Raw genomic sequence first — 49,974 nt, 5'->3', positions numbered from 1 at the left:
TTTGGTGGTCGAGCCTTTAGCGTCTGGGCGAAGACAGAATGTATAGGTGAAAATGGCTGATACACCTACACACACCAACGGAGTATTAGCGATGGTATGTATATAAGGATATGTTCGGAACTGGAGAAGCCCTCCTTCTTCCTGTGAGAAATCACTTGAGAACTGAAGGTTCTATAATCGAGACCCGAGAAATGAACTGGAAAAGAAGAGGGTGGCGGATGGGTTTGTAGTAGCTAAAATTGTGAAGACAACAAAACTTCATATAGCGAAGAGACCCTACTATTAATAAATTCTCCGACACTAGAGGAGGTAAGGGTGAAATGATAAAAGCATCCATCAATTTACAAGACTTGAGAAGGAGAATATATCTTAAAGTGAATGTGAAATAACTACTGAAAATGGATTAGCTAATTACATAGTTAAAGTTGAAAGTAGTTTAACCTAATAAGGTTTTAAGATGAAGTTAATAGGAAAGCCGTATGCGGGAGAACCGCACGTACGGTTTGAGGTGGCGGGGACTGGGAATTTAGTTAATGCACCAGACGTTGGCCCTACATCCGACATACTTAATTTAGTTTTAAAAAAGGTATTTCAATAGTACTTATAGAAATTATTAAAATTGAAGAAAGATGACTTTTGTTTGTTATAAAAAGGAGGGAATTTTAATGTTTTGTTTATTACCAAAAGAGATAAAGAATGAGTTACAAGAAAAGTATGATAAACTAATACCTAAATTAGCTAATGTTAATAGCAGAAGAAATTATTTAGCTAGTAGAGCGTTTAATTACATAGGAGGAAAATCTGAAGATGTAAGTAGGAAAATAATAAGTAATTTTACTGAAGAAAATGATGTAGTGTATGATCCTTGTTTTGGTAGTGGAACTTTTATAATTTCTGCTGCTTTAGAAGGCAGAAAAGCTATAGGAGTAGAGTTGGATAATTATACTTATAATATGGTGAAAAATTTGTTAAGAGTTCATAATAAAGATGTTATTTCTAAGTTATATGATAGAATTGATGTTTGCCATTTTGATTCTGTAATGAATTTATATGAAACTAGATGTTGTGGGCATCAAAATTATATTTTTAGGTTTTACTTTGACCCTGAAACAGAGAATTATTATAGCCCTGAGTTACATCGCGATTTGGGGGAAAATGCTGAAAATATTAAATTAGTAAATAAGTGTCCTGTATGTGATAGTAAATATAAAAAATATTCTAAAGTAGATGCCATAAAATTAGATCATATTGAGTGTATGCCAGTTGATAAGTTCCCTTCACATAAATTAATTCCAAATTCACGAATAAATATAACACCAAGTAGTGGAAATGATAAATATGATTCAACTTTTCAACGAAGATCCAAAATAGCGTTATTGAGAATTCAGAGAGCTATAGATGAGTTGCCTGATTGTAAAGAAAAAGAATTTTTACAGTTTGCCCTTGTTTCTGCATTAACTTTAAGTAGAACGGCTCAATATGGTTCTAGTTCTTATTATTTATATAGAGTGGTAAAAAGAAAAGCTCAAGAATCAAATGTATGGATTGAATTTAATAAGAAATTTGAATATATGCTTAGATATCAAGGAGATTATTTAGCTGATATTCAGCAAAATGATTTGAATAATTTAACAAGTCGAGATTTAATTAAGATTATTAATGATGATTGCAAAGAAATTACATTAGAAAAGTTAGGTATAGATAAACAAGTAGATTTAATATATACCGATCCTCCATATACAGAGCAAGTTCCTTATTTAGAAAGACATCAACTTTATAGAGATTGGTTAAGAGAATTTTATTCAGATTCTTATAAGTTGTCAGAAGATATGTTAGAAAAAGAAATTGTAATGACGGATTCTCCTATCAGAAAAAATAAAAATGGGAAAGAACAATATTTCAAAGATATTCGTAAAATGTTTAGTAGCTGTTACGATTTATTAAAAGATTATGGTATAATGGTTATGCATATTAATTTAGCAAAAAAAGATTGGCTAGAGATATATAATAGATTTAGAAATCAAGCAAGGGCAGAGGGCTTTGAACCCATTTTTAGATATGATATAAAAAATAATGATCCAACTTTGCGAAAACAATCTTCTAGTGCTAATACTAGTTCTTTTGAAATAATATTATTTTTAGTTAAACTAACTGATAAGGAAAGATTTTGGTATAGTGAGGATATTAATTTGGATAGAATATTATACTTTATAATAAAAGATTTTTTACATGATGATGAAAATCTAACTAAAAATAGGCAAGATGTAATATCTGAATGTGTGCAATTTTTTAAAGTCGCAAGATTTAATTGAAGAATCATTTGAAAGAGAGAAAATAATAAATATAATTAATAAATATTTTATTCTAGATAAGGGAAAAGTATATGTTAATGATAAAATTATACTATTTGAAGATTATACTCAAGAAACAGTTCTTAGAAGAATAATTGATATGACACCAGTAGTTATTAAAAAATTATTTTCTAAAAAGAAAATTCACCTTAGATGAATTATTAATAAATTTAAGTTATAGATTAGATGATGGTAACAAACAAGCTATTAATGAGATAATTAATAATAGAGGAATGATTTTTAATATTATAAATAGTTTATGTATAAAAAAAGAAGAAGCTTATTATCCTATGATTTTTAGTGATGAAATTCAAGATGGGAGTATTGATATAGCTACTTTAGAAGGAGAAGTATTTGAAGATGAAGTTGTGAAACTTTTAAGAGAAGAAGGATATAATAATGTTTTTAAATCATCTCGTACAGGAGATAGAGGAGTAGATATATATGCTAAAAAAGAAGGTAAAAGTTATATTTTCCAAGTTAAAAGATGGGTTAATAAAGTAGATGGTTCTGTTATTCAGAGACTTCATAGTATGAAAGAAAATAATAATGATGATTATGCTGAATGTATTACTACTTCAGAGTATACTCAACCAGCTATTTTAGAAGCTGAAGAATGTAATGTTAATTTGATAGATGGAGAAAAAATAATTGAAAGATTTAATAAAGCTTTTCCAGGAAAATATTATCATAGTTTATTAAATACAAGAGATAATTAAGGGGGATTTATGTTGGAATTATGTAATAAGATTGATAGTAATATACATGAAACACAAGAATTTTCTGTTTTGCAATATCTAGGACATAAAAGAAAATTAATTCCTTTTATAAAAGAGAATGTATATAATTATTTAGGGGAGGGCGATGGTTTTCTTGATCTATTTGCTGGAACTTCTATAGTAGGATATAATTTTAAAAAAACTAATTTAGTTTATTCTAATGATGCGGCTCCTTTTGCTTATGAAACTGCAAAAGCACTAATAAAAAATAACTTAATAATAAATTATGATGAGATTAAACAAAAGTTAGATAAATATTATGAAAAAAACAGAGAAAATTTGTCTAATATTTTTAATAAATATTTAATGAAAGAAAAGAAATTATTAAACTCAGTTGATATTAATAGTTTGATTGATTTTTATAATAATTCTCCAAATTATCCTTTAAATAATGAAAAATTTGATAAGGAAATTGATCTTTTAGAATATAAAAAAAATAATAAAAAAGAACCATATATTCTTTTTAGTTCTTATTATAGCAGTAACTATTTTGGATTTCATCAATCTATAGATATAGATTCTTTAAAATATGCAATAGAGTATGGTACTTTTAGTGAAATAGAAAAAGGTATTCTTCATACTTCTTTATTTTATGCTATGAATGAATGTAGTTTTAGTCGGGATGGTCATTTTGCACAAGTAATTAATTTTAATAGAAGTAAAAAAAGGCTATTAAAAACTAGAAAAAATCTATTTATAAATTTTTTATAAGAAAATTAAAAGAATTTAATCAGCAAAATTTTATAACAAATAAATATATGTATAATAAAGATCAACAATATATATATAATTTAGATTATAAAGATGTATTACAACTGAATGAAATAAAAGATAATGTGAATTTAGTGTATGCTGACCCACCTTATACTACAAATAAGTATTCTAGATATTATCATTTATTAAATACTTTAGTGCTTTATGATTATCCTGAAATCTCTAAAAATAGAAATGGAGAATATACTAAAGGTTTATATAGGTCCAGAAGAATGAAATCAAATTTTTGTAGTAAGGTTAAAGCAATTAATGAAATAGAAAATTTATTTAATTTATGTAAAGAAAATAAAAAGGTCTTGATTCTAAGTTATGCATATCCATCAAATCCTGAGAAGCAAAATACTAGTAGATATTCTGCTTCTGTAGATGATATTATAAAATCTGGTAGAAAGATTTTTGGGAAAGATAATTTTAAAATTAATATTAAATCTTATGAACATTCAAATCAAAGAAAAAGTTCAAATAAGAGTGTAAATGAGTTTTTATTAATTGGAAAGTATTAGGGGGAGTTTTATTTATGCAATATTTAAAGCAAATAGATGATTTAGTACAAGAATTAAAAGATGAAATAGGAGAAAGTAATGATCCAATTTATAATTCCCATATATATTGGGCTCAAAAACCATTTAATATAACTTCTAAAATAATAAAAAAGTTAACTGAAACTAGTGAAATTGTTTTTGATCCTTTTATGGGTTCAGGTGTTAGTGTTATAGAATCGTTAAGATTAAAAGAACCTCGTAAAGTTATAGGAAATGATATTAATGAATTTCCTGATTTTTTTGTTAAGTCTTTGCTTAACTCTTATGATTTAAAAAAGATAAGAAAAATGTTCACAAAGTTTATGGATGATATAAAAGAAGATTTACAAAAAGTATATTATACAAAGTGTGAAAATTGTAATAAGACTAAAGTAGCAGATAGATTTGAATTTGATTTCAATAATAATAATAAAATATTATTGAAAGTTAAGTATAAATGTAGAGACTGTTATGGTGGCAATAGAAAGCCTAGTAAAATTCCAGATGAACTAGATAAAGAATTATTTAATGGTCAATACAAAATTAAAGAAAGATTTTTTGAAGATTTAGAACTTATAGAGAATTCTCGCATATCAGTTTCAGAAGGAAAAAGAATTTCTGAACTATTTACCAACAGAGCTATTTATGTAATTAATAGTATTTTAGAAAAGATAAATAATTATAAAAATGAAGATTTTAAATTATTTTTACGATTTATTGTTGCTTCTATGTTACATTTAGCTAAGATTACTGATTTAAGGTCTAATTCCCAATGGTTATTATGGCATCCAGAAAAAAAATGTTTAGAAAAAAATATATTAAATTTATTTGAAAAACGAGGAAGATTAGTGTTTAAAGCTTTAAATAAAGTTTGTGAGGAAAACTTAAATAAGATAAATAAAGTTAATAATTTTAAAGAGTTAGAAAAAAATAAAAAAGCTTATATGTTAATGTCTGAGCCAGCTCAAAAAATAAATAGTAATAGTATACCTTCAAAAACAATAGATTTAATCATTACTGATCCACCATATGTAGACCAAATTCCTTATTCAGAATATATGCAGTTATATAAAGCTTTTCTTGATACAAAATTTAATTTTTCTGATGAAATTATTATTTCAGATTCTAATCAAAGAACCAATAAAAATGAAAAGAGTTATTTTAAATTAATGAAACAAGTTTTTGTAAATATGAATAGAGTATTACGTAATGATAAATTTTTATGTATGTATTTTCATGATAGCAATCTTAGATATTGGAGCAAGTTAATAAAAATAGCAAAAAAAAGTGGATTTGAATACATTAATCAAGTTCATATTTATAAAAATAAAAAAACAATGAAGAATATAACTAATCCGAAAAAAAGTTTACAAGGAGATTCAATCATATTTTTTATTAAAAAGTTTGATTTACAAGATCGATTATTTGATATGGAAAGTAAGATAAAAGAAGAAAGCGAAAAAATCATTAAGCAAAACGAAGGAGTAACAACAGCTCAACTTTATGATAATGGCTTATTAAAATTATTAATTGATAACGATTCATTGGAATTACTTGTGGATAATAAAATAGATTTAGTTGAAATATTTGAAAAGTATTTTTTATTTAAAAATGGGAAATGGCATATTAAAAATGGTTAAATAACTATATGGTCAAATATGTACAATGTTTTCAATAACGGCGTACGTCGGATAAACCAGCTAATAAAAGTCAAGAAGAATTTAAAAAATATTTCTATAGCTAAAAATAGGCATACCAAAATAAGCTTACTTTTCAGCAAACTTTAAAAATTAAGCAAAGTATCCATTTTTTAACCTAATAGTTATTGCTTTATTTCAAAAAACTCATTATTCTTCCAAACCCCATAAATAGTTCTTAAAAGCTTATTGGCAGTAGCGATAATAGCGACTTTATATGGTTTTCCTTGGTCACGTTTTTGGGTATAATAGTCATATAGGAGTTGATTATTAGGTTTTCCTTTAACTTTTCTAACTGAAGCAGTAGTTGCTTGATAAAGTGACTTGCGAAGATAAGTAGATCCTCGCTTTGAAATTTTGTTATTGGTCGCTTTAAATCTACCTGACTGGTAGACGCTGGGGTCTAGACCAACATAAGCAACTAGTTGCTTAGTTGTAGGAAACCTGTGAATATCACCAATCTCTCCTATAATACTGGCTGCTGTTAGCTTTCTTACTCCTGGTATGGATAGGAGTAAAGGAAAAGCAGAAGAGAGCTTAGCGTACTTTGTCATTTGAGTTTTTAAATCTTTTAAAATATCTCTTTGGGTCAAAAGTAATTGTATATAATGCTTGAGAACCCGCACATTAGAGTTTTGAGCAATTTTGTAGGATAAGCTCTCTTTAGCAGCAGTCATCAACTCTTCAACCTTATTATCTATCCATTTTTGATTATGGTTACCCAAATCGACTCAGAGTGATCCCTAGACAGTAGGGGATAGTTCTTATTAAAGAAAAAATTATTTATTTTTAATCAATTAAATCTTGACAGGAATAATCAGGTATGGTATTATTATAAAAAATCAAATAAATTACCTTATCAAGAGAGGTGGAGGGACTGGCCCGATGAAACCCAGCAACCGGTAGTTAAACTACAAAGGTGCTAATTCCAGCAATACTAACTGTATTGGAAGATGAGAAAGAAATTGTTAATCTAATCTCTTCTAAAACAGAAGGGGTTTTTTTATTTATTAGCTATGAGTCTTGTGCAAATGGTTTTTATTACGGAAGGTCTTGATCTTTGGCACATGACACATAGCACACAGCTAAAACAAAATATATTAAGGAGGAGTTAAAATGAGTAGTAGAGAAAAAGAGTATTCCTTTGACACAATTGCATTACATGGAGGTTATGATCCTAAGGAGGATGGAAATGGAGCTAGGGCAGTTCCAATTTACCAGACAACATCCTATTTATTTAATGATGCAGACCATGCAGCTAGATTATTTGCTTTAGAAGAAGCAGGTGATATCTATACCCGTATAGGCAATCCAACCCATGCAGTCTTTGAAAAGAGAATAGCGACATTAGAGGGTGGAGAAGCAGCTTTGGCGACATCTTCTGGAATGGCAGCTATCAATTTGGCAGCACTTACTTTAGCAGAAGAGAAGAAGGAGATTGTCTGTTCTAAGTATGTATATGGAGGTACATACCACCTATTTGCCGAAACCTTACCTAAGTATGGGATAAAAACTAAATTTGTTGACCCACATAACTTTGAAGAATGGGAGAAGGCTATTAATGATAATACAGCCTTCTTATACTTAGAATCACCAGGAAATCCTACTTTAGATATCGTTGATATCCAAAAGGTAGCAAATATTGCTCACAAATATGATTTGAAGTTGGTAGTAGATAATACTTTCTGTACACCTTATCTATCTCAACCTATTAAATTTGGTGCCGATATCGTTATCCATTCGGCTACTAAGTATATAGGGGGGCATGGAAGTTCTATAGGTGGTGTTATCGTTGGCCCGGAAGACTTTATCCTAAAGGGTAGAGTAGAGGGTTATCGTGATACTGGTCCTGCAGCTAGTCCTTTTAATACATGGATCTTTATCCAAGGTTTAGAAACTTTATCTTTAAGGATGGAGAAACACTCTGATAATGCCCTAGAGGTTGCTAAATGGCTAGAGGCACATCCACAAGTGGAGTGGGTTAGATACCCTGGTCTAGAGTCCCACCCTCATCACGAGCTTGCTAAGAAGCAACAAAAGAAGTTTGGTGGAATGTTATGTTTTGGTATTAAGGGAGGCTTTGATGCCGGTAAGCAATTGATCAATAATGTAGAGTTATGTTCTCTATTGGCCAATGTAGGTGATACTAGGACATTAATCATTCACCCTTCATCAACTACCCATGAGCAGTTGAGCGAAGAAGAACAAACAACAGCAGGCATAACAGAAAACCTAATCAGATTGTCTATAGGTATTGAGAATGTCGAGGACATAATAGGTGATCTAGAACAAGCCTTTAATAAGATAGAAGGGTAAATAATCAATTAATCTAAATCTACTAAAGGAACGACATATGTCGTTCCTTTTTTTATTGTGTACTGGGTTAAATAATATAGTTATTACTATTGAGTTTTACTCTAACCCAAATATCCTAGACGCCTTCGTCATTTATTGATATAATCAAAGTTGGATATAATAGTTAAGGAGGTGTTTGTTATTAAAGTAAGGGTAAAAGGGCCAACGATTACAGGCTTTATAATTGCAATTATAACTTTTATCATATATTCACTAGTAACTTTAATTGGTGATTTAGAGTGGACTTTGATTGGCTTTAGTAATATTCTCTTCACAGAGTTTCTATTTTTATTATTATCAGCCTCTGTCTTATCAGTTAGAAAGAGGGCGGGGTTTAAATTTCAAAGAGAAAAATCAAGAAAAGAAGAAGAAAAGAACCCGTTAGAACTTCTAATTGCAGGAGCACCCTTACTTATATTAAGCATTATTATTACTATGTTTTAATTTAGTGCTAGTTGTTAAACTATTAAAAACTTATGGTTATTTAATTTGTGTATTATTCTAATTTGTGTTATAATCACTTAGAGCTTTGAATAGTCAATAACCCGTATAAAAATAGATTAAAAATATAAAAGAGAGGAGGGGTAAAGTGGCAAAGAAGTCCAAAGTAGTTAAAGCAAACAATAATCCTAAGTTCTCTTCAAGAGAAGAGAGAAGATGTAGAAAATGTGGACGACCTCACGGGGTTATCCGTAAATTCGAACTATGCAGAATCTGCTTTAGAGAGTTGGCCCACGAAGGCAAACTACCTGGAGTTAAGAAAGCAAGTTGGTAATAGATTAATTTTAAATGATTTAAATTAAAATTTAAAAATACAATCACGAATTAGAACTGATAGACACTATAAAAAGCCAAGACCTAAATTGATTTAGGTCTTGGCTTTTTATCTTTAGATCTTTAGCACATAGCACATAATAGTACACAGCTCACCTAAGGCTTTATCCTTTTTAGATCATCTATGCTAATCCCTCCACTTATAAATAAGAAAGCAAAGTAGAAGAGAGAACTTAAGCTTGTTGAAATAACCAAACTTATTAGATTACTTGAGAAGATATGAAAAGAAATTTGATAGCTTTGTGGTAAAATTAAAATTACTAATAAGCCTGCTAGTATAGGTTTAATAAAAATATGAGTAATAGGTAGAGCTAATTTAACCTCTTTATTTATAGAAAGATAATTTAATATAGCAATTACAGTATAACGGATCCCGATAGCTAAAGAAATAACTATAAAGGCTAAATAAGCTGGTAGGTAAACTACCGAATAGATTATACCCAATTCAATAATTAAACCTATTACTGAATTTCTAACTACTGAATTTGGCTTTCCTAAACCTTGGAGTATAGCAGCGAAAATCTGTGATATATATAAGAATATAGCTAAGATAGATAAAGTGCGCAATATGGTTCCTGCTTCTGGGTAGTTAAAGAAGAGATCACAAATCTCTCTAGGCAATAAGAATAATATTAATGAACTCAAAAATCCTAAATAAAAAGTTAAACGAAGAGCTTCTTGACTATGTTTTTTGATTGCTCTTTTGTTATTAACTGCTAAAGATTCAGAAATTGCTGGAACTAAGTTGGAGTTTAAAGCTATTGTGATTATAGTGGGGAGGTAGATTAATTGTAATACCATCCCGGAAAGTTGACCATATAAAGAGGTAGCCTCTGATACTGTATAACCGACTCTCTGTAAAATTGATGGAATTGTAATAGCTTCTAAGGTGTACATTAAAGAAGCTACTAATTTTCCTATAGTAATTGGTATCCCAAACTTAAAGAGCTTCTTTATTAAACTAAAAGTAGATTCTGTTTTATCTTTAGAATCACCGCTTCCGAAGGAAGAAAAGTAATAAACAAATATTAAAATCAGGGCCAACAGCCCAAACCCCTCACCAACACTTACACCAATAGATACCCCTAATATTTGATCTCTTAAAGTAGAACTCATTAACTTATATACCAAAGCCAAAGTTACTCCCATTCTAACCAGTTGTTCAATCACCTGAGAAAAAGCTATTGGTGTCATTACCCTCAAACCTTGAAAGAACCCCCTTAAGACAGAAGATAAACTAACAAAGAGTAGAGCAGGGGCAATAGTTAGTAATATAAGGTGAGTCCTTTCATCTTTAAGTAAGTTAAGTGCAATAAATTCTGCTTTGATCAAAAATATACTTATACTTACTAAAGAACTTATAAAAACAATGACAAGAGAGATCTTTAATATCTTTAAAGCGTTTTTCTTTCTTTGCTGAGATACTTCGGATGAAACAAATTTAGCTACGGCTACTGGAAGACCCATAGTAGTCAAGATTGAGAAGGTAATAAAGATAGGAAAGACCATCTGAAAGAGGCCAAGACCCTCATCTCCAATTATCCTAACTAATATAAGTCTTAACGCAAAGCCCAATATCCTATTAAAGAATCCTGCAATCATTAATATAAATGCACCCTTAATAATAGATTGGTTTTTTATATTTAATCACCCCTTTACTGATTAGAATTTTATACTTCGAATTGATACTTTAGACATCAGCAACTAAGCCAATTTGAAGATCATTAAGGGAAACTGATACCTAAGACTAAAAATAAACTTTTATATATAATATATAGTCTTTTAAGAACAAAATTATAATTTATTTTTTCTTTTCTTCTTGAAATTAATTACTTAACTTCTCTCTGTTGTAACAAAATTAGTAGTCGATAAATATATTATTATATGTAAGATTAGGAGGGGAGGGAAATGACTGAAAGAGAGATTAGACATTTGATTAGAGTTGCTAAGAATCTAAAGTTCAAAAGAGATAAGAATCAAATAACAGCCTTCGAAGAGGCTGAACTTAAGGAAATATACAAGCTGTTAATAGTTAAAAATAAAAAAGAGACGGAGCCTTAGCCTCCGTCTCTTTTGAAAATTATTTTTTGGGTTTGAAGGTTACGCATTGAGTTTGGTGTGAATTTGATGAGTTAGCAGGGCTTTCAAAACTTCCTGCTTCCATATCTTGACTATATTGACCCGTACTAACTTGGATCTCATTAGCTACACATAGATTGCCAGTTCCCCAGTAAGTGCAGTTTTGGACATTGCAGGCTATTTTAGCACACTTTACTTCTGCCATCCTTTCACCTCCTGACCCTACATTTATATTGTTATCATCTTTTATTTTTTTATACTTTTTATAAAGATTAATAATATATATAAGGATAGGGAAGGTTAAATTATAAATAAAATCTTTAATTGGAGGTAAAAATGAAAGCAGAAAAAGATAAAGATTTCAAATTGATAAAAGATATAGTCGATATATCTAATGATATAATTCATATAGAGTATAAAGATGAAATGATAGTAAATAAGGGAAAAGAGCTATTTGAAGAAATGATAAGGTTGGCCCGGAGTGCTAAGGATGAAGTAGAGGGTAAGGAGAAAGATTCTTTAGACGAAGAGATACAAGTCTTAAATGGCTACCTAAAAAGAGTAGAGGAGGCTATAAGAGAATATGACTCATTAGATTATCACGCCAAAGATGAAGTAGTAGGCATTATAGAAGATATAGCCACCTATAATCTAAGACAGTATGAAGAAAGGTTAAGCCAGACTTTTAATCAAGTATAGTAGATGAAGAGTTGACTTTAAAGGTCAGGAATTTGTTCAATTGCACTCTTTCTCTCTTCTTTGTCAGTATGAGTATAGATCTGAGTTGTAGATATATCACTATGACCCAGTAACTCTTGTAAAATTCTTAGATCTTTAGTCTCTCTATAAAGAACAGAGGCAAAGGTGTGTCGTAACTTATGAGGTGTTATCTTGTTATAGTTTTTTATCCCAGCTAATTTAGCATATTTTTTCACCATTTTTTGAACAGTCCTTACACTAATGCGATTGCCTCGATTAGATAAGAATAGGGCTTGTTTGGAATCTTTATTATTTAATTTTATTTTGGATCTATAGGGGAGGTAATCTTTAATAGCTGCTATGGCTTCATTATGCAAAGGTATATAACGCTCTTTATTTCCCTTTCCATAAAACTTAATTGATTTATCATCATAGTTAATATCAGTCAAATTAAGGTTTGTTAATTCCGAAATTCGTAGACCACAATACAAAAACAATTTAATAATTGCTAAATCTCGTTTTTTATTTCTTGAATTATACTCTTTGATAGCCATAAGATACTTTTTAATATCAGCTTCTTTCAAATAAATAGGTTCAGCAACAAATTTATTTTTTGTAGCTTCAATGTCATTAGTAGGGTTTTTATTTATTAACCTCCTTTTTTTAAGAAATTTAAAAAAGGAACGTAAACTATATAATTTACGATTTCTAGCAGCAGGGCTGTTGTCTTCAATTAATATAATATCACTTAAAAATTCACTAATTTGAAATTCGCTGATATCTTGTACTTTTAAATCATTTATATCACAACCAAACTCTTTCTTGAGATATCTACCAAAAATAACTAAGTCATGTTCATAGTGTTTGACAGTAGATTTAGCATAACCTCGTTCTGCAACTAAATACTTCATAAAGCTTTTAATCGCTTTTTTATAACTTATGTCGGTCATAATAATCGCTCCTTTTTAAATTACTTCGTTAAATATATGTTTAATGAAGTAATTTAAGTATTTGTTTAAATTACTAACCCTTATTCGATTTTTTAGATTTTATAATAAGCTCAATAACAAATCTAACCCCCTATAGATAAGTTGTAGTTTAAGGATTGAAGGGTTTAGTTATTACTATAAATAGTTTTTGATAACCAAGACAGGAATTAGAGATGCAACGTTTTCTCGCCCCCCCTTATATCTTTCATTCACTTTACATTCAATAATAAAAATCAACAAAGATCTATAGACTTTAGTTCGCTAAAGTCTATAGTCTCAAAATGGAAAATCTAAGATCATTCCGTGTCGTAGTCCACTCCATCGATCCGTATAGCTTTGAAACCTGTATCCATATCTAGACATTCCATACAATTATCACATCTCTTCTTTTTATCTAAATCACAGATTAGACATTCTCCACATTCACGACACCCTTTATCTTCCAAAACACATTCTTCCATAAATCCTACCTCCTGATAAATTAACTGATTATTTAAAACTCTGTTTTTGTAAATGATATTTTCTCCATTTAAGTTTAACATATTCATAAGAAAAGATCTAATTATTAATTAATAATTAGATCTTTTCTTATGAATTATTGATTACAAGTAACAAACTTCCTTTATCCACTTTAATTTTAGCTAGATTAGATTGAACAATGTTACTCATTCCCAAAGTACTACTTCTATAGATCTCTCCATCTTCCAAATCATATTTGAAACCTGATAAAGATACCCCTTTGCTCTTTTGGGCCAAAGATAATAAAGAAATAGTCTTTCCTGCACACTCTTTTAAAACAAACTCACTCTTTATAACCTCTAAGGTCTGCTTAGGAGATATAACCTTAATTGCTGTATATTCGTTATAAAACTTCTCTAACAAGAGTATATTAGCTAATGAGTGATCTAAACGACCACCCAAAGCAGCAAAGATAATAATCTCATTATATTTATCTTTCTTTAAAATATAATCGATAAGTAGTTCAGTATCTGTTTTATCTTTCTCTTTAGGAAATTTACTAAAAGAGACACCCGCTCTGTTATAATGATCTATAATTTCTGGGCTCAGAGAATCTAAATCACCTAATATTAACTCAGGGATTAAATTTAGACGATAAGTATACTTTGCCCCTCCATCAGCACAATAAATAGAGTCATCATCAGATATAACATCTTTATAAAATTTATCCTCTCCAATCAAATCACCATTAATGAAAATGACTGCTCTACTCATTATCTACAGCCTTGACCCCTTCCACAACAAAGAAATCTTCTGAAAGACCTTTAAGCAAAAATAATGTTACAAGAATAGAGATTATAATTTCAGGGATCATATAAGTAGAATTGTAAGATATAGAGTACATCCAAGGATTACTTCCCTCGGGTGCATATGCGCCAAAAAACACAACTCCTGATAAAATGTGAGCTATAAACCTTAATCCCCCACCTAATAAGACCGCCAGAACTACAAAAAATTTGTTTTTAATTTTTGTATTAAATAATCCCGCTAATCCCAATACAGCAAAAGCTACAGGATAGTCTAATATACCTTGAAGTAAATGATAAACATTATTTCCTTTCAATAAGATCTGCATAACACCATAAGTAAAACCTAAGAATATGCCATCTTTCCATCCCCATCTAAGGGCCAACAAGAAGATAGGTACCATTTCCAAAGATACCGAACCACCTTGAGGCATCTGATAAACCCTTAAGTAACTTAAGATAACAGCCAAAGCTAATGCGATACCAAGTTCACTAATTTTTTTAATATTTGTTTTCATTTTATTCCCCCTTCAGTAATTAATCTCATATTATATTAAAAGAAAAAACCACCACCCCAATAACAGTTAACAATAAATTAGGGAGCTGGCTAATTATATACCTTATGTAATAATTAAACCACTTCCCTACGCTAGTATTAACTAGTTCAGGTACAAAGGGTCAGTTTGATACTTCTCAGCCTTTAATGGCTCCCCTAGTGTTTTAAATTTTTCTATGAGATTAGTAATAATTATAACATATAAAAAAGATACTTTCAATTAGTTATAATTAAATAGATAGACTAGTGAAAATATTGAAAAATAATTATATTATGTTAAAATATTAGTAAGAAAACATTTCTAGGAGGTGAAAATAATGAATATAGAAATGATAATAGGGATTTCATTCATCTTTATAATTACAATTCAAGGGATCATTACTCTAAAGAACTTCTCTTCACCTATAACAACTACTACATCTAATGAAGGACTTAACCTACTATTTCGTTTTATATCCAATAGCTTTATCTACATATCGACAATCTTGATTCTTATTGTAAGTATAGATGGGGGGATAAATAATTACAATGATCTATTACACATATCTATTGGTAAAATAGCCATTATAATGATTTTAGCTGTCAATTTAATTACAATAATAGGGGTAATCACATATTTAATAAAAAGGGATAAGAATGACAAGAATACTGATAATATTGTAAACCAAAAGAAAGCCAAGGATATATAAAGGTATATATATAAAAAGGTGGCTTAATTAAGCCACCTTTTTTATAACTTATATTTATCTGTCTTTTCTTTCTCTATAAATTCCTAGCAAAGAAAGTCCAATAATAATCAAAAGATTTACCCAACCAAAATAATTACCAAGTTTATAGTAAGGAGTCTCTACCCTATGAGGAATATTTAACTTTCCTGTATGAGACCAAGTCTCAAATAGAGCAGACTCTACTAATACTCTTCCTTTACTATCTACAATACCACTAATACCTGTATTGGCTACTTTAACCAAAGGAGTTCTATACTCAACTGACCTAAAGATCCCAGCTTGTAGTATCTGCATAGGAGCATGGCTTTCTTCAAACCAGGCTTCATTAGAAATATTGACAATAAAATCTTGTTGGCTATATAATGATCTAACTAATTGAGAATTTAGTATTTCAGAACATATAGGACTTATCCAACTAAAATTATTTATCTCAAACTCCACTTTTTCACTACCATGAGTTAAATTATTCATCCCACTTTGTATAATATCAGGGATCAAAGATGGAAACGGGACATATTCACCAAAAGGAACAAGTTTCAACTTGCTATATCTTTCTATAGGTAATCTTCTTTCATCGAATAAGAAGGCGCTATTTAAGACTTTATCTCTCCCTTCCCCTTCCCTAGCAAAACCACCTATAAATAAAGGAGTTTTTGTTGGTAAATTAAAAGGTAATCTCCTATCTTCATAGTAAGTTCTTAAAATTGCAGTTTCGGGCCAAATTAATAGATCCGATTCATTGTTTACTAGTTCTTCTCTAGTTTGATCAAGCAAGGACTCTGTTATCTCTTTTTGCTTTCTAGGATCCATCTTCAACTCTTGAGGGAAGTTTGGCTGTATTAAACTTATGTTGATACTTTTTCTAATCTCTTCTTCACCCTCTAATACTAAAAAGCCTTGGATAAAGATGATAGCAAATACCAAAGCCCCTGTAAGAAAATAGCGATAATCCTTCTTCTTTATAGATGAAAAAATTAGAGTATTAACTAAAACAATTAGGAATGTTACTAATGACACCCCTCCATAAGAAGCTAGTTGTATTAACTCTGGTATGAAAGCTTGTGAATAGGCCAAATAAAAGAAAGGAAACTCAAGCGAGATCAAAACTCTTATAAATTCAACACCTGTCCACACCACTGGTATTAAGATCAAAAGATGAAGGTCAAATTTTTCCTCTAAGAAACTTAATAAGAAGGAGAATAATCCAAAGTAAAGGGCCAACAATGATGCTCCAAATAAAAAGATTATAAAGTTTATAATCAATGGAAAGCCACTAAACTTCATTAAAGGATAGATTGCCCAATATCCCCCTATAGCTAACAAAGGCACTCCCATAACCCACCCTAAATAAAACGCTTCTTTTCTCCCTCTTTTAGTATCAAAAGCAAAGAGAAATGGGATAAGTCCTACCCAGATCAATAGGGCCAAAACCCTAAATCTAAAGGTTAAACCGATTATAACACCTGATAAAATTGCCAAAAGATATTTTTTCATATAAATGCTCCTTTGCTTATTGTTTAATTGTTAGATTATAAACCAGTCACATACCTTATACAGGTATTATTCAACACTAAAATAATTAATCCTTTGTAAAGTTAAATTTAATAATATGACAAAAGGAGCAACCCAAATATAGGCTACTCCCCTTTATTATATAATTATTCTTTTAAATCGGCAAATAAATGATTTCCAATATACTTCCTACCAACAGTATTCTCAAACATCCAAGTTGCTGTTGCAGTAACAGGGTTATAATAATACAATGAACCATCACTTGGATCCCAACCATTTAAAGCATCTCTAGCAGCTTCATAAGCAGTCTCGTTAGGTGTTAGATCTATCTGACCATCAAGCACTGCAGAGAAGGCATAAGCTCTTCCTCCTGGTCTTTCAAAAACTACTCCTTCTATATCATTAGGAAATTGAGAATCTAACACTCTATTGATTACAACTGCAGCTACAGCTACTTGACCTTTATAAGGCTCTCCTCTAGCTTCAGAATAGACTGTTCTTGCTAGGATATCCATCTCTTCATCTGTTACATTAGAAAGCCTTTGATATGAATTAGAAGGAGCATTAGTAGATTCCTGCTCTTCTTGAGCTGCTGACCTATATGAGTCACTTATTGTTTCTACTTCATCACGGTTAGATAGAAAGGAAAAGAAGAAGACCATCAATAGACCTTTAAGCATAGACATAATTCCACGATTTTCTGTTATTTCATCAAAAGCGTAAGCTGGGGTTGCAAATAAAAGCCCCGAAAACAAAGGAAAAGCTAAAGCAAATACTAATATGAAAGCAATCGACTTATTATACTTCATTAATTTCTTCATCTGCATAACTCCTTCTATAATATTATTTATAATTATGATATTTAAACTGTATAATATACTTCTTCTTAATCTTCTACCCCTATGTATAGGAGCTTTATATATTTATAATTTACTCTTATATTTTCTCTCATTTGCCCTTTGAATGCAAAGGTAAATCTTTGTATTATAGCTAAAGAATTAGCAGATTAAAACTTATTAACTTTAAAATTATCTTATGATCTAATATAGAAAAAGAGGGCTATCACTAGCCCTCTTTTTCTATATTAGATTTTAATATTAAATAATAATGCTTCTTCCTTCTGTAATGTTACATTTAAATATCCATCCTCATAAGTATAATCGGAAGAATAGGAGAACTCCTCTTTTATCTTTGAATCTTTATCAACACCTAGTACTCCAACAGGAATCCTAACCGTACATCTTTTATCTTCTTGAGAAGTTATACTTATATAGGCTCTTTCATCTGTAAAGCGTGCATAAGATAATACATCACCTTCTGCATATAAAATCTTAAATCCACCCCGTTGCAAAACTTCATCCTTCAACTTTAATTGGGCCAACCTTTGGTACAACTCATAGTATCTTTGATCTTGATCCTTCTCATCCCAGACCATAGGGTAACGACAACCTTCCATAGTCTCGATATGTCCATCTAAACCAACTTCATCACCATAATATATATTAGGCGTTCCAGGGAAAGTGAATAACATTATGACTGCTCCCCTATAACCTTCCCAGGAGACATCAGGATTGTTATGGAGTCGATGAATATCATGGCTATCAAAGAGATTAAATTGAAGATAAGCTATCTGATGTGGTAAGCGGGCCAACTTTTGCATCATCATCTTGACCACTTCTTTGGCCCTCTTCTTCTTAGTCTTAAAGTTATACTTTTGATTGTGTACTGATTATAAAAGTAAGTTTCTTCTGAACCATTTTATAATCACCTGCAAATTTTAAGAAATAACTTCCAAATTACTATAATTTTCTTAGAAGTTAAATTTAAGGGCCAACTCTGGTCCAGATAAAGATTGATTAATAACTTTATACCTTCTATACCCAGCTCTTAACTCAAAATAATCATTATCGTAAGAAATTGCAGGAAAAAACTCTCCTATAAAGTTTTTTTCTGATAGAGCAAAACCTAAATCCAAATTTAACTTTAATGGCTTGTCAAAAAATTCAACACCATAAAGATACTTTAATCTAGTTTCACTATCGATTCCAGAGACTCTTTGTAGACCAATCCCACTTCTAAAATCCCATCTTCTATCTTTAGCAAAAGAATAAGTTATTATTCCATCTGTAAAGGATATATATTCATTTCGTGAATAAAGTTCTTCTTTATACTCCACATATGATAATTCAAAGGCAAATCGATCTAAATTTATATTTAATTCTAACCTATTACTTTTTAAATTATTATCAATATAGGCTCTTGCTACCCCCATATCAATGTTAAATCCTTCGTTATCAAGTCTATTATAATTTGGATTGTAACGATATCTTCGTTCAATTCTAGAATAAGGAGCACGATAGGGAAAGGATGTTGTCTTGTAGACCATCTCTAGAAGCCATCTATCAGATGAAAAAAAAGTGTTAATGAAAAGCTCTCTCAAAAACTTTCTAAGATATTGCATATCCTCTCCACTTTCACCCCTTTTAACTTCTTCCTCAAAGTCCCTTAGCCTACTACTCTCTTCTCTTAGTTCTTCTTTTTCTTTTATTTCCTCTGCTTCATCTATCTCTTCAGCAAAAGCTAATGTAGAGCTAAAAATCAAAGTAAATGAGATTAGTATAGTAAAGATAATTCTTTTCACATTAAAGCCTCCTAATAGTTACTTTTGCAAATTTATAAATTAAACTACTAATGATATTCTACTAATCAAAAGGAAACTCCTGCAAAAAGGTCTTTGAGCAGATATCTACTCAAAGACCTTTTTACTATTCAAACTCTACTATATTAAGTTCATCAAATACAAAACTAGCTTCAACCTCAAGATAACTTTCTTATTATTCAACCTCAATAACCACAGGACAGTGATCAGAACCCATAACTTGGGTCAAGACATCGGCATCCTTTACTCTCTCTTTTAACCCTTCACTTACAAAGTGATAATCTATTCTCCACCCTGCATTTCTAGAGCGGGCCCTTGTTCTATAACTCCACCAGGAGTACTTGACTTCGCCAGGATGGTATAGTCTAAAGGTATCCAAGTAGCCTTTATCTAAAACCTTATCTATCCAAGCCCTCTCTATTGGTAAAAATCCAGATTTATTCTCATTTGCTTCTGGATTATTAAGGTCAATTGATTTGTGAGCAATATTATAGTCGCCACATAGTATAACTTCCTTGCCTTCTTCCCTTAATTCTTCACAGTAATCAAGTATGGCTTCATGAAAGTCTAATTTATACTTTAACCTTTCTTCACTACTTCTTCCGTTGGGAAAGTAAACACCTACTAAAGTAAAATCAGGATAATGGGCAGTTATAAGCCTTCCTTCGCGGTCAAACCTCTCAATTCCAATCCCATTACTAACCTCTAAAGGCTCTTGCTTTGAATATAAAGCAACACCGCTATACCCTTTTCTCTCACCATAGTTAAAGTATGAATAGTATCCATCAATCTCCTTTAAATCATCATCAATCTGATCAGGCTGTATCCGAATTTCCTGCAAGCATAAGATATCTGGATTCTCATCTTCTACCCAATCTAAGAACCCTTTCTTCTTTACTGCTCTAATTCCATTTACATTCCACGAATATATCTTCATTATCTATTCCTCCTGCTGTATTAAATTGAGCTTACGCTTTATTACTATATTTCTATACTAATTTAACTTTTCCTGCAAAGAAAAAGATGCCCCTTTTATCTGGGTACATCTCTTCTTACCTTATTAAAAAACTATTTAATTAATGTATTGTATTTATTTCTTCAAGAAAGGGTCTTTCCGTAACGCCTTAAGCAATGAGATACAGGCTAAGACCATTACTATTGTAAAAGGAAAGGCTGCTGCAATAGAGGCTATCTGTAAGGTCTGTAGACCTCCTGCTACTATTAGGGTTAGGGCCAACAGCGATTGAACCACTCCCCAAGTAACCTTTCTCTTAGTTGTAGGCCTTAAATCACCATTTGAAGACATCATCCCCAAAACAAAAGTTGCTGAATCAGCTGAGGTGACAAAAAAGGTACAAAGAAGAACTACTGCAACAAAGGAGATTAATCTTCCTAAGGGATAATGATTAACCACTACAAAGAAGGCCGTCTCTGTCACCTCTACAGCTTTAGAAGCGATCTCTAAACCTAAATCTATGCCTAAAGTTCCAAAGGTAGCAAACCAGATAAAAGAGCCTAAAGATGGAATAACTGTTACTCCAATTATAAATTCTTTTATCTTTCTTCCTCTAGATATTCTAGCAATGAAGGTTCCAACAAAAGGAGCCCAAGCTATCCACCAAGCCCAATAGAATATAGTCCAATCACCTATCCAGGTATTATCCCCAAAAGGTCTAATATGAAAACTCCTTCTTACTACATCACCAAGATAAGCACCAAAGTTATTAGTAAGAGCATTGACTATCTTTACCGTTGGCCCTAATATTAGGGCCAATACCATAAGTACTAAAGCTATAATCAAATTTGTATTAGATAATATCTTAATCCCTTTATCCAAACCACTTACAGCTGAAATCATAAATAATACAGTGACAACTCCAATTATTAATAACTGTATCACCGTGTTTTGGGGGAGACCAAATAAATAATTAAGACCACTATTTATCTGCAATGTACCCAAGCCTAAAGATGTAGCTACACCTGCTACTGTAGCACAGATTGCTAAGATATCAATCAGCTGACCTATAATCCCCCCTGCTCTCTTCTCACCAATCAAAGGGATAAAGATACTACTTACTAAACCAGGTTTTCCTTTTCTAAATTGAAAGTAAGCTAAAGCTAAAGCCAAAATACTATAGTTGGCCCACGGGTGAATCCCCCAGTGGAAGAAAGATGTCCTAAGGGCAAAGTTAGCAGCCTCTGCTGTTCCGCCAGTTAAATTAGGCGGGTTAACAAAATGATTTAAAGGCTCAGCAACACCCCAAAAAACAAGACCAATCCCCATACCTGCACTAAATAGCATTGCAAACCAAGATACATTACTATATTCTGGTCTTGAATCATCTTCGCCCAATCTAATCTGCCCATATTTACTAAAGGCTATTATTAAAGTAAAGGTTACAAAGAAGAACATAGACATTAAATATAGCCACCCAAATCTAGTTACTAGAAATTCAAAGAGACCATTAGCAACCATATCAAAATTATTTGGGGCAAAGACACCCCAAAACACCACTAAAAAGACTATAATAACCGATACATAAAACACCAGATTACTTTCCTCATTCTTTTTATTCATTTTACCACTCCATTTCAACGACTTTTAGAATAATTATACAGTATCTCTTAGTATTAAATAATATTAATTTGAAAACTCCTTCTTAGTATCCCCCTCTTTTCTCTAAAAATAGCCTTCCTAATCTTAACATAAAAGCGCTAGCAATGCAAACAAGTCAATATTCTTATGGATTCTCCTCTCTGATCCAATATAGTTTGATTTTTATTATTCCTAAAAAATCTTCGCGAGGTTGATAAAGATACTTATCTTCTCAAAATCTACTAAGGCTAAAAGCAAGATTAAAGGTTAGCATTAAAAATATAATTAAAAATAAAACGACAATTTATGCAGGAAAATCTATTATTATACCTAATTATTTTAAAAGAAAGATATAAATTTAGAGGAGGAGTATTAGATGAGTTTAAAGAAAGAAGCTTTAAAATTACATAAGGATAATAAGGGAAAGCTTAAGGTAATAACTAAAGTGAAGGTAGAAGATGAGAAGGATTTATCTTTAGCTTATTCTCCAGGAGTAGCAGAGCCTTGCTTAGAAATTGCTGATGATGAAGATTTGATCTATGATTATACAAATAGAGGAAACTTTGTTGCAGTAGTTAGTAATGGTAGCGCAGTATTAGGTTTAGGAAATATTGGGGCCAAAGCTTCTATGCCAGTTATGGAAGGAAAGGCCGTCTTATTTAAAGAATTTGGAGGTGTAGACGCCTTTCCTATCTGTTTAGAGGAAGAAGATCCTGAAGAGATTGTACAGATTATTAAGAAGATGGGCCCTACTTTTGGTGGAATAAACTTAGAAGATATAAAGGCGCCTGAATGTTTTTATATTGAACAGAGATTGAAAGAAGAGATGGATATTCCAATCTTCCATGATGATCAACATGGAACAGCTATTATTACTCTAGCTGGATTAGTAAACGCCTTAAAGATCGTTAATAAGAAAATAGAAGATATTAAGGTTATAGTTAATGGTGCAGGTGCTGCTGGAGTTAGCATAATTAAATTATTACTCTCCCAAGGTGTTAAGGATATTAAGGTCTTAGATAGCAAAGGAGTTATCTTTGAAGGTCGTGAAAATTTAAATGAAAGTAAAGAGGAGTTAGCTAGGATAACTAATCCTAATAATGAAAAAGGAGATTTAGCTCAAGCAATGGTTGGAGCTGACCTATTTATTGGGGTATCAGTTGCTAATGTTGTAAGCAAAGATATGGTTAAATCGATGGCTAATGACCCTATACTCTTCCCTATGGCCAATCCAGTGCCTGAGATATTACCTGAGGACGCTTATGAAGCTGGGGCCAAAGTTGTTGGGACAGGACGTTCTGACTATCCAAACCAAGTTAACAATGTAATGGCTTTCCCTGGTATCTTCCGTGGAGCTTTAGATGTTAGAGCCAAAGATATAAACGAAGAGATGAAAGTGGCTGCTGCTTACGCCCTAGCAGAGTTAGTAAACGAAGATGAGCTTAATTACGATTATGTAATTCCAAAACCCTTTGACAATAGAGTTGGCCCGACAGTAGCAGCTGCTGTTGCTCAAGCTGCTATTGAGAGTAATGTAGCAAGAGTAGAGATAAGCTATGAAGAAGAGTTAAAAAGAGCTAAAGAGTTAATGGGATAATATATGGAGAAAAATAACCACTAAATAAAAAAAGTGCCCTAGGGCACTTTTTTTATTTAGTGGTTAAGTCTTTTTTTACTACTTTTTCATCTTATATTTAAAGTAAACTCCTGCTAAAGGTGGAAGAGTTACATTGATAGAATGGTCTCTATAATTCCAAGAATATTCTTCTGAATAAACTCCGCCTTCATTACCTACATTACTACCCCAGTAAGTAGCTGAATCAGTATTTAAGATTTCTTCATAATAACCTTCTTTAGGAACCCCTACCCTATAATTTTCTCTAACGACAGGAGTAAAGTTAAATAAGCAGATTATGAATTCATCAGGGTTTTCTCCTTTTCTAATAAAAGAAAGAACACTATTAGCTGCATCATTACATTCTATCCATTCAAATCCTGCTTCATTAAAATCTATCTCCCATAATGGAGAATTTTCAGTATAAACTTTATTTAGATCCCCCATATAATCTAATAACTTCTGATGTGGTTCATACTCTAATAGATTCCAATCTAAACTCTCTGTATCCTTCCATTCATTCCATTGTCCAAATTCTCCCCCCATAAAGAGTAGTTTCTTACCTGGGTGAGCAAACATATAAGAATAAAAGAGCCTTAAGTTAGCAAATTTTTGCCAATAATCACCTGGCATCTTATCAAGCATTGACCCCTTACCATGTACTACTTCATCATGTGATAGAACTAACATAAAGTTCTCAGAGAAAGCATAGACCATAGAAAAGGTTAAATTATCATGGTGATACTTCTTATGAATAGGATCCTTTTCAATATATTCTAAAGAATCATTCATCCATCCCATATTCCATTTCATAGAGAATCCTAAACCATCCAAATAAGTAGGTTTAGTAACACCATCCCAAGAGGTTGACTCTTCAGCAACAGTTATAATCCCTGGATAATATTTATGAGAAATAGAATTGAAGTATTGAATAAATTCTACGGCTTCTAAATTCTCTCTTCCACCATACTTGTTTGGGATCCACTCATCAGCTTCTCGACTATAATCCAAATAAACCATTGAAGCAACAGCATCAACTCTAAGCCCATCTATATGGAATTTATCTAACCAAAAGAGTGCATTGGTAATTAAGAAGTTTTTAACTTCATTTCTACCATAGTTAAATATATAGGTGCCCCAATCTTTATGTTCTCCTAACCTTGGGTCCAAATGTTCATATAAAGCCGACCCATCAAATCTACCTAAACCATGATGATCCTTAGGAAAATGTCCAGGAACCCAATCTAATATAACACCGATATCATTTTGGTGGAATTGATCTATTAAATACATCAAATCTTCTGGTTTACCAAAACGACTTGTAGCAGAAAAGAATCCTGTTACTTGATAACCCCATGATTCATCTAATGGATGTTCTGAAACTGGCATCAACTCTACATGGGTGTAATTATGTTCTTTAACATAATTAACAAGTTTGTCAGCAAGTTCTCTATAAGTTAGGAATCTATTACCCTCTTCAGGAACTCTAGCCCAAGAACTTAAATTCACTTCATATACTGATATAGGTTGATTTGACCAGTTAGTATTACTTCTCTTCTCTAGCCACTTTTGATCCTGCCATTGATACTTATCATCTAAATTATAAACTATAGATGCATTAGCAGGCCTTAATTCGCTATAATTAGCATAAGGATCAGACTTTAATAATATATCATTACTCTTGCTTTTAATTTCAAACCTATAGAGATCTCCTTCTTTTATACCAGGGATAAATATCTCCCAAACTCCTGAAGGTCCTAAAACTCTCATCTGATGAACCCTGCCATCCCAATTATTAAATGGGCCAATTACACTAACCCTTTCTGCCTCTGGTGCCCAAACAGAGAAATGTACTCCATCTACGCTATTATGATTAATTAAATGAGCTCCCATTTTATCATAAATTCTATGATGATTTCCTTCATTAAAAAGGTATAAATCATTTTCTGATAAGACTGGCAAGAAAGAATATGGATCCTTTTTAGTCCACTTTTCTCCAGAAAAACCTTCAATCCCAAAAGAATAATCAAAAATTTCTTTAGACTTAATTACTCCTTCGAAAAGTCCATCCTTATGTATTTTAGTCAATTTAACCTTCTTTTTAAAACAACCAGACTGTAAAAATACATTTTTAGCATAAGGTTCAAAGCTTCTAACTACAACCTCATTATCGTTTAATTTGTGCATTCCTAATAAATTAAAAGGATCTTTTGTACTTGCGTTTACTATTTGAGTTATTTCTTTTTTACTTAAAATCGCCATAGACCTACCCCCATATATACTTATTATTTTTAGATATTTGTAGAAATATAATTAGATTATTTCCTACTTTTTAAAAAATAGATTTAATTAATATATTTCTACTAATTGCTTTTATTTCCCTTTTGAAAAGTTCAAAAAAGCCCTATGGTTGAATCCATAAGACTTAGAAGCATTAATTTCATCTTATTCGACCTGTTTGGGTTTTATTACTAAAATACCAAAAAAATACATACTATTCGCTTATTGATCTCCTTACTCTTTTTGTTAATTCTAGTTCTCTACAATACTTCTCAATATTTTGATGTAGATTATTTATTAAATCTAAATCTCTATTCTCTTTATCAAACTCTTTAATTAACTCATCTTCAATACTTAAAATTAAATTAACATACCTTTTTATTTTTTTATTTATTTTCTTATTATTACACATTTTACCCCTCCTTACATATAAAAATATTAATTTTTAAATAAATAATTAAGATATTCTTATTTTCAAATCAATTTAATTAGAGCTATTAGACTGATTTGGTCTCTTTTTAGAATTATTATCTTTTAATTTATAATATTCTATATAGTAGTAATAATGACCTGCAAAAAAAGNGATTGTTTTCTATAATATTATTAGAAATTTCCCGATAAATTATAGCTATTAATAGATATAATTTAAATCATATTATTTTATTGACTTAAATATATTAATATGGTAACATTAAACTGAAAACTTTAAGGAGGTTAAATTCATATGATAAATTTTAAAGAACTTAATTTACAAAGCTATTCTGAAGAAGAAATTATATTTAAAAGTCGTCGTGATCTAATAAGTGCTATTGAAGAACTTTCTAATGGAAATGATATTGTTATTAGCTATCCTAAAGACAATAAACTTCGTTCTATAGTTCTTATGAATGAAGTAATGGTTAAATTTCGCAATGGTGACATAGCTTTAGTTGCTGAAGAAGAACTTAAATAAAATGCGATATATAGCTTCTGTAAGTTTTCTAAAAATAATTAGGAGGTCATAAGTATTATGTTAGAAACTTTATTTTCATCATTCTTAAGTTTAGGTGCAGGAATCTTATCGATGCTCATTATTCTTTTATTTTTCTTTACTGTACTCTCTAAATGGTACCGGATTGTTCCCCCAAGTGAAGCTCATCTAGTAGTTACACCAAGAAAACGTATGGTCTGTGCTTCAGATGAATCTTTAAGAAAAAATGGAGGAAAGAGTACATACTTCCATATACCAGCTTGGATCCCCTTTGTTGGACGTGCTCTTAGGGTTATGGACATTACCATCAAAGAGTTAATTATTTCTAATCAGGAAACCTATGAGAAGGATCAAGCTCGTTATCTAGTAAACTCATCAACAAAGTATAGAATTGTAGATGTAGAGAAGGCAGCTGAAACCTTTACAACTGATTGTGAGCTTAGAGAACAGTTAGAAGAGATTATTGAGTCTGCTGTTAGAGCCGTTACTGTTAAGTATAGTGTAACTGATGTAAGGGCCAACAAGAAGAGAATGTCTGAAGAGGTTGAAGCAGAGATTAGAGAAGACCTTTCTCATTGGGGGTTGAAATTAATCAGCTTTGCCCTAGTAGACTTTCAAGACACCAAAGATTCAAAGGTTATCTCTAATATTTCTAGAAGACGTGAGGTTCAAATTGAGTCTGAAACAAGAATTGATAATGCTAATAGAATCAAAGAGGCTAAGGTTAAAGAAGCTGAATCTGATCAGTTGGCCCGCGATCGTGAGATTGAAAGAGATGAGGCTATTGCTAAGCGTGAACAGAAAAAGCAGATAGTAATAGCTAAAGAAGAACAGATTGTTGCTGAGGAAGAAATGAAGGTTAAGAGAATTAATGAAGTTAAACAAGAAGAGATTGAAAAAGAACAGGCTATTATAAAGGCTCAAGCTGAAAAAGAAAAACAGATTATCGCTGCTGCTGCTGAAAAAGATAGAAAACGTATTATAGCTGAAGGTTATGAACAAGAGATGACCTTAGAAGGTAAAGGTAATGCTGCTAAGAAAGTAGCTGAGGCCGAAGCTGAAGCATCTGCCATAGAAAAACGTGGTCTTGCACAAGCTAAGGTTAAAGAAGAGTTGGCTAAGTCACTTAATATGTTTACTGAAGATGCAATTAGAGCTTTAACTGCTGAGCAGGTTGTTGATAAGGATGAAGCAATTGGTGTTGCTCTAGCCGAAGCTCTTAAAGAAGCTGATTTAAAGTTTGTTAATGCTGGAAAGACCAATAACTTACTGGACCTTTTAGGAACTGCCGAAGGTGGAGCAAATTTAGGTGCTATGATTGATACTTTCAAAAAGACAAGCGATACTGACTTTTCTTCATTATTAAATAATTTCTTGGAGAATAATAAAGAGATTGAAGAAAGTACTGTAAAAGTATCTAATAAAAGCGAATAATCCTATTGAAAATTAAAGCCTAAGATATAAAGGGAGGTGCTTAAGCACCTCCCTTTATATCTTCTTTTTTTACTTTAGCCAAGACCACCTTTTGCTTCCAGTATCCCCTCTTAAACCAAAGGAAGGATGAGATTGCACCTAAGGTATTAGCAATTGCTACACCCCACCAAATTCCACTAACTCCTAATTCAAAGTTATGGGCCAATAATCCAGCAATAGGAACTTGCAATATACATAAGGTTAATAAAGAAAAGAACATAGCTGGCATAGTATCTGCTGCTCCCTTAAAAGCACCATTTACTATTCTTAAAGTTCCTATAAACCCAAAGGAGAAGGCAATTATCTTCAGATAATCTGATCCCATCCTTAATACCTCAGGATCATTATTAAATACTTTAACTATAGATTCAGAGAAGATAAAGGTTGTAAGACTAAAGACCATTAATAATATGAAGTTTATTAAGACTGCACTTATAACTACATCTTCAGCCTTTTTACTCTTATTAGCACCTAAATTCTGTCCAACTAACACTGTTGTTGCCCCACCAAACCCTAGCGACAGCATATACACTACCGATAAAATTCTATTTCCTATTCCAAAAGCTGCAACAGCTCTAGTACCAAAGTAAGCTGTCAAGCTAGTCATCAAAGCCATCCCAATTGCTTTTGTTGACTGCTCTAAAGAGGCAGGAATTCCGATTTTAATTATTCTCTTAAGATCAGATAGATTTGGTTTAAAATCTTCTAGACCAAGCTCGACACCATAATCACCACTTAATAAAATTTTCACTCCCATAATAGCAACTATAGTTCTAGCTAAGGTAGTAGCTAAGGCAGCTCCTGCAACTTCTAACCTAGGAAAGGGTCCTACCCCAAATATTAATAATGGATCTAAGATTATATTTATAACTGTTGAGAGAGCCATTAACTTCATTGGTGTTAAACTATCTCCTAGCCCTCTTAATACAGAAGTAAAGACAAAGTATATAAACATAGGTGTTAGTCCAATAAAGATAATATTTAAAAAATCGGTAGCTAATCTCAAAGTTTCCCCTTTAGCCCCCATTATCATTAATATACTTTCATTAAAGAAGAAACCAATAAATGAAAACATTATAGATACTAAAGTAACTAAGATAAGTATTTGACCTGTTAACCTATTGACTCTCTTTTGATCCTTTGCTCCCTTTGCTTGAGCAACTAATGAGGTTCCTGCAATGGTAAAGCCCATTCCAATTGATATTAAAAGAAATATAATGGGAAAAGCTAAAGATATAGCTGCTACTGCACTAGCTCCTAATCTGCCTACCCATATTGTATCAACAATATTATATAATGTATTCATTAAATTACTTAATATCATTGGCCCTGCCAATATAAATAAACTCTTAGTAATGGATTTTTCGCTTAGGTTAATCTCTCTTTTCACCTAGATCAGTCCTTAATAGTTATTTCAAATCATATATATAATTCGAATTATTTTCAGATGAATAATCACAAACCATCTTATCACTAATTTAATTCTATGTCAATTTAGGATTCTAGATCAAATTATTTTATTTTTTATTAGAATTCTATACAAGATCTATTCTTTTCTGCTAATAAATATTATTTAATGTTATATATTACATGTTTATCTTAGTTAATTTTCTTTTATATCCATAATTGACTAAGTGTTAAGTAAATGTACTTATAAAAAAAGAGTTAGCGGCTCTATTTTGGCCCTAACTCTTTTAGAAATTTAAATTCTAATCTACCTCATCTATAATATCTATGCTATGATTCTTCGATAAATCAATTTCTAATTGGTCATAGTCTAAGCTAGAAAACTTCAATAGTCTAATTACAGGCCTTAACTTGGCCTCTTCATTAACCCTTACTACTACTGCTTCGCACCCTATATTTAGCTTTACTTTAGTTCCTACTGGATAAGGAACTATCATCTTTAGAAAGTGTCCAACTAACTCTCTATCCATTTTATTTTCAGTAAAAGCAGCATAAAGATATTCAATTACCTCTTTTACTTTGATTGAATCTCTATATACTCTATTATTTATCATTGCATCAAAAACATCTGCAATTGCTACAATTCTTCCCCCTTGGTCTATAAACCTTTTTGTAATGCCTTTAGGATATCCCGATCCATCACACCTTTCATGATGTTGATAAGCTATTCTAGCAGCTACTTCTGGAATATCTGGTTGTCTACTTAATATTTTATAACCATATAGAGAGTGCTTCTTAACTTCTTCAAATTCTTCTTTAGTTAGACGCCCTGGTTTATTTAAAATATCGGCAGAAACCATAGCTTTACCAATATCATGCAAGAAAGCTCCTAACCCTAACATTTTCAACATTTTACGATTATAATTGAGTTTCTTACCAATAACTAAAGAAAGAATAGCTACATTTGTTAGATGGAAGAACAATTCATTTTTAAGAGATCTGACAATTTGTAAATTTTCAATTAGATCATCATTATCAGATATGCCATCAATTATATTTTCAATCATTTTAATTAAATCATTAATTTCAGATTCATTTAGCTTACTATCACCTGAATTAATCTTTTTAATACATCCTCTTGCAATGATTCTAGCTTCTCGCTTTATTTTTTTAGGAACTAGTTTTTTATTATTTCTTTTATTTGTATACTTTTTGCTTTCTTTTTTTGTCTCCTTCTTTTCTTCAATATATATATATTCTAAATTCAAATTCTTTAATTTATTAATATAACTTTTATTTAATTTACTTCCTTTACGTAATAATAAATTTCCATAATGATCATAGACTTCTTTGGCTAAAACGTCACCTATCTTCAACTCTTCAACACTAGATAAATACACCTTTAATCCCCCCTTAGATCCTGATAAGATGAAAAGTAAAAATAACTAAGTAGTATTTAATCTTCTCTGTTTATAAAAAAACTCCTTCTTCTAGCTAAAGATTACTTAAGTAGAATAGAAATTTAGCACTGAAAAGAATATATTGAATAAAAAAACTTGCTGAACCTAAATGCTTCTTATTAAGTTTACTAAATACAAAAAGCCAATAACCAGTAATTAATTACTGGTTATTGGCTTTTTAATACCATAACTTTTTCATTTTATCTCTAATTTTATCTCTAGAAAGTTCTTTAGGCAAAAGGTTTATAGGAGTACCTTCTCTCATTGCTGCAGCTAAATTATAAAATATTTGATTTTTATGATCAAAGCTCTTAATTAAATTCTTTATCTCTTCTCGTTTAGTCTCTCCATCATAAGGGCATGAACTTTTAACAGCTTTATAGCCTGTAAATTCTTCTGCTTTGATAATATTTTCCTCTCTTAAATATAATAGAGGTCTAATTACATAAATATCACTATTACTTAAATAGCTTTTTGCTTGGAAGGTTTTGATCTGACCTGAGTAAATTATACTCATCAAGAAGGTCTCTACTATATCATCATAATGGTGACCATAAGCTACCTTGTTAAAGCCTTTTTCTTGCATATAATTTGATATAATTCCTTTTCTAAAGTAAGCACACTTAGCACAAGGGTTCTTAGTTTCTTCAGCTAAGATTATTTTAGAAATATTACTCTTTACTATCTGATAAGGTATATCTAAACTTTTACAATAACCCTTCATTTGAGAAAAGTCTGCATCTTTATTGAACTCTAAGTCAATGGTTATAGCACTTATATTAAAGTTAATGCTCATACTCTGCTGAAATGCCTTCAAAGCATATAATAAAAAGCCACTATCTTTTCCGCCTGAAAAGCCAACTAAAATATTGTCTCCTTCTTCGATTAAGTCAAACTCCGCTATTGCCCGCGCAATTCTACGATTATAGTACTTTGGTAATGATAATTTCATATTTATTCCTCCTCCTTAATTCTTTAATTAGCGCAAGTGTAAGATTTAAAAAATAAAAAATTAAAGGCTAAGTTTTTAAATTTTATAGAAAAAATGATAGCACACTAGGTGCTATCATTTAATAGGTTATTAGTTTTGTGCCAAAAACCTCCATAGTTCATCTGAAGGAGCTTTTTTTATCAGAAGGTCACCTTCATCCCTTACTACTCTTCGTTCATCCTTAGTAAGTTTACCGATAATTGTAGCCTTTATCCCAGCTTTCTCTAACTCTTCAACAAGTTCTTTTCCACGTTCAGTAGTTAAGATCATCATCCCAGATCCAATTAAAGAGTATGGATTAATATCTAACTTTTTAGCAATAATCTCTGTTGCAGAATGTAAAGGAATTAGATCCTGATATATCTCAAATCCAGATTCTGCAGCAACAGTAAGTTCAAACAAAGAACCATATAGCCCACCTTCAGTTACATCATGCATAGAGTTGACCTTGAAGTTGGCCCCGATTAAACCTTCAGGCACAACACTTAATTCTTCACCTAACTCTTTTGCCTGCGTTAGTAGGTCTTTATCGATACCTAAGCCAATCAACTTATCCCAAAAGTCAGTTGCTAAGATAGCAGTTCCTTCTAAGCCGGTCCACTTGGTGACAACAATGTCATCACCGATCTTAGCTCCAGAAGAAGTAATATAAGCATCTTTGGCCGCTTTACCGATAGCTGTACAGACGACTAAAGGCTGATTTACGATATCTGTAACCTCAGTATGTCCTCCTAAAATATCTATACCTAAATCCTGTGCTGCTTTATTAATATCTTTAATTATCCCAACTACTTGATCTTCTGTTGTATCAGGAGGAACCAGTAAAGCTTGCTGAATACCTATTGGCTTTGCTCCATTAGCTGCAATATCATTGCAAGCTACGTTAACTGCTAAAGATCCCATTCCTTCTTTTACTCCAGTTATAGGATCGGTAGACATAACAGCTACAAATTCTCCAAAATCGATAACTGTTGAATCTTCACCAATCTTTGGCCTAACTAAGACCTCTGAACGGTTTGCAGATAGTTTATCTAAAATTAACTCCTTTAAATTACCAATATCAATCTTACCTGCCTTCATAAATTACCACCTTCAAATCAGATTATTTAGAACAAATGGTCTAACACCCGTTTGTGCTGTGAGCTTTGAGCTATGTGCTAAAGATTTAAAGACCTTGATTCATAACTAATGATACCTTCTAATTTATTATCCTTCAATATCTAAATCATTTAATACTTCAGTCTTTAATAGGGTAAATAGTACTGGGAAGGCTATTACTGCTCCCATAAGTGATTGAATTACATTCCAGCTTATACTCTGTAATGGTACAATAAGACTTCCTACCATAATTCCTTCAGCAAAATAATACCCTATTATCATCCAAGTAGCTCCTACAAGTACACCTAATATATGCTTAGCTTTTATTTCTGTATCTTCTGTACCGTTATAAGCGACCTTGCCTATAATTAAGCCCATAAGTCCTTTGATAATTAAAGTAAAGGGTGCCCATTGACCAAATCCAGATAAGATATTTGCCAAAGCAGAACCAATACCTCCTGCTAAAGCTCCAAATTTCCAACCAAATAAGATAGCAGTTAAATAGATCATGCTATCTCCTAAGTGTATATAGCCACCTGTACCTGGCATTGGAATATTGATAACCATAGTCGCAATTGCTACTAACCCAGTTAATAATCCTCCTAAAGCTAACTTCTTTGTATTGTTCATCTGTGTTCTCCCTTCAACTTGAATTTTTACTTATATATAATAGCATAAAAATATAGTGTTGTCAAAAACTTGTTTTATTGATATTATTATAGTTTTTTACTCTTTTTAGATTAAAAATCTACAAATTCAAAAGTAAGCTAACTTTCCTTTTTAACTTTTTTTATTATCTGAATTTTATTATAATGTTATTTTTTATAGATTATTATTCTTTTTCTTTGTGGAATTTCTTTGTTATTTTGAATTAATCTACATATAATAAAAAACTTTCATTAGGTTATTATAATAAATGTGACAGAAAGGAGGTGTTAAGTTAAATGACAGTTGGACAAGATCTACACCAAGCTCTTAATGGATTAGAGACTGCTAAGGTTACCTTAGAAGGTTTTGCTCAAGATACTGATGACCAAATGGCACAAGATATGTATCAACAATGTGCTCAAGAGGTACAACATGTTGTACAACAACTAGAAAATCGTACTAATTATGTTGAGGAACAGGAACCTCAATTTAAGCAAGGTACTAATGTACAAGAGCAAAATCAACAGCAATAATCTCTCTTCTTAAATTCAAAGATGGATCTTAGGAATCTAGCCCTAAGATCCATCTCTTTTTGAATATATTTTCTCCTTTTAAACCAAAATATATCTTATAGATAATAATTATAAAGGAGAATAAATATGTTTAATATGCTTAATGTTATAATTTCAATAAGTATAAAACTATTAGTAAGCTTATTTATAATAGCTTTTTTAATAACTTCAACTTATTCCTTATATGGAATATTCTCTAACTTTCAATCATGGAATGATTTAGTTATACACCTTACTAATCTTTTAACTAAACTGCCTAGATTAAATGCCCTTGTTTTAAGTTAAAGATATAACTTAATCTCTAGCTTTATTGACTAGATCAACAATTACTGGAATAAGGGCCAACTGCATTGCAATACCAGGTAATTCCCCCGGGAGATTTGCTGCAACAAGTACTAAAGGATTAGCAAATTCACCGATAAATAGAACAAATATTGTTCTATATACTAATCTACCTACTAGCATAGCAATTATTAAGTTTATATTGATATGAACCTTCTTGTATAATAGACCAGTAATCAGTCCAAAGACGGCTAATTCAACAACCATTAAAGGCATAATAGGTATAGGTGGTCTACCTGTAATAAAGAAGTTTACTAAAGGTGATAATCCTCCTACTGCCATTCCATAAACAGGGCCAACGATAAAACCGGCTAATAAAGCTGGAAGGTGCATAGGTAAAAATATGTTACCTCCTACCCCAGAGGCATGAAAAGCATAAGGTAATATGATACCTAAAGCCAATAAAATACCACTTTGAGTTAATTTTTTAAGCTCCATTGTTTCCCCTCCCTTCTCTTTTATGTATTCTTATTCTTTCTTAGATTTATAATTAATCATATTTATAATAATTCCTTCTTATCTTATCGGTTTATTTGTAAAAAAATCAAATTTATTATATAGTAATTTATAGTGTTACTAAAACAGCCAATACTTAAGAAGGAATTTTTAGAAATTATATTTGCTGCCCAAAAGAGGAGGAAGATTTATGGAAATGAATAAGAGAACTAAAAATCTAGGTGAAGAAGCTATACTTCCCCTATTAATTAAGTTATCATTACCAGCAATAGTAGGTATGGCTATCCAAGCTCTATATAATGTAATAGATAGTATTTACATAGGAAGATTAAGTACTGAAGGATTAGCAGCCTTATCCCTATCTTTTCCTATACAGATGGTTTTAATAGCATTGGCTGTAGGAACGGGAATTGGTGCCAGCTCTTTGATCTCTAGATCCTTAGGGGCCAATGATACTAAAAAAGCCAATAATGTAGCAGTCCATGTTATGATAATAACACTACTTTATGCTTTAATTATTGGAGTTATTGGTTTCTTCTTTTCAGAAGAATTATTTTCCTTCTTTAGCAATGATCCTAAGTTAATTGAATTGGGTGTACCTTATATTAGGATAATTATGACTGGATCTTTGGCCCTTTTCTTTCCGATGATAGCTAATAGTATCTTACAGGGAGAAGGAAATACTATAGCCCCTATGCTTACCCTATTAGTTGGAGCTATTTTAAATATTATTATAGATCCGCTATTAATTTTTGGCCTTGGCCCTTTTCCAGCTCTAGGAATAAAAGGAGCAGCTTACGCTACAGTGTTGGCTCGGATTATAAGTGGACTTTTTATTGGATATATAATCTTTAGTGATAAGAATCAGATCAAGGTAAGCTTAAAAAACTTTAAACTAGATTGGGAAGTAATAGTTGAAATTTATCAGGTAGGCTTACCGGCAATAGTTATGCAACTGCTTGCCAGTATTATGATTGCAGGAGTAAACATTATTGTAGAAGTTTATGATCCAATAGCTGTTGCCGTAGTAGGTATTTACTTTCGTTTACAATCCTTTGTCTTTATGCCCGTTTATGGACTAAAGCAAGGTTTTTTACCCTTATTTGGCTATAACTATGGTCATAATAAGCCTAAAAGAATGAAGGAGGCAATACAGTGGACAATTTTCGTGGCTTTTCTTTTTACTACAGCAGGGTTCTTATTATTTCAATTCTTCCCTAGCAGGTTAATACTTCTCTTTAATAAAGATGAAAGGTTATTAGAGATTGGTATTACTGCTTTAAAAAGGATAAGTTTGGCCTTTCCTTTGATTGGTCCTGCTATAGTTGGTTCATCAATCTTTCAAGGGCTAGGAAAGGGGCTACCTAGTTTAATCATCTCTTTTTTAAGGCAGATAGTACTTTTACTTCCTATTATGTACCTTTTAGGACGTTTTTATGGGTTGGCCCCTCTCTGGTTTGCCTTTCCTATATCAGAATTAATATCAGTAATAATTATGTCTTTTTTATTAGCTAAGGAATTTCGCAGGATATTCTAATACTCCTTAAAATATTCTATATTGAGCTTTACTCTATCTCCATCTTTTAAAGGCTCAGTCAGTTGAGCCTTCTCTCCGTTTTTCTCAATTACTAATTTTCCACCTAAAGTAGTAGGAATTTGATAATTAATATGATCTAAAAGTTGGTTTAACCTTATCCCTTCACCTTCTAATTCAATCTTATCACCATTACTTATAAAATCCTCTATACTAGCCTTTTGACCATTTTTAAAGACTTTAAAATCCTTACTTGGAACTCTTAAAGCCCTATCATTAAAACTTATATTTATCTCACTTCCAATTTTATCTTCACCTAAAATATCCTTTATCTTTACTTCAATCTGTTCTAATCTCTTGAAGGTTACCTTGTCGCCTTCTTCTACTTCATAGTCTAGAGTAACTTCTTTATTATTAATCTTAAGATCATATGCCTTCATTCTATATATCTTATTTTCACCATTTAAGGAGTAGGATAACTTTCTCTCTTTTAAACCTCTAAGAGAGATGCCTAAAACATCTTCAATTACCTCTCTTATTGATTGGATCACCCTATATTCTATCTTATCTCCATCTGAAATTTCCTCTTCTAAGCTAGCTAAATTGCCATTTCTATAATAGATTGGAGCAATTGTTTCTTTCTGACCATTTATAATTATATCACGACTTGGTAGGTCACTGACGATATCCTTTATTTTGCCTGTTCCATTTTCTCCTTTAGAACCAAGCTTTACTTCGATTCTATCTCCTTCTTTTATTATCTCATCAATTCCTTTCTCTTCCCCATTAACTAATACCTGCCCACTTTCTCCTAAGGTACCTCTAATTATCTTTAACTGTCCATTAACTTCTGCTGTTATAGCTAAGCCTGGTCTTGCTTTGAGTGCATTAATTTCAACTTCTCCAGCAAGTAAGGCATCAGAGACCTTTGGATTTGTTAATGTGAATAAATGAAGTTTGTCTCCATTGAGGGTTATATTTGTGAAGTTAGCTCTGCTTTTATTCTTCATTGAACTTACAGCTATACCAAAAGGAGTTATGGATTGAGTCCCACTGATGTTTTTGATCTTACCTTCAATGCCCTTAATTTCTTCTCCGTCTTTAATACCTACTCTATTAATAGGGAGATTTAATTTAGAGGCTAATTTTTCCTTTAATAGAGGTGTTAAACTCCCTCCTCCAATACAGATAACGGCCTGAGGTTTCTTCCCGTTTAGTTCTAAAATTGAATCACCAATTAATCGGGCCAACTCCTCTACCTTATTTTCTATACTCTTTATTATTTGATCAGTAGGAATTTTGACCTTCTGATCTAAGATATCTTTCATTTCTACCTCTTCTTCTTCAACTAGTTTTCTTTTAATACTCTCAGCAGTATTATAATCTACCATATAAGCTTCACAGATAGCTTCTGTCATTTCATCTCCTGCCACAGGTACCATATCATAACCAATTATAGATCCATCTCTAGTAATAGCGATATCAGAGGTTCCTGCTCCTATATCTACCAAAGCTAAGTTGAAGTTATACATCTGCTGAGGAACTATTACATTAGCTGCAGCAATTGGCTCTAAAGTTAAATGGTTAACCTCTAAATCAGCTTGTCTAATAACTGTCAATAAAGAATCTACAACAATTCTTGGCAGGAAGGTGGCTATTATATCTATTTCGATTTTTTTGCCACTTTGACTTAATAAACTTCCTACTCTAATTCCATCTAATAATGTTTGTACAGGTGTATAACCTACAAAGTGATAACCGCTAGCTTTATCTTTATCCTCTCCTGTAGAAAGCTTTTTTTGAGCATCTTGAATTGCAGTAAATTCTAAAAGCTTTATATCATCCTCATTTATCTCTTTTTTGTTATCAAAGTCTATTTGATGGTGACCGGTTAATGTTTTTAAAGCCCGACCTGCGGCTGCAATACCTACTTTATTTAATTCAACGCCTGCCTTTTCTTCTAAACTTTCTTTGATTATCTTTACTTGCTTGGCAACCTCACCGATATTATGTATTTGACCATCTAACATTGATCTGTTTTTATGTTCAACTACCTTTGAATATCTCAGTATTAGATTATCACCTACCTTTTCTAATAAAGCTCCTACTACAGTTCTAGTTCCAATATCTAATGCAAAGATTAAATTTTCTTTTGATTTCATAACTCCTCCTCCTCCTCCTCATCCTCATCTTTAGCTCTTTGATAATTTATACTAATTCTAGGTGAAATTGAAAAGTAATTTCCTGCTCTTTGAAGGTCCTCCACATAGTATTTAACCTCCCACCTTTGGGCAGGATCTTGATCTTTAAAGAAATCTGTATTTACTTTTCCTCTGATAAATTGTTCGCTTAGTAAAACGCCTTTACCTTCTTCATTAAATAAGGCAATATGTAAGCCTCTATAACTTTGGTTCTGTGAGCTACTATCATTCCACTTTAGATTAATTTCTTTAATAACCATTCCTTCAAAAATTTCTCTATCTGAAAAATCCCATACTCCAATATTTGACCAATTATTAGGGTGATAGATTACCAAATTATTAGGTTTACTCTTAACAGAACTTAAAACACCTTGGCCCCAAACAGGAAGAGTAGATAGATTTATAAACAAGATCATTAATAATGTATATGATTTAATTTTCAATCTCAGATCCCTCCTAAATATTTAGATACAGTAATTGTTCATTTCTTATTTGATTTTTATCAGCCACCTGTCACCTAATATATTTATTTAGTCTTTTATTCTTAATCTCCTGCTAAAAGCTTAGATTAATTAAAAGCGAAGCATCTGCTTCGCTTTTCTTAGTTTGCTATATCTTTTTATAAATAAAAGCACTATATGGATCTAAATTTAAATTCTTTACTCTTCCATCTCCCTTTAATAATCTAACACCTAATACTTTCTCTATCCCCTTATTTATAGTTATATCATCGACTTCTTTTATATCAGCAATTTTAACCCAATTCTCTCTATCACATATAGGTAATTTTACTTTAACCCTATCTCGTTCAAAGTTTATCAGTACTATAATTTCCTCTTTAGCACTTCTAACCTTCCACCCAATAACCCTTTTTCCTTTTCCCTGACTTTCTTTCAACCAAGGGCCAATTAACCATTGAAATTCCCCTGTGTCAATAGGATTATATCCACTGATTCGCAAAGCATCATATTTCTTACGAAGGTTAATAATACCTTGAGCCCAACGATAAAAATCATTATATTCAAATTCAGGACAGTTAGGATCGGGAGTTATCTTATTTATATCAATCTTATTAGCTTCACGGTTGACTCCAAATTCTTGGCCCATATAAATCATTGGTTGGCCCAAAGCTACCATAGTTGCAAAAAGAGCCAATCTTGCTTTTCTATCTTTAATATCACAGTTGATTATATCATTAGTTTCTATTTCGAACTTTATACTGGTTTCATCGTGGCTCTCACTATAATTAATTACATTATTTGTATGAGAGGCAAATTGATTTTTAGAGAAGTAGAAGATATCGCCTAAGTTATCTGGACTATCATCCCAATGATTTCTAAATTGGCCCTCTCTTAGAATGGCTTTTAGTTTATCATGGAATATATCACTCCATTGAGCATATCCATTAAAACCATCAAAGTTTAGGTCAGGTTGATTGGGTAGATTCTCGACTATCATAACTGCATCTCTTTTAAATCCTTTATCTCTAATTTCATCCTGTAATCTATATAATAATCTATGATCCATATAATTTGTATGGGTTGCATCAAACCTAAATCCATCTATATGATATTCTTCAATAAATAATTTACAAGAATCTATGAGCATATTATCAACTTCAGCTTTGCCAGTAGCTAAGCGATTTCCCCATTGAGTTGCCCCAGAAAAATAAAAACCACCAGGATCTGAACCATCATCAATCAATTTCCACAAAGGATTGAAATCATTTGACGTGTGATTAAAGACCTGATCTATTATTACTGCTAAGCCATAGTTATGTGCTACATCTACTAGTTCTCTAAAATCATCTGGTCTCCCAAAGTCCTTTTCTACAGACATAAATGAGCAAGGATCATAACCTAAACCAAAGGAACTCCAAGCTTCTGAAGTTGGCATAAAGGCTAATGCTGTGACTCCTAAGTTATTAAAATACCCTTCTTTAATTCTCTTTGTTACCCCTTTAAAAGTACTCTGTTCCTCTAAAGATATATCTGAATCTTGATCTGTAAATCCATATACATTTAATTCATAGATTATTAGGTCTTTAATATCTGGTGTATTCCACTCTTCATCACTCCACTGAAACTCTGTTGGGTCTACAACTACGCAGTTTTCCATCCTATAATCACTACTATATAGTCTGGTATATGGATCATAAACAAAGCCTTCATTCCCTTTTGTTCCCCCTTGTACATAAAACTTGTATTCTACTTCCTCTAAGGATGAATTTATATCTTCTTTCATTACCCTAGTCCACCAGATATTTGGGTTATTATAATAACCACGATAAAGCTTCATTTCGATAAATTTATCTTCTTCTTTACAACGTCTTCCATGAATCTTATAAGGAGCTTTAAACCCGTTAATATTAGAAGCTAAATACACCTTTGCAGCCCTTGGATGAAAGAAAGCAAAACTTATTGATCCATCTAAAAGTTTGTGTGCTCCTAAAAGTGAGTTCGTTTCTAAACGAGATATATCAGTATTTGGTAGGTAAAAGTTTTCTTTAGGTATTAAATCTTTAATTTCATTATATATATCTTTAATATCTCCTACTGCTGCTTCTGGTCTAACACTATAGATATTATGCCACCCTGCCTTACACCAGATCTCATCTCCAAAACCAGTATTATAAAAACGGTTACTCTTATCTCCTTCCCAAACTATATTCTTTCCCCCAATATCTTTAAACTTAAAGTTAAAAGCACTTCTATTAATTTGAAGATCATAATATGGGCCAAAATCATCACTCCCACTTGGTCTTAATTCTTTTTTTATTAGACCTGTACCCTCCTGCCAAACCCATAGTATAGGTTCTGTGAAGTTATTATTGTTATCATAATGTATTCTAAGCTTAATTCTCATTTTATCTTCCCCCTTTTTTAAAGGTTATCTATCATTATATTATTGACTAAGGATTAATAAAATATTAATATAGAAAGAAGAGGTGATTTTGGATGAAGTTAATTGATCTACATTGTGATACGATAAGTAGAATCTTTTATGAAAGTGGAGAATTGAAAGCAAATGATTTTCAAGTTGATCTAAATAAATTAAAAAAAGGTGGAGCAATAGCTCAGTTTTTTGCTTTATACTTAGATTTAAAAGAAGAAGAATCCCTTAATAATGATCCTTCTAAGACCTGCTTAAATATGCTTGATCTTTTTTATAATGAAATTGAAAAGAACAGTAACGATATTGCCTTGGCCCGTAATTATTGCGATTTAAAGGCAAACTCTAAAAAAAATAAGATTTCGGCATTTTTAACAATTGAAGAAGGTGGAGTTTTAGGAGATTCGCTTTATAATCTAAGAAACTTTTATAGGTTAGGAATTAGATTGATAACCCTTACTTGGAATTATCCTAATTCTCTAGGGTATCCAAATTCAGATAATAAATTTAGAGATACAGGGCTGACTCCCTTTGGTAAAGAGGTAATAAGAGAAATGAATCGTTTGGGTATCTTGATTGATGTTTCCCATCTATCTGATGGTGGTTTCTATGATGTTGCTCAGCTCTCTTCTCAACCTTTTATTGCATCTCACTCCAATGCCAGATCACTTAGAGACCATTCCCGAAATTTGAGTGATCAAATGATTAAAATTTTAAGTAATAAGGGTGGAGTTGTTGGGATAAACTTTGCTTCTGACTTCTTAATCGGTGGTGAGAAGAGTTATATTAGAGATATTATTAGACATATTAAGCATATTAGAGATACTGCTGGAATTGAGGTAATAGCCCTAGGTTCTGACTTTGATGGTATCTCCTCTAAGCTAGAGATTGAGAATATTGGTCAAATGAATAAACTCTATTATGCTCTTAAAAAAGAAAAGTTTAGCGAAGATCAGATCGAAAAAATCTTCTTTAAGAATGCCCAGCGGGTCATTCGAGAAGTTTTGTGAATTTAAGAAATAATATTATTCTTTACTTAAAATTCAACTATCTATCTTCAATGCATCTTGGGGGCAGATTTTTATACACTTTTGGCAGTGGAGACAGTCTAGGTCATTGTTCTTAGCTCTGTCAAAAGAATGGGGCTTTAAGTCCATTTTACAACCTTTCTCACATAAGTTACACTTATTACACTTCTCTTCTTTTACCTGTACACTCTGTACTTTCACATCTATATTCCTTTTACATAAGGTTAAAAAAGTCGCTAGAGACCCCATAGGACAGAATTTGCACCAAGTTCTTTGATTTATTACTACTCCTAAGATAATAGTTATTATTGTGGTAAATAAGACTATTCTATATAATAAAGCTGAAATCACATTGAACTCTCCAGAACTATAAAAGATACCGGTAAAGAAGATAAAAAATAAGAAGAATAAAGCAAATACTCTCAAATATATCGAGCTAAATGCTTGGGGAATTATTTTTTGACGACTAATTTTTTTAAGAAGATTATCATTAAAACTCCCTCTAGGGCATAAGTTGCCACACCAGATTCGACCATCATTATAAACTGCTACAATTGGTGGTGCTAGAATACACAATAAGGCTAGAATTCCTACTCCTAGATACCTCCACCCTAAGATTAAATAGGCTACTAGAAAGATCCAACTAAACTTGCCAATCTTGGTTATAAAGCTTTTCTTTTTCATTAAATCATTCCTCCTTATATATATGTATATTTAAATTTTCATATTATATTTTATGTTCATAAGTGACTAAGTTTTAAGTGGATTAATTAAAGAAAAAAGAAGATGAGACCTTATTAAAGGATTTACTCATCTTCTAGCTTACTTTATTATTCTGAAAATCTTCTTATTCTAGTAAATAATTTATATGATTAAACTTAGCATCTAATCTAGCTTCTGCACCTTCTATTGATCGGTTTAAATTTTGGGTTGAGACTGCTCCACTACTAAATCTAGCAGCTCTTAAGATACTTTCCTTTGTTCTCTCTTTTTGTCTATCTATCTTATCTTCTACTAAGAGGATTACCCTATCTATATCATCCCCTACTCCAGTTCTTAAACTATCTAAGTAAGAGAGCATCTCCCCACTTAGAGCTGGGCTGTTGGCCCAAACTTCTTCGTTTTTATAATTAGTTGGCCCTTCACTATAATTATTCATCCAGAAAGCCACAATTAAATATAAACTTGCTAATGCAATAGTTTTAATTATTTTTTTCATTTTTGCCCTCCTTATAATAATTTTCTTTTTTAATTTATCCAAACTTACATCTAAATATAAGTTTTATTCTTATTTTTTAATAGTCATAAGTGACTATTCTATAATTGAATCATTTAAATAAAGAACCTTTCATATTCTATATAAAGGATATTGAATCTTATTAGAGAAGCTTTTATACATAAGAAAGAAATAAATTGGAGGTGTTTTTCTATGAAGAAGATCTATTTTTTGATCATATTATCTCTACTTCTTCTCTTCTTTCCTTCTAAACTTGAAGCTAGTGGGGAAAAGGTTATAAGTACTTTAGGAAGTTCAAATCTTATAAGCCAAACTAATATGACTAAGATCCACCTTAATATCAATGGTGATGGGAGAAACAGATCACAAATTCAGCAGGAAGTAAGAAGATCCATTAATGATCTATTGGAAGAATTATTAAGTTTAGAAGCTTTTAAAGAGGAAGATATAGAGGATAAGGGTTTTTCTTGGAGTGATAATACTAAGCTAAAAGAAAGAAATGTCTATAAGTATGCAGGCGAATTAGTAATTGAAATAATTGATAATGATCCAGATAGTCTTTATGATACTACTTTAGAAGTGTTAGATTTAATTAAAGAACTAGATCCTAGCCAAAGAAGGGTTAACTATAATCGTCATGTAAATATAGAATACAATATTAATGAAGCTTACTATAGTTTTAGCAATGTTAAAAAATATAAAGAGACCTTATTAAAGAATAGCCTAGAAGATAGTAGAGAAACTTTGGATATATTATTGAATTTAAGTAGTTTAAACTTTGTTGGCATTGCTGCTATTGAAGAAGTTAAAGGAAGTAATCTAAATAGTTATGTAGAAGAGATTGATCTAGATGATATCCAACAACCTAAATTAAAGGTGTTAGAAAGCAAAATATTAGTTGACTATAGGGTTAAATAAAACAAAGAAATATCTGTTATGCGCTCACGGTGTTACGGTCTGCATACTTGCCTGGTATCCTTTAGATACCTTTGTCAATGAACTTCAATATTTTTATCTTTAAATTGTCATTGGTGCTACAAGGCGTTGGCCCATTGGATATGTCCAGCTTCGCTGGACATACAACATCCCTGGGCTTCGCGACGTCTGAGCTTACTTTCGATAAAACCAATCTCGTTCGTTAAAAAAATACAATATGATATAAGTCATCTCTACCTTCTTACTAAGGGTCATATTTGGTAAGTAGATATATACGCCTTCTGCTTAAGGGTTAATCTTTTCTTGTATAGTTGGCGTATACCCCTCTCAGAACCGTACGTGCCCAATTTAGGCATACGGCTCCCCAGATGATCCTCTTTACACAAAAGCGGAGTTAAGATTCACTCTGATCTTTGGTTCTGGCAATGGGAATACTTCGGTTAATCTTCTTAATTTATCCCACTTCATACTATTTCGTTGGCTTCTTCTATTAAGCCCTTTGTACAGTAGATTTATCACTTCTGTTTTATATTTCTCTAGCCATTTCCAATTATCGCTTACTCCATAGTATTGGAAATGTCCTTTTATCTTCTGGGTTACCTTTCTCCATATTTCGTTTATTGGAAGATGTCTATTCTCTTTTATCCATCTAGAGAATTCATTTATCTTTGCCTTGAATTTCTTTCTTGATGTCTTCCATTTGATTTTAAATTTTCCTCTTCTACTTTTCCCACAATAATGGGTGAATCCCAGAAAATCAAAGGTTTCTGCTTTATTCTTACCTCTCCTTTTGGCATCTCTTTGAGCGAATCTTCCAAACTCTATTACTTTGGTCTTTTCTTCTGATAGTTTTAGATTAAATTTATTAAGTCTTCCTTTCAATGCTCTATAAAACCTTTCTACATCTCTTTTGTATTGAAAGCAAAATACTATATCATCAGCATACCTTGTCATATATGCTTCCCCTTTACAATACTTAGTCACTACCTTTTCAAACCATAGGTCTATTGTATAGTGAAGGTAGATGTTTGCTAATAAAGGAGATAGTGTTCCTCCTTGTGGTACTCCACTTTTACTTTTATAATATTTGCCTTCTTCTATCACTCCTGCTTTTAAGAATCTTTTGATTAATCTTAATATTTTGGTGTCATTTATTCTATGTTGTAGAAACTTCATCATCCATTCATGGCTTACATTATCAAAGAATCCTTTGATATCTGCGTCTACTACATAGTTCACCTTCTTTGTTCCTATATCTTTACTTAGATTCTTCAAAGCTTCATGACAGTTCCTGTTAGGGCGAAACCCATAAGAGAATGGTAGAAAGTCTTGTTCATATATATTTTCCATTATTATTACTAAGGCTGTTTGCACTACCTTATCTTCTAGTGCTGGTATGCCAAGAGGTCTCATTTTACCACTATCAGTCTTCTTTATATATTTCCTTCTTACTGGATTAGGTTTAAATGAGTTGCTTTTAAGTCTACTGTTCAAATCCTTAATATTTTCTTCTAGATTTTCTGCATAGCTATTCTTAGTTTCTTTATCTACCCCTGGTGCTGCTTTTGGAGATAGTCTCCAAAATGCTTCTATCAGCGTGCTTTTATAGAGTAGATGACTTAGAGAGCAGAATCTTACCTCTTTATCTTTCTTCGCTCTTTGTGCTATGCGAGCAAGTTTTGTTCTCACCCTTTCTTCGGTTCTGTGTCCGATAGATGTGTCCCTTGCTTGCAGTTTCATCTGTTACTACTCCTTCCCTCCACTAGAGTTACCCAGTTTCTTTGGTACTATGAGAGTATCCGACTTCCTATTGGCGTTTGTCTTCTTTACCTCTTCAGCTCATCAGACATACTCTCCTTGCGGAAAGACCTAATAGGACCTCCCTAGGTTTCTATATATTCTTGATGTTTAGCGAGGTAGTGCCTTAGACTCCGGAGATGATTACTTATGCTCGCCTTTTATGCATAAGTAGTTACTGTCTTCCACTTTAGCGACAGCTTCGACCCTTCTCATTTACACGGTTTTCGGAGCTCAATACAGTTCACCGCTGGCAAACCAATCCCTACGAGTCCTCTCGGACTCTCCGTGAAAACCACAAAAACCGTATCCAGTCGATTCTACCTTGCTAACTTTCTGTCTACGCTTAAAGTGTTATGTTACCATAACACCTCCAAGACTCGATACAGAGCTGCTGGCTAACCTTTACTCTGATGAGATTTACACTCACTAGAATATATACCCTGATAGGACGCACCGCTAAGCCTATGTTAGACGAAGTCGTATTTACTTTCTCTTATCTATTCTTTTAACTTTTTCATATATATTATGTGACCAAGTCCAAATATCATATTTGCTATGATCTAAAAAAACAAAATACTTATGCATTTCACTTGGAATATTTCCCATTAAAACATCTTTAAAATTTTCAGATGTTGCTATAGCCGCTAAGTTAGGCAAAATATCAATAGAATCTTTTATCTTTAAATAATGATATCCATCTGAAATATAACCTGAATGTTTAATCAAATCTTTATATTTGAAATAAAATCTTACCCCAGGAATAAATTTTTCATTTAAATCTTCCTTTTCTGGAAATTTTCCTAATCTTCTTTCTATCACTAATCGGTCTCCCGCTTGACAATTACCAAAACCAAACATTACATAGTCAAAGTAATCTGATGGATCTCCTGGAACATTACTTTTTTCCATAGCTAATTCTTGACCATCAATGCCTTTAACCTTAGCAGAAGAACAGATTTTACCATCTTTTATTATCTTTATAGCGTTCTCTACACTTGTAATATGGCAAACATATTCTGTCATACAGCCTTCTTCAATACAAGCAGTACAATGAGTTAATTTGATTGGAATGTCCTTTACTCTATTTTTTTGTGTAGAAAGTTTTGTCTCAATAACTTCTTTAAATTTTTTATGTTCATCTTTAAAAAAATTTAAAATAGAAGCTACTACTTTCTCTTTTGTTACATCATCTTTAAACCATAATATAACTTTTCTATCATAATATAATTCATATAGTATATATTCATTAAAATGTTTTAACTCCCATTTGCTAGGTATAGGATATTCACCTAATCCACAACTATAATGTCTAATAGATGGATTTTCTCCTGCTTTCCAACTTAAAGAAAAATCATAATCGGCAAATGTAACAATTACATCATAACCTAAATCAACTATTTCTTCTATTGTACCATTAAAATTTACAGGATTGTTATTAGTATTAATTATTCCTACTTTCTGTTCAATTAAATATTCTATATTCATTTTAAAATTTAAAACCTCCTCAATAAATAATACAATCACTTGCGATTTAGTCTGTAGCTCCAACGCTCAACACATTAGCTAAGTTAAACCCCCAGTCCCCGCCCAGACACTAAAGGCTCGAGCGCCAAATGTTGGCCCTTTCGAAGCTACTATGCGTTCACTTGTGTTACGGTCTGCATACTTCCTTGGTATCCTTTAGATACCTTTGTCAGTAGACTTCAATACTTCGATTTGTCTTCGCGTTGCCATTCGTGCTACAAGGCTTTGGCTTTTACCTTGGTGGGGCGTCTGAGCTTACTTTCGATAAAACCACTCTCGTTCGTTAAAACAAAACACTCTGATATAAGTAATCTCTACCTTCCTACCAAGGCTCATATGTATAGCAATAGGTAAGAGTTTGGTGTAATCTCCATCTTTTCCCCTGCTCCACACTCTGCATGAAGTTTTCAACTTCACAAGGCGTTCTATGAAAATAAGATAATTATTACTATTTATCATATATAGCTGAAAACTTCTATTGAAGTCCCATTGGGCAAGGATTGGAAGATAAAACTTTCTTCCCTAACTTTCTTTTAGTCTCACCAGAAACCAATGATAACGATAGGTAAGAATTTGATATTATCTCCAACTTTTCCCCCGCTCCACACCGTGCGTGAGACTTTCACCTCACACGGCGTTCCATCAAGTGTATTAAATTATGTGGATTTTACTATTTCCTAACTTAGAACTCGAAACTCTGGCTCATAGCTTGTGTGTAGCTCCTCAAAGTTTCTCTAAGTGTAGTCATAAGTCGCTTAGAACTTCCTTTAGTTGTTCCTATAGAAGCCTGTCTTCGGGAATTAACCCTGCTCTCTTAGTCTCACCAGAACCTTATGTGTTAAATAATAAAATTATATTAATCTAATACATTGACTTGTGGCTATTCCTCCACCTCTTATTATCAAGGTTTCAACGGTACTTTACCACTACTCTCACTAATATTAAGGTATGTTATCTATAATTAGTTTCCATACCACCACTTCATAGGTATTAAGACCTCCGTGTTATTAGCTTTCCTTGTTCCAAAAGACTTTACCTTTACATATATCCTTAGATTTCTCCTATAAGCCTGTATATCTCTATTAAGAGTATATCCCCTATAAGGATATAAGGACT

The 49,974-nt window shown here is 31.8% G+C and carries 45 protein-coding genes, 1 pseudogene and 2 riboswitches; of the genes and pseudogenes, 18 read left to right on the top strand and 28 right to left on the bottom strand.

What is annotated here, in order from left to right; translation table 11 throughout:
* Window positions 1-665: 665 nt before the first annotated feature.
* The 5 genes from HALSAC_RS0111985 to HALSAC_RS0111960 all read left to right on the top strand — a co-directional run bounded on the left by HALSAC_RS0111985 (window position 666) and on the right by HALSAC_RS0111960 (window position 6,065).
* Window positions 666-2,312, top strand: coding sequence for a DNA methyltransferase (locus tag HALSAC_RS0111985; RefSeq protein WP_027340453.1), 1,647 nt, complete (start codon window positions 666-668; stop codon window positions 2,310-2,312).
* 272 nt (window positions 2,313-2,584) lie between these two features.
* Window positions 2,585-3,070, top strand: a complete 486-nt coding sequence (locus HALSAC_RS0111975; RefSeq protein ID WP_027340451.1) for a restriction endonuclease — start codon at window positions 2,585-2,587, stop codon at window positions 3,068-3,070.
* 12 nt (window positions 3,071-3,082) lie between these two features.
* On the top strand, window positions 3,083-3,841 hold the full coding sequence (locus tag HALSAC_RS0111970) for a DNA adenine methylase (protein WP_169730100.1): 759 nt from the start codon (window positions 3,083-3,085) through the stop codon (window positions 3,839-3,841).
* Window positions 3,842-3,888: 47 nt separating this feature from the next.
* Window positions 3,889-4,407: a DNA adenine methylase gene (locus HALSAC_RS0111965; RefSeq protein ID WP_027340449.1), complete on the top strand. Its 519-nt coding sequence runs from the start codon at window positions 3,889-3,891 to the stop codon at window positions 4,405-4,407.
* A gap of 14 nt (window positions 4,408-4,421) precedes the next feature.
* Window positions 4,422-6,065 carry a DNA methyltransferase gene (locus HALSAC_RS0111960; protein WP_027340448.1) on the top strand — a complete coding sequence of 548 codons (1,644 nt, stop codon included), beginning with the start codon at window positions 4,422-4,424 and terminating at the stop codon, window positions 6,063-6,065.
* 182 nt (window positions 6,066-6,247) lie between these two features.
* Here HALSAC_RS0111960 and HALSAC_RS15890 read toward each other — a convergent pair whose 3' ends face one another.
* A complete protein-coding gene (locus tag HALSAC_RS15890; protein WP_156924191.1) occupies window positions 6,248-6,847 on the bottom strand; it encodes an IS110 family RNA-guided transposase in 600 nt (199 codons plus the stop codon).
* A gap of 128 nt (window positions 6,848-6,975) precedes the next feature.
* A riboswitch (SAM riboswitch) is annotated at window positions 6,976-7,082 on the top strand.
* 156 nt (window positions 7,083-7,238) lie between these two features.
* Here HALSAC_RS15890 and HALSAC_RS0111950 point away from each other — a divergent pair.
* The 3 genes from HALSAC_RS0111950 (at window position 7,239) to HALSAC_RS0111940 (ending at window position 9,252) form a co-directional block, all read left to right on the top strand.
* The gene (locus HALSAC_RS0111950; protein ID WP_027340447.1) at window positions 7,239-8,438 is read left to right on the top strand and encodes an O-acetylhomoserine aminocarboxypropyltransferase/cysteine synthase family protein; all 1,200 of its coding nucleotides are present in this window, start codon (window positions 7,239-7,241) and stop codon (window positions 8,436-8,438) included.
* 171 nt (window positions 8,439-8,609) lie between these two features.
* Entirely contained in the window at window positions 8,610-8,921 is a 312-nt protein-coding gene (locus HALSAC_RS0111945; protein WP_156924190.1) for a hypothetical protein, read from the top strand.
* Window positions 8,922-9,066: 145 nt separating this feature from the next.
* Window positions 9,067-9,252, top strand: coding sequence for a type Z 30S ribosomal protein S14 (locus HALSAC_RS0111940; RefSeq protein WP_027340445.1), 186 nt, complete (start codon window positions 9,067-9,069; stop codon window positions 9,250-9,252).
* A 155-nt stretch (window positions 9,253-9,407) separates the two neighbouring features.
* On the opposite strand, the gene spoVB is transcribed toward HALSAC_RS0111940, so the two are convergent.
* The gene (gene spoVB / locus HALSAC_RS0111935; protein WP_281172366.1) at window positions 9,408-10,934 is read right to left on the bottom strand and encodes a stage V sporulation protein B; all 1,527 of its coding nucleotides are present in this window, start codon (window positions 10,932-10,934) and stop codon (window positions 9,408-9,410) included.
* A gap of 285 nt (window positions 10,935-11,219) precedes the next feature.
* Here spoVB and HALSAC_RS17300 point away from each other — a divergent pair, with 285 nt between their 5' ends.
* On the top strand, window positions 11,220-11,372 hold the full coding sequence (locus HALSAC_RS17300; RefSeq protein ID WP_169730099.1) for a hypothetical protein: 153 nt from the start codon (window positions 11,220-11,222) through the stop codon (window positions 11,370-11,372).
* A gap of 19 nt (window positions 11,373-11,391) precedes the next feature.
* On the opposite strand, the gene HALSAC_RS0111925 is transcribed toward HALSAC_RS17300, so the two are convergent.
* Complete coding sequence (locus HALSAC_RS0111925; RefSeq protein ID WP_027340443.1) at window positions 11,392-11,595, bottom strand: DUF1540 domain-containing protein; 204 nt, start codon at window positions 11,593-11,595, stop codon at window positions 11,392-11,394.
* Between the two features lie 131 nt (window positions 11,596-11,726).
* Here HALSAC_RS0111925 and HALSAC_RS0111920 point away from each other — a divergent pair, with 131 nt between their 5' ends.
* Entirely contained in the window at window positions 11,727-12,089 is a 363-nt protein-coding gene (locus tag HALSAC_RS0111920; protein ID WP_027340442.1) for a hypothetical protein, read from the top strand.
* Between the two features lie 17 nt (window positions 12,090-12,106).
* Here HALSAC_RS0111920 and HALSAC_RS0111915 read toward each other — a convergent pair whose 3' ends face one another.
* The 4 genes from HALSAC_RS0111915 to thiT all read right to left on the bottom strand — a co-directional run bounded on the left by HALSAC_RS0111915 (window position 12,107) and on the right by thiT (window position 14,861).
* Entirely contained in the window at window positions 12,107-13,000 is an 894-nt protein-coding gene (locus HALSAC_RS0111915) for a tyrosine-type recombinase/integrase (RefSeq protein WP_245579473.1), read from the bottom strand.
* 374 nt (window positions 13,001-13,374) lie between these two features.
* On the bottom strand, window positions 13,375-13,539 hold the full coding sequence (locus tag HALSAC_RS17295) for a hypothetical protein (RefSeq protein ID WP_169730098.1): 165 nt from the start codon (window positions 13,537-13,539) through the stop codon (window positions 13,375-13,377).
* A 127-nt stretch (window positions 13,540-13,666) separates the two neighbouring features.
* Window positions 13,667-14,311: a thiamine diphosphokinase gene (locus HALSAC_RS0111905; RefSeq protein WP_027340440.1), complete on the bottom strand. Its 645-nt coding sequence runs from the start codon at window positions 14,309-14,311 to the stop codon at window positions 13,667-13,669.
* On the bottom strand, window positions 14,304-14,861 hold the full coding sequence (gene thiT / locus HALSAC_RS15885; RefSeq protein ID WP_051412210.1) for an energy-coupled thiamine transporter ThiT: 558 nt from the start codon (window positions 14,859-14,861) through the stop codon (window positions 14,304-14,306). The genes HALSAC_RS0111905 and thiT overlap by 8 nt, the downstream gene beginning before the upstream one ends.
* 106 nt (window positions 14,862-14,967) lie before the next feature.
* Window positions 14,968-15,067: riboswitch (TPP riboswitch) on the bottom strand.
* 149 nt (window positions 15,068-15,216) lie between these two features.
* Here thiT and HALSAC_RS0111895 point away from each other — a divergent pair.
* Window positions 15,217-15,588: a hypothetical protein gene (locus HALSAC_RS0111895; protein WP_027340439.1), complete on the top strand. Its 372-nt coding sequence runs from the start codon at window positions 15,217-15,219 to the stop codon at window positions 15,586-15,588.
* A 54-nt stretch (window positions 15,589-15,642) separates the two neighbouring features.
* Here the strand turns inward: HALSAC_RS0111895 and lnt are convergent, their stop codons facing one another.
* From lnt to HALSAC_RS0111865, 6 genes and pseudogenes are all read right to left on the bottom strand, one after another.
* On the bottom strand, window positions 15,643-17,121 hold the full coding sequence (lnt, locus tag HALSAC_RS0111890) for an apolipoprotein N-acyltransferase (RefSeq protein WP_035571867.1): 1,479 nt from the start codon (window positions 17,119-17,121) through the stop codon (window positions 15,643-15,645).
* A gap of 164 nt (window positions 17,122-17,285) precedes the next feature.
* The gene (locus HALSAC_RS0111885; protein WP_027340437.1) at window positions 17,286-17,960 is read right to left on the bottom strand and encodes a cell wall hydrolase; all 675 of its coding nucleotides are present in this window, start codon (window positions 17,958-17,960) and stop codon (window positions 17,286-17,288) included.
* Between the two features lie 263 nt (window positions 17,961-18,223).
* Window positions 18,224-18,832 (bottom strand): annotated as a pseudogene (locus HALSAC_RS0111880) (alpha amylase N-terminal ig-like domain-containing protein); the annotation flags it as partial.
* 117 nt (window positions 18,833-18,949) lie between these two features.
* Complete coding sequence (locus HALSAC_RS0111875) at window positions 18,950-19,780, bottom strand: hypothetical protein (RefSeq protein ID WP_027340435.1); 831 nt, start codon at window positions 19,778-19,780, stop codon at window positions 18,950-18,952.
* A gap of 193 nt (window positions 19,781-19,973) precedes the next feature.
* The gene (locus HALSAC_RS0111870; protein ID WP_027340434.1) at window positions 19,974-20,735 is read right to left on the bottom strand and encodes an exodeoxyribonuclease III; all 762 of its coding nucleotides are present in this window, start codon (window positions 20,733-20,735) and stop codon (window positions 19,974-19,976) included.
* Window positions 20,736-20,888: 153 nt separating this feature from the next.
* On the bottom strand, window positions 20,889-22,376 hold the full coding sequence (locus HALSAC_RS0111865; protein WP_027340433.1) for a glycine betaine uptake BCCT transporter: 1,488 nt from the start codon (window positions 22,374-22,376) through the stop codon (window positions 20,889-20,891).
* Window positions 22,377-22,770: 394 nt separating this feature from the next.
* Between HALSAC_RS0111865 and HALSAC_RS0111860 the strand changes: the two genes are divergently transcribed.
* Complete coding sequence (locus HALSAC_RS0111860) at window positions 22,771-23,991, top strand: NAD(P)-dependent malic enzyme (RefSeq protein WP_027340432.1); 1,221 nt, start codon at window positions 22,771-22,773, stop codon at window positions 23,989-23,991.
* A gap of 78 nt (window positions 23,992-24,069) precedes the next feature.
* On the opposite strand, the gene glgB is transcribed toward HALSAC_RS0111860, so the two are convergent.
* On the bottom strand, window positions 24,070-26,271 hold the full coding sequence (gene glgB / locus HALSAC_RS0111855) for a 1,4-alpha-glucan branching protein GlgB (protein ID WP_027340431.1): 2,202 nt from the start codon (window positions 26,269-26,271) through the stop codon (window positions 24,070-24,072).
* Between the two features lie 232 nt (window positions 26,272-26,503).
* On the bottom strand, window positions 26,504-26,701 hold the full coding sequence (locus HALSAC_RS0111850; RefSeq protein ID WP_027340430.1) for a hypothetical protein: 198 nt from the start codon (window positions 26,699-26,701) through the stop codon (window positions 26,504-26,506).
* Window positions 26,702-27,013: 312 nt separating this feature from the next.
* On the opposite strand from HALSAC_RS0111850, the gene HALSAC_RS0111845 reads away from it, so the two are divergent.
* Window positions 27,014-27,241 (top strand): hypothetical protein, encoded by a 228-nt coding sequence (locus tag HALSAC_RS0111845; protein ID WP_027340429.1) that lies wholly within the window; start codon window positions 27,014-27,016, stop codon window positions 27,239-27,241.
* A 57-nt stretch (window positions 27,242-27,298) separates the two neighbouring features.
* On the top strand, window positions 27,299-28,693 hold the full coding sequence (locus HALSAC_RS0111840) for an SPFH domain-containing protein (protein WP_027340428.1): 1,395 nt from the start codon (window positions 27,299-27,301) through the stop codon (window positions 28,691-28,693).
* 40 nt (window positions 28,694-28,733) lie between these two features.
* On the opposite strand, the gene HALSAC_RS15880 is transcribed toward HALSAC_RS0111840, so the two are convergent.
* The 5 genes from HALSAC_RS15880 to HALSAC_RS0111815 all read right to left on the bottom strand — a co-directional run bounded on the left by HALSAC_RS15880 (window position 28,734) and on the right by HALSAC_RS0111815 (window position 34,318).
* On the bottom strand, window positions 28,734-30,122 hold the full coding sequence (locus HALSAC_RS15880) for an MATE family efflux transporter (RefSeq protein WP_035571865.1): 1,389 nt from the start codon (window positions 30,120-30,122) through the stop codon (window positions 28,734-28,736).
* A 319-nt stretch (window positions 30,123-30,441) separates the two neighbouring features.
* Entirely contained in the window at window positions 30,442-31,539 is a 1,098-nt protein-coding gene (locus HALSAC_RS15875; protein WP_051412209.1) for an HD-GYP domain-containing protein, read from the bottom strand.
* A 238-nt stretch (window positions 31,540-31,777) separates the two neighbouring features.
* Window positions 31,778-32,551 (bottom strand): tRNA 2-thiocytidine biosynthesis TtcA family protein, encoded by a 774-nt coding sequence (locus HALSAC_RS0111825; protein ID WP_027340427.1) that lies wholly within the window; start codon window positions 32,549-32,551, stop codon window positions 31,778-31,780.
* Window positions 32,552-32,680: 129 nt separating this feature from the next.
* Window positions 32,681-33,670 carry an AIR synthase family protein gene (locus HALSAC_RS0111820; protein WP_027340426.1) on the bottom strand — a complete coding sequence of 330 codons (990 nt, stop codon included), beginning with the start codon at window positions 33,668-33,670 and terminating at the stop codon, window positions 32,681-32,683.
* Window positions 33,671-33,796: 126 nt separating this feature from the next.
* Entirely contained in the window at window positions 33,797-34,318 is a 522-nt protein-coding gene (locus HALSAC_RS0111815) for an ECF transporter S component (RefSeq protein ID WP_027340425.1), read from the bottom strand.
* Window positions 34,319-34,632: 314 nt separating this feature from the next.
* Here HALSAC_RS0111815 and HALSAC_RS0111810 point away from each other — a divergent pair, with 314 nt between their 5' ends.
* Window positions 34,633-34,869: a DUF1657 domain-containing protein gene (locus tag HALSAC_RS0111810; protein ID WP_027340424.1), complete on the top strand. Its 237-nt coding sequence runs from the start codon at window positions 34,633-34,635 to the stop codon at window positions 34,867-34,869.
* A gap of 333 nt (window positions 34,870-35,202) precedes the next feature.
* Here the strand turns inward: HALSAC_RS0111810 and HALSAC_RS0111800 are convergent, their stop codons facing one another.
* Window positions 35,203-35,688 carry an ECF transporter S component gene (locus HALSAC_RS0111800; RefSeq protein ID WP_027340422.1) on the bottom strand — a complete coding sequence of 162 codons (486 nt, stop codon included), beginning with the start codon at window positions 35,686-35,688 and terminating at the stop codon, window positions 35,203-35,205.
* Window positions 35,689-35,896: 208 nt separating this feature from the next.
* Here HALSAC_RS0111800 and HALSAC_RS0111795 point away from each other — a divergent pair, with 208 nt between their 5' ends.
* Window positions 35,897-37,243 (top strand): MATE family efflux transporter, encoded by a 1,347-nt coding sequence (locus HALSAC_RS0111795; RefSeq protein WP_027340421.1) that lies wholly within the window; start codon window positions 35,897-35,899, stop codon window positions 37,241-37,243.
* Here the strand turns inward: HALSAC_RS0111795 and HALSAC_RS0111790 are convergent.
* The 3 genes from HALSAC_RS0111790 to HALSAC_RS0111780 all read right to left on the bottom strand — a co-directional run bounded on the left by HALSAC_RS0111790 (window position 37,240) and on the right by HALSAC_RS0111780 (window position 42,306).
* A complete protein-coding gene (locus tag HALSAC_RS0111790) occupies window positions 37,240-39,402 on the bottom strand; it encodes a cell division FtsA domain-containing protein (protein ID WP_027340420.1) in 2,163 nt (720 codons plus the stop codon). The two genes, HALSAC_RS0111795 and HALSAC_RS0111790, sit on opposite strands and share 4 nt — an antisense overlap.
* Window positions 39,399-39,884 (bottom strand): hypothetical protein, encoded by a 486-nt coding sequence (locus HALSAC_RS0111785; protein WP_027340419.1) that lies wholly within the window; start codon window positions 39,882-39,884, stop codon window positions 39,399-39,401. Before HALSAC_RS0111785 ends, HALSAC_RS0111790 begins: the two co-directional genes overlap by 4 nt.
* Window positions 39,885-40,050: 166 nt before the next feature.
* Entirely contained in the window at window positions 40,051-42,306 is a 2,256-nt protein-coding gene (locus HALSAC_RS0111780) for an alpha-amylase family glycosyl hydrolase (RefSeq protein WP_027340418.1), read from the bottom strand.
* A gap of 92 nt (window positions 42,307-42,398) precedes the next feature.
* Here HALSAC_RS0111780 and HALSAC_RS0111775 point away from each other — a divergent pair, with 92 nt between their 5' ends.
* Complete coding sequence (locus HALSAC_RS0111775; RefSeq protein WP_027340417.1) at window positions 42,399-43,343, top strand: dipeptidase; 945 nt, start codon at window positions 42,399-42,401, stop codon at window positions 43,341-43,343.
* A gap of 33 nt (window positions 43,344-43,376) precedes the next feature.
* Here HALSAC_RS0111775 and HALSAC_RS0111770 read toward each other — a convergent pair whose 3' ends face one another.
* Entirely contained in the window at window positions 43,377-44,045 is a 669-nt protein-coding gene (locus HALSAC_RS0111770) for a 4Fe-4S binding protein (protein ID WP_027340416.1), read from the bottom strand.
* Between the two features lie 163 nt (window positions 44,046-44,208).
* The gene (locus HALSAC_RS0111765) at window positions 44,209-44,580 is read right to left on the bottom strand and encodes a hypothetical protein (protein WP_027340415.1); all 372 of its coding nucleotides are present in this window, start codon (window positions 44,578-44,580) and stop codon (window positions 44,209-44,211) included.
* A gap of 210 nt (window positions 44,581-44,790) precedes the next feature.
* On the opposite strand from HALSAC_RS0111765, the gene HALSAC_RS0111760 reads away from it, so the two are divergent.
* Window positions 44,791-45,516, top strand: a complete 726-nt coding sequence (locus HALSAC_RS0111760; protein ID WP_027340414.1) for a hypothetical protein — start codon at window positions 44,791-44,793, stop codon at window positions 45,514-45,516.
* A gap of 396 nt (window positions 45,517-45,912) precedes the next feature.
* Here HALSAC_RS0111760 and ltrA read toward each other — a convergent pair whose 3' ends face one another.
* Together ltrA and HALSAC_RS16615 are read right to left on the bottom strand one after the other, a co-directional pair.
* A complete protein-coding gene (gene ltrA / locus HALSAC_RS0111755) occupies window positions 45,913-47,274 on the bottom strand; it encodes a group II intron reverse transcriptase/maturase (RefSeq protein WP_035571861.1) in 1,362 nt (453 codons plus the stop codon).
* Between the two features lie 543 nt (window positions 47,275-47,817).
* Window positions 47,818-48,819 (bottom strand): hypothetical protein, encoded by a 1,002-nt coding sequence (locus tag HALSAC_RS16615; protein WP_051412208.1) that lies wholly within the window; start codon window positions 48,817-48,819, stop codon window positions 47,818-47,820.
* Between the last annotated feature and the right edge of the window lie 1,155 nt (window positions 48,820-49,974).

This window comes from Halonatronum saccharophilum DSM 13868 (genome assembly GCF_000517025.1).
Lineage (GTDB): Bacteria > Bacillota > Halanaerobiia > Halobacteroidales > Halobacteroidaceae > Halonatronum > Halonatronum saccharophilum.
Note: the sequence above shows the minus strand (reverse complement) of the source record. Positions and strands in the feature narration are given on the sequence as shown.

Coding starts and splice junctions, on each gene's coding strand:
- HALSAC_RS0111860 (WP_027340432.1), top strand. CDS start 22,771: ATGAGTTTAAAGAAAGAAGCTTTAAAATTACATAAGGATAATAAGGGA.
- HALSAC_RS0111960 (WP_027340448.1), top strand. CDS start 4,422: ATGCAATATTTAAAGCAAATAGATGATTTAGTACAAGAATTAAAAGAT.
- HALSAC_RS0111915 (WP_245579473.1), bottom strand. CDS start 13,000: ATGAAGTATTTAGTTGCAGAACGAGGTTATGCTAAATCTACTGTCAAA.
- HALSAC_RS0111780 (WP_027340418.1), bottom strand. CDS start 42,306: ATGAGAATTAAGCTTAGAATACATTATGATAACAATAATAACTTCACA.
- HALSAC_RS0111760 (WP_027340414.1), top strand. CDS start 44,791: ATGAAGAAGATCTATTTTTTGATCATATTATCTCTACTTCTTCTCTTC.
- HALSAC_RS17295 (WP_169730098.1), bottom strand. CDS start 13,539: ATGGAAGAATGTGTTTTGGAAGATAAAGGGTGTCGTGAATGTGGAGAA.
- HALSAC_RS16615 (WP_051412208.1), bottom strand. CDS start 48,819: ATGAATATAGAATATTTAATTGAACAGAAAGTAGGAATAATTAATACT.
- thiT (WP_051412210.1), bottom strand. CDS start 14,861: ATGAAAACAAATATTAAAAAAATTAGTGAACTTGGTATCGCATTAGCT.
- HALSAC_RS0111815 (WP_027340425.1), bottom strand. CDS start 34,318: ATGAACAATACAAAGAAGTTAGCTTTAGGAGGATTATTAACTGGGTTA.
- HALSAC_RS17300 (WP_169730099.1), top strand. CDS start 11,220: ATGACTGAAAGAGAGATTAGACATTTGATTAGAGTTGCTAAGAATCTA.
- HALSAC_RS0111950 (WP_027340447.1), top strand. CDS start 7,239: ATGAGTAGTAGAGAAAAAGAGTATTCCTTTGACACAATTGCATTACAT.
- HALSAC_RS0111870 (WP_027340434.1), bottom strand. CDS start 20,735: ATGAAGATATATTCGTGGAATGTAAATGGAATTAGAGCAGTAAAGAAG.
- HALSAC_RS0111985 (WP_027340453.1), top strand. CDS start 666: ATGTTTTGTTTATTACCAAAAGAGATAAAGAATGAGTTACAAGAAAAG.
- HALSAC_RS0111790 (WP_027340420.1), bottom strand. CDS start 39,402: ATGAAATCAAAAGAAAATTTAATCTTTGCATTAGATATTGGAACTAGA.
- HALSAC_RS0111845 (WP_027340429.1), top strand. CDS start 27,014: ATGATAAATTTTAAAGAACTTAATTTACAAAGCTATTCTGAAGAAGAA.
- HALSAC_RS0111920 (WP_027340442.1), top strand. CDS start 11,727: ATGAAAGCAGAAAAAGATAAAGATTTCAAATTGATAAAAGATATAGTC.
- HALSAC_RS0111905 (WP_027340440.1), bottom strand. CDS start 14,311: ATGAGTAGAGCAGTCATTTTCATTAATGGTGATTTGATTGGAGAGGAT.
- HALSAC_RS0111765 (WP_027340415.1), bottom strand. CDS start 44,580: ATGAAAAAAATAATTAAAACTATTGCATTAGCAAGTTTATATTTAATT.
- HALSAC_RS0111770 (WP_027340416.1), bottom strand. CDS start 44,045: ATGAAAAAGAAAAGCTTTATAACCAAGATTGGCAAGTTTAGTTGGATC.
- ltrA (WP_035571861.1), bottom strand. CDS start 47,274: ATGAAACTGCAAGCAAGGGACACATCTATCGGACACAGAACCGAAGAA.
- glgB (WP_027340431.1), bottom strand. CDS start 26,271: ATGGCGATTTTAAGTAAAAAAGAAATAACTCAAATAGTAAACGCAAGT.
- HALSAC_RS0111840 (WP_027340428.1), top strand. CDS start 27,299: ATGTTAGAAACTTTATTTTCATCATTCTTAAGTTTAGGTGCAGGAATC.
- HALSAC_RS0111885 (WP_027340437.1), bottom strand. CDS start 17,960: ATGAAGAAATTAATGAAGTATAATAAGTCGATTGCTTTCATATTAGTA.
- HALSAC_RS0111925 (WP_027340443.1), bottom strand. CDS start 11,595: ATGGCAGAAGTAAAGTGTGCTAAAATAGCCTGCAATGTCCAAAACTGC.
- HALSAC_RS0111975 (WP_027340451.1), top strand. CDS start 2,585: ATGATTTTTAATATTATAAATAGTTTATGTATAAAAAAAGAAGAAGCT.
- HALSAC_RS0111825 (WP_027340427.1), bottom strand. CDS start 32,551: ATGAAATTATCATTACCAAAGTACTATAATCGTAGAATTGCGCGGGCA.
- HALSAC_RS0111795 (WP_027340421.1), top strand. CDS start 35,897: ATGGAAATGAATAAGAGAACTAAAAATCTAGGTGAAGAAGCTATACTT.
- HALSAC_RS0111775 (WP_027340417.1), top strand. CDS start 42,399: ATGAAGTTAATTGATCTACATTGTGATACGATAAGTAGAATCTTTTAT.
- HALSAC_RS0111895 (WP_027340439.1), top strand. CDS start 15,217: ATGAATATAGAAATGATAATAGGGATTTCATTCATCTTTATAATTACA.
- HALSAC_RS0111965 (WP_027340449.1), top strand. CDS start 3,889: ATGTATAATAAAGATCAACAATATATATATAATTTAGATTATAAAGAT.
- HALSAC_RS0111850 (WP_027340430.1), bottom strand. CDS start 26,701: ATGTGTAATAATAAGAAAATAAATAAAAAAATAAAAAGGTATGTTAAT.
- lnt (WP_035571867.1), bottom strand. CDS start 17,121: ATGAAAAAATATCTTTTGGCAATTTTATCAGGTGTTATAATCGGTTTA.
- HALSAC_RS0111820 (WP_027340426.1), bottom strand. CDS start 33,670: ATGAAGGCAGGTAAGATTGATATTGGTAATTTAAAGGAGTTAATTTTA.
- HALSAC_RS0111810 (WP_027340424.1), top strand. CDS start 34,633: ATGACAGTTGGACAAGATCTACACCAAGCTCTTAATGGATTAGAGACT.
- HALSAC_RS0111800 (WP_027340422.1), bottom strand. CDS start 35,688: ATGGAGCTTAAAAAATTAACTCAAAGTGGTATTTTATTGGCTTTAGGT.
- HALSAC_RS0111865 (WP_027340433.1), bottom strand. CDS start 22,376: ATGAATAAAAAGAATGAGGAAAGTAATCTGGTGTTTTATGTATCGGTT.